Below are 56167 nucleotides of genomic sequence, written 5' to 3' on the forward strand. Positions count from 1 at the left end.
GTTTTACCGTGGTCAACGTGGCCGATTGTGCCGATGTTGCAGTGCGGTTTGGAACGTTCAAACTTTTCCTTAGCCATCTCGAGGCGCCTTCTATGTTAGGGGCCTCAAATTGGCCCAATTGATCTTCCGGGCGGCAAATATTGCTTTGCGACCCAAAAATCAAGCGTCAGTTTAGGTTAGAATGCGGCGAAATCGGTAAAAATCAGCCGTCCCACGATCAGACGCGGCCTATTCATCGTTTTGGGCGGGAGGCGCGTCTTTCCAACAGTTTTTCAAGGCCCGTTCCGAAGGGTTTTCCGTCATGCATTCGGCGTTTTCAGCCAACCATTTCTCGATCTGGCGGGCCACGCTGATCGAGAGTGCCTCGATTTGTTCTTCGCGCGTTTTTGTCAGGCCCGATCCGAGAATCGGCGTGCCACCAAGTTGCTCAAGCGCGATTATCTGCTTGGGTTTCTCGTGGAATTTCGCCTCTGCCCGATCATCCCATGCAGTCACGGTGATCACAAAAGCCGATTTTGGCGTGTAGACGAGGGGAACGCCGGGTCGCGCGAGCATATAGGCCCCGATGTTCACACCAAGATGCACAAGCCGGTCGCCTTCATAGCGGCCCAACCGTTTGTCGATCTGCATCTTGACCGCTTCGGTCAATTCCTCAGCCGTGGCATTCCGCGACGTCGGCCCCTTTGTCAGGTCAGGGGCGACCACGATATTGTGCCCCAAGGTGAAATCGCCAAGGTCAAGCATATCCGGTGTTTCGCCTTCCTGCGCACAGGCAGTCACGAGGAACAAAGCGGCCAAGGCGGTAATCAAACGAGGCATGGGCATTCCTTTTTTGCAGCGTCCCACCGGCATAACCGATGACCCTGCGCAGCGCAATTGGCTGCTGAAAGGGCCGAGACCTACTCACCCGGAATTGTTTTTACCGCGAAGTGACCTAGACTGAACGCCATGAACACACACACGCAAATTCCGGTGCATGCCAAACTGGCAACCCGGCCACTCGGGCTTTGGCACAGCTTGCAGGCGGCACGGAGCAACCTACTGGAAATTCTACCTGCCATCGCCGTGAAACAACCCATGGTTTCCGGCAAGACCGGTTTGCGGTGGCATATGGTGATGGACCCCGGAGCCATCCGGCGCATGCTTTTGGAAAAGGTTGACGATTACCCAAAATCCAAGGCCACAAAGAACCTATTGAAACCCGCCATCGGCAACAGCCTTTTCATCGCAGAAGGCGCCGATTGGCGTTGGCAGAGGCGGGCGGCAGCCCCGGTCTTTTCCCATCGCAATGTGGCGGCGCTTGCGCCAATTATGACCGCCGCCGCCGAAGACTGTTGCCAGCGCATTGCCGAGCGCGCTCCGGCAGCGGTCAACCTGTTGGATGAAATGGTCCGCACCACTTTTGACGTGATCGCAGATGTGACGTTTTCGGGGGATGGCGACTTTGATGCGCAGGCGGTGCATGGCGCGATTGACGCCTATATTGCCGAAGCTGGGAAAATTTCCATCCTTGATATGTTCGGCGCGCCGGATTGGGTGCCGCGACCCGGGCGGATGTTTTTTGGATCAGCCGTGAACGACATGAAATCTGTCGCGGACAAAGCGATTGACGCGCGGCAGGCGCGCGGGCCGCGTGCGGTGCCCGATCTGCTGGATCTGCTATTGGCCGGAGAAGACCCGGAAACAAAGCGCCGCATGAACACAGCAGAACTGCGCGACAACCTGTTGACCTTCATCGTTGCTGGGCATGAAACCACCGCTCTCAGCCTGTCTTGGGCGCTTTATCTTTGTGCTTTCGATCAAGAAGTTCAGGACAAGGCACGTGCCGAAATTCATGCGGTCTGCGGCAACAGTGCCGCGACCGGAGACGATGTGCCCAACCTACCCTATGTGCGCATGATCATAGATGAGGCTTTGCGGCTGTATCCGCCTGCCGGAATCGTCTCACGCACGGCCCAAGCAGATGACGTGCTGTGTGGGCGCGAGGTGCGGCGCGGCGATACCGTGATGATACCAATTTATGCACTGCACCGGCACGAGGCGCTTTGGGACGCGCCGGACGCATTCCGCCCGGAGCGGTTCACGGACCGAAAAGAGGTTGATCGCTATGCTTACCTGCCCTTCGGGGACGGGCCGCGCATTTGCATTGGGGCGAGTTTTGCCTTGCAAGAAGCGGTGATTATCCTCGCGACATTGCTCGGTCGATTTCGGTTCACGCCAGTTGTTGGACGCGATCCATCGCCGGTAATGATCCTGACAACGCGCCCCGAAGGTGGGGTTTGGCTGACGGCTGAAGCCGTCTAGCCCTCCGAATCTGCGGAACGTTAAAAGGCGCGAGGCCCGCGCGTGGCGGGCCTCGGAAACGTGACGAACACCTAGTTGAACTTGTTATCGCGCGGGAAGCCCCTTGGCGCCATGCGCCCTGCCCCGGCGCGTTTGCCGGTCCACTCGGCAAGTTCGGATTCGGTTCGGGTCCGCCCTGCTGGGTCTTTCCAGCTTAGGCCTTCGTCCATATTGAACGTGGTCGCATCACTCAGCCCGCCATCTTTGTATTTCTGCAACCGCACACCTTTGCCGCGTGCCATAACAGGCAGTTCATCAATCGCAAAAACCAGTACCTTGCGATTTTCGCCGACACAGGCGACCGTGTCGCCATTCACCGGCTGACAAACCAGCGCTTTCACGTCGCCTTTGACGTTCAGCACCTGCTTACCCGTGCGAGTCTGGGCCAGAACATCATTTTCCTCGGCGACGAAACCGTCACCTGCGCTTGACGCCACAAGCAGTTTGCGATCGGGCTGGTGGATGAGGATATCGACGATATCGGCATCATTGGGCAAGTCCACCATCAAACGCAGTGGTTCACCCATGCCGCGTCCGCCGGGCAGATTGCTGGCCGACAAGGTGTAAAAACGCCCGTTGGTGCCAAAGACCAAGAGCCGGTCGGTGGTTTCAGCATGGAAGATGAACCGGGGGCCGTCGCCATCTTTGAACTTCAACTCACGCGTCAGATCAATGTGGCCAGACATCGCGCGAATCCAGCCCATCTGCGAACAGACAACGGTGATCGGTTCACGATCAATCATGGCCTCTAGTGGGACCTCTTCGAACTCGCCCGCTTCTGCAAACTGTGTGCGCCGCGCGCCGCCGTCATAGTCTTTGCCGAATTTCTTTTTGGTTTCTTTCAGCTGGTCGCTGATCCGCGCCCATTGCAGTGCGTCGCTTGCCAAAAGGTCTTCGAGGTCCGCACGCTCTGCCATCAATGCATCGCGTTCCTTTACCAACTCGATCTCTTCCAGACGACGCAAACTGCGCAGACGCATGTTCAGGATGGCTTCGGCCTGAACCTCGGTCAGTTCGCCCTCGCCCTTCGCGGGCAAAGGAGAAACATAGTCGGATTCAGAGGTCGCCCTGACAAATGAGCCGCCCCATTCTTCGGCCATGAGCGCCTGTTTGGGGGCGTCGTCATAGCGAATAATGTCAATCACGCGGTCCAGATTGAGGAAGGCAATGATAAAGCCCTCCAGAACCTCAAGCCGGTGGTCGATCTTTTCCACCCGGTGCGTGGAGCGGCGTTTGAGGACTTCCCGTCGGTGATCCAAGAAGGCCTGCAGCACTTCCTTCATCGAGCAGACCTTGGGCGTTACGCCGTCGATCAGCACGTTCATGTTCAGGCTGAACCGCGTTTCCAGATCGCTGGATTTGAACATCATGTTCATCAAGATGTCCGGTTCCACGTTCTTGGACCGAGGCTCTAGAACAATCCGAATATCATCCGCGGATTCATCACGAATATCGGCGAGAATCGGCACCTTCTTGGTCTGGATCAGTTCCGCGATTTTTTCGATCAACTTGGATTTCTGAACCTGATAAGGGATCTCGGTGACAATGATCTGCCATTGGCCGCGACCAAGATCTTCGACCTCCCACTTAGACCGCAAACGGAAAGACCCGCGCCCGGTTTTGTAGGAAACGGCGATGCTTTCTTTGGGTTCGACAATGACACCCCCGGTCGGGAAATCCGGACCGGGCACATAATTGAGCAAGGTCTCATCCCGGGCATCGGGCGTTTTGATCAGATGCAGGCAGGCATCGATCAACTCTGCGATATTGTGGGGTGGAATATTCGTCGCCATGCCGACTGCGATTCCCGCGGCACCATTGGCCAGAAGCGACGGGAACTCTGCAGGTAGAACAACCGGTTCGGTCAGGCGGCCATCATAGTTTTCGCGAAAGTCGACAGCGTTCTCTTCCAGCCCCTGCAACATCGCCTCGGCGATAAAGGTCATGCGCGCTTCGGTATAACGCGAGGCAGCCGGGTTATCGCCGTCGATATTGCCAAAGTTACCCTGCCCGTCCACCAGCGGGTAACGGACGTTGAAATCCTGCGCGAGGCGGGCCATCGCATCATAGATCGCAGCGTCCCCGTGCGGGTGAAAATCGCCCATCGTGTCGCCTGAAATCTTGGCAGATTTCAAGAACTTACCGCCTGAGGTCAGCTTCAGCCGGTTCATCGCGTAAAGGATGCGCCGGTGCACAGGCTTCAAACCATCGCGCGCGTCCGGCAGGGCGCGGTGCATGATCGTGCTAAGGGCGTAGGTCAGATAGCGATCTGCAATCGCACGGCGGAACGGTTCCGCGACTTCGCGCGTTGAGCTGTCATCATCGTCAAGTAAATCAGTCATGGGAGAGTGATACAGGTCCAACGAAACTGCGACAAGCGAGCATGCACAGAATGCGTTTCTTTTCTTGCTGCTGCCGATACACAGGCGCAATCCGGAATCGGGCCTTTCTCACCTTAGGGTACACAAATGATACGGCTTATGGTCAGCATACTTCTTATCGTCACATTGGGGTTTTACAGACTCAGCGACGGTGCAGATTTTCAGCCCGGTGCGTTCAGTGAACTGCGCCGCGCATCTGCTGCGGTGACGCCGATTGTGCCGAACACCAAACAGCCCGCACCCGACACGACACCCGCGCAAAACACAATTTTTTACACCGCTGAGAATCGCGATATTTTTGCGGAACCCTTCGAATCGCGCTCTCTTGTCGGAGAGATGCGCCCGATCCCAGCAGAAGAACGCATCGCCCTTGGCACAACACTTAGACCACGCGCTCAAACCCGTGAGGTTGCTCAGGTGAGCCGCGCACGAATCAGGCCCTCGGTCCAGACGCCTCAGGTTCAGCGTGTCTTTGGCGAAAACGCTATGATGCGCGATGGGCCAGGCACCGAGTATCTGGTTATGGGCACATTGATGCGCGACAGCGAAGTCGAAGTCCTTCAAGATCCGCAAAACGGTTGGGTGAAGTTCCGTGATCCAATCACTGGGCAAGTCGGGTGGATGGCCAAAAACGTTCTGACCAAAGCCAGCTTCTAAGGATGCAATGATTGCCTCTGCCATATAAGGTCCATATTTTGCCCTCAAGATTGGGCAGGACATGATGGCAGAAAAATCAATACTCATTACTGGATGTTCCTCGGGCATCGGACATGACGCGGCGCTGGGGCTTCGAGCACGCGGATGGCGTGTCTTTGCATCGTGCCGCAAACCGGCCGATTGCGAACGCATGAAGGAACTGGGCTTTGAAAGTCCGCGTATTGACTACCAAGACAACGCCAGCATCGAGGCGGGTCTGGCCGAGGTCCTTGCCGCGACGGGCGGCACGTTGGACGCGCTGTTTAACAATGGTGCTTTTGCGGTGCCCGGCGCGGTCGAAGACCTGCCCACGGACGGGCTGCGTGACGTGTTTGAAGCCAACTTTTTCGGTTGGCATGAGCTGACCAAACGGGTTCTGCCTGTCATGCGGGCGCAGGGGCATGGTCGTGTTATCAACAATTCTTCGATTTTGGGCTTTATCCCCGCCCGCTGGCGCGGGGCCTATGTGTCGACCAAATACGCACTTGAAGGGCTGACGGATGTGCTGCGCATCGAAATGCGGGATACGCCAATCAAGATCATCCTTATCGAACCGGGCCCGATCACATCAAAAATCCGCGAAAACGCGGTGCCGCATTTTGAGCGTTGGATCGACTGGGAAAACTCACCGCGCGCCGCGCAATATGACCGGCTGAAAAAACGCCTTTATCACAGTGACGGCCCCGATGTCTTTGAACTCCCCGCTGCGGCGGTGACCAAAAAGCTGATCCAAGCGCTTGAGGCAAAGAATCCAAAACCACGCTATTTTGTCACCACACCAACCTATTTGATGGGTGCGATGCGTCGTTTGCTGCCAAGCCGCAAACTCGACTGGCTGACAGCCAAAAGCTGACACCTTGTCGTTTTCACGCGCGCCCGCGACCGTCTTTCCTATCGCAATCTCTTGGAAAGGGATTAAGTAAGGACCAAAGCTTCAAAGGAATGCATCATGTTGTTGCAAGACCCTCTCTTTCTTGTTGTGGCCATTGCCACCCTCGCCGTTTTGGTGATCCTTGCAGTTGGCATCGGTGGGTTTGCCCGTGGCGGCGAATTCAACCGGAAATACGCCAATAAGATCATGCGTCTACGCATTGCGGCGCAGGCTGTCGCGGTGGTTCTGATCCTGCTGTTTATCTACGTTCGGAGTGGTGGCTAAGATGGTTGTCCTGAACAAAATCTACACCCGCACCGGCGACAAGGGCACCACTGCGCTGGGAAACGGCGACCGCGTTGCAAAACACGACGCACGGGTCAACGCCTATGGGACCAGTGACGAATTGAACGCTTTTGTCGGCGTTGCGCGCCTCTCTGCTGAAGGTGCAATGGATGACCGCCTTGCCCTGATCCAAAACGATCTATTCGATCTGGGTGCGGACCTCTGCCGCCCCGACATCGCCAGCGACGCAGAGGCGGAGTATCCCCCGCTGCGGATGGTTGAGGCACAGGTCAAACGCCTTGAGGCGGAAATTGATGAAATGAACAGCGCCTTGTCGCCCCTGCGTAGTTTTGTCCTACCGGGGGGCAGCGCACTTGCGGCGCAGCTGCATGTCTGCCGCACAGTGGCCCGTCGGGCAGAGCGCCTTGCCACAGAGCTTTCGGGGCATGCAGAGGTCAATCCAGTTGTGATCACATACCTCAACCGCCTGTCAGACTGGTTCTTCGTCGCTTCCAGAGTCGCCAACAACAACGGCAAAGACGACGTGCTATGGGTGCCCGGCGCGAACAGATGACGCTACGGCGTCGCGTGATCACAACCCTAAGAATGCGAAAAACGCGACGTCCCCACGCCCTTTTGTGACGATTTTTGCCTGTTTCCGACCGTGTCGAAACGCTATCAACCCTTCAGAGAGCGTAATGTGTGAGTCGCCATAGCCTCACACCAACAAGGAGTCTGACGCCATGAAGGTCTTGGTACCTGTCAAACGCGTGATTGACTACAACGTGAAAGTTCGTGTGAAGGCGGACGGCAGCGGTGTAGACCTCGCGAATGTGAAAATGTCCATGAACCCATTTGACGAAATCGCAGTAGAAGAAGCGATCCGTCTGAAGGAAGCGGGCAAAGCGGACGAAGTGATTGCCGTTTCGATCGGCGTCAAGCAATCGCAAGAAACCCTGCGCACCGCGCTGGCGATGGGCGCGGACCGCGCGATCCTGATCAACGCGGCTGATGATGTGCACACCGACATCGAACCTCTGGCCGTTGCCAAACTGCTCGCGAAGGTTGTTGAAGAAGAACAGCCAGGTCTGGTTCTTTGCGGGAAGCAAGCGATTGACAACGACATGAACGCCACCGGCCAGATGCTGTCTGCACTGCTGGGCTGGTCTCAGGGCACATTTGCGTCCGAAGTCGACATCGAAGGCGACAACGCGAAAATCACCCGCGAAGTGGACGGCGGCCTGCAAACCATTGCAGTCAAAATGCCAACCATCGTCACCGTTGACCTGCGTTTGAACGAACCACGCTATGCGTCCCTGCCCAACATCATGAAGGCGAAGAAAAAGCCTCTGGATGAGAAAACCCCAGCGGATTACGGCGTTGACGTCTCCCCTCGTTTGGAAGTTGTTAAGACATCTGAACCAGAAGAGCGCGCTGCAGGCGTCAAAGTTGGCTCTGTGGATGAGCTGGTTGCGAAACTTAAAGAAGCGGGGGCACTCTGATGGCTGTACTTCTTCTGGCTGAAGTCACAAATGGCGAGCTGGCGTTGGACGCCACCGCAAAAGCGGTTACCGCAGCAAAATCTTTGGGCGACGTGACCGTTCTGGCTGCAGGCGCATCTGCTGCTGCTGCGGGCGACGCAGCGGCGAAAATCGAAGGCGTGTCCAAGGTTCTCGTAGCCGAAGACGCCTCCCTGGGTCACCGCCTCGCAGAGCCAACGGCTGCGCTGATCGTTTCCCTTGCGGGCGATTACGAGCACATCGTGGCCCCGGCGACCACCGATGCGAAAAACATCCTGCCCCGCGTTGCGGCGCTGCTGGACGTGATGGTGATCTCTGACGCAACCGCTGTTGTCGATGGCGCGACCTTTGAGCGCCCGATCTACGCGGGCAACGCGATCCAGACCGTAAAGTCCAACGACGCGAAAAAGGTTGTGACCTTCCGTACCGCGAACTTTGACGCGGCGGGCGAAGGCGGATCTGCGGCTGTTGAGGCGATTTCTGCCTCTGACAACCCCGGTCTGTCAGAGTGGGTCGAAGACAAGGTTGCCGAAAGCGACCGTCCAGAGCTGACCTCTGCGGGCATCGTTGTTTCTGGTGGTCGTGGCGTTGGGTCTGAGGAAGATTTCCAACTGATCGAGAAGCTGGCCGACAAACTGGGTGCCGCAGTTGGCGCCTCCCGCGCGGCGGTGGACTCTGGCTATGCAGCGAACGACCTGCAGGTTGGTCAGACCGGTAAAGTTGTGGCTCCTGATCTCTATGTTGCCATCGGTATCTCCGGCGCGATTCAGCACCTTGCGGGTATGAAAGACTCCAAGATCATCGTAGCGATCAACAAAGACGAAGAAGCCCCAATCTTCCAAGTCGCAGACTATGGTCTGGTGGCGGACCTCTTCCAGGCGGTGCCTGAACTGACTGAAAAAGTCGGCTGATTGATCTGACATAGTTTAGGATTTGGCCCGCCTCGTGCGGGCCATTTTCGTTCTAGCGCCCTGCCTGCGCTTAATGCTCCTTCGCGAATGTAAGGTCTATGTCCCCGACCAGCGGTCTAATCTCATCAACTAGGGCCGCAGCAACCTCTGCATGGGCGCGCGGGCCGGGCATTAGTTTGGCGGCAGGTTCATCCAGATCGCGAAACACCATGCCCTTTGTGCCCGCTGTGCGCGCAGCTTTGGAAAGCTGCACGTTGACAATGGACGATACAAAGGGGCGCAACCCGTCGATCATCTTATGGTCGACGAACAGTGGCTCCTTTCCCAAGGCTGACCGTTGCGTGCGCCGAGGCGGCGGGTTGTTGGCAAACCATAGCAATATCTTATGTCCGGGAATCCGATCCAACAGCCGCTGCATCCGAGCGCACCACGCGTTGCGCAACTCCTCTCGGACAAAGGCAAAACGATCTTCGGCGCGCACTGACAGTTCTTGCAGCATGTGGCGTGTGAAGTTGAACTCAGAGAAGTCGATGTCGTGAAATACCGATTGCATCAGGTCCGATGCTTTTACAAAGCGATCATTGCGGCGCGGATGCACGCTGTAGAACCGGTTTGACATATTCTGCGCCCCGACGACCTGCAGCACCGTCACCTCAGCACGGCCTGCATAGGCCAATATCTCTGGCTCATTCAGAAATACATCGACCCCAGCATTCATCAGCCCAAAGTTCGGACAGGGCAGTCCAATGCTCTCCTCTACAAGCGCCGAAAAGGGTTGCCGAATGTATTTGCCGTAAGTCTCACTCCCGCCAAGGAAGGCGATGTAGCGGCCATTCAGCGATTTCTTCGGTCCACGAAAGTCAACGCGGGTCGATCCGTATCGACATGGACAATAATCCAGCGGCCTTTGGCCACTTTTCTGCAGCGTCATATTCCACAACTCTCTTTCTGCCCCGAGGCGAGAGTCGATGATTCCAATTGCAAAACTCTTAAATGAACAATTTGAGGAACATTCTTTGTATCTCCGGCTCTTGTGGTCCGCCCATCACCCCGCTTAAAGTCGCTGCAAACGCGAAAAGGTGGGGCGTATGGAAATCAAATCTGTGGGCGTGGTCGGAGCAGGACAAATGGGCAACGGGATTGCCCATGTCATGGCCTTGGCAGGATACGATGTGATCTTGAATGACATCGCCGAAGACAGCCTAGCCGCTGCCGTTGCGCGCATTGACAAGAACATGGAACGGCAGGTGTCGCGCGACCTGATCACGGCGGATGCCAAAGCGGCAGCAATGTCGCGGATCAAAACGACGCTATCGCAGCCTGAGGTTGGTCAAACTGACTTGATCGTCGAAGCCGCCACCGAAAATGAAGAGATCAAATACAAAATCTTTGAAGGGCTGCTCCCCCATATTCAGCCCCACACGATCCTGACATCCAATACCTCATCCATCTCGATCACGCGCTTGGCCAGCCGCACCGACCGGCCCGAAAAATTCATGGGGTTCCACTTTATGAACCCTGTGCCGTTGATGAAACTGGTCGAATTGATCCGGGGCATCGCCACGGATGACGACACCTATGAAACCTGCCTTGAGATTGTCAAACGGCTTGATAAAACCGCCGCATCTGCCGAGGATTTCCCGGCCTTTATCGTGAACCGCATCCTGATCCCTATGATCAACGAAGCCTGCTACACGCTGTATGAGGGCGTCGGCAATGTGGCCTCGATTGATAATGCTATGAAGCTGGGTGCGAACCACCCAATGGGGCCGCTGGAACTGGCAGATTTCATTGGCCTGGACACCTGCCTTGCCATTATGAACGTCTTGCACGACGGCCTGGCGGACACGAAATACCGCCCCTGCCCGCTGCTGACCAAATATGTCGAAGCTGGATGGCTGGGCCGCAAATCGAAACGGGGCTTTTACGACTATCGCGGAGAGATCCCAGTGCCGACGCGTTAATCCGCGTCTGCTTTCTTTCCAAGGTCCAGAGTATGCGCCCGGAGCCAAGCCATGAAGCCGCGCGGATTGGTCTGTAGTTGTTCCATCTGCGCTTCGGTCAGCGGCTTGCCAATGACCGGACCCTGTGGCCTGTTGCACGACTTCACGATCTCATGCAGCAAAAGCCCTTGCCGCAGTACCGCGGAAACGCGGTTGGCGATCTGGTACCAGCGCGAGTTCTGCCCCGGGAAGTAAATCGGCACGACGCGCGCGCCAGATCGGCGGATAAGCTGGGCGGTAAAGACGTTCCACTCGCGTTCAATCACCGGGCCAAACCAAGTGTCAGATGACGACACCACGCCCGATGGAAACAAGGCGACCACACCGCCAGCTTTCAGGAAATCCATCGCCTTGGCACGCATTTCAACCATCTTACGTTGCGCTTCGGGGTCGTGCGGAAAGGGTACTGGGATCATGAAAGAAGTCGCGGCCTCATCCAGACCGGTCAGGACGGAACGTGTGAGAATGCGGTAATCCTCGCGCCGACGACCAATCAGTTCGGCCAGAACCATACCGTCCACAAGCCCATGCGGGTGGTTGGCCACAACCACAACCGGACCTTCAGTGGGAATGTTTTCGATTTGATCCTGTGGCGTTGTTAGCTTAACGCCCATGACGCCCAAGGCACCGGCCCAGAATTGCTGCCCCCGGTGGTCCGCATTCATACGCTCGAATTTATTGACCATCCGCAGGATTGTGATCTTGCCGGTAAACCACTCAATTGTCTTGATGGCGGTTGACGTCCAGTTGTCATCAAACGAATTCGCGTAGGTCAACTGACGACGGTCGTATGTTTCGCCGTCGGTATCAGGTGTCGCTTGAGATTGCGGCGCTTTTTCCATCACGTCATTCTTCCCGTCCGGTGTTTTTGGCCTGATCGACAACAGTGTGCCAGATCAGTAGCCTTCCCCGAACTTATCGGCCACCAATGCCTCAATCGCGTCTGCAAGCGCAAGGGCATCTGGGCCAAATGTCTGAACGTCAATCCTGGTTCCACGTGACGCAGCCAGCATCAACAAACCCATGATACTGTCACCACCGGCACTTTGCCCATCCTTAGACACTTCTGCGGTGGCGTCAAAACCTTCGACCACTTCAACGAGTTTCGCAGATGCCCGCGCGTGAAGCCCCTTTTCGTTGATGATCTCAAGGGTGCGTGTCGTCGTGTCGGTCATGCTGTGCTCAGTCTGTCTTTATGTTCTGGCTGTCGATGTACTTGCGCCCGGCCTCCAATGAAACCCGGACAGCGTCCGGTACAGGAAGATGGCGGCTTTTGGCAAGTTTTATTAACATGGGAAGGTTGGCACCATAGACGATCCGCCGGTTTTCCGGGGTGCAGGCGCGCAGCGACAGGTTGCTCGGAGACCCGCCAAACATATCGGTCACAACAACGACGCCGTCGCCCTTGTCGACGTCATCAGCGGCAATGCAGATTTCATCTTGCTTCATGGCCCTGTCACATTCGGCCTTGATACTGATCGCGCGGATACCGGGCTGTTCGCCCACGACGTGTTCAACCGCCGCAAGATATTCAAGCGCCAGCCCACCATGGGCCACGATGACGATTCCGATCACGCTTTTGCCACTCCGCTTTCAGCATTGCCTGATCCGGTCACGCCCTCCCCTTCGCGCCGGTCCAATTCGCGATGCCTAATTGACACCCGCCAGCCGTCCTGCGCAAGGGCTTCTGCCAGTTTTTCAGTCACAAATACCGACCTGTGTTGCCCGCCGGTACACCCCAAGCCAATACTGAGATGCGCCTTACCTTCTCGTCTGTATTCCGGAAGGAGAAACCGCACCATATCGCACAACCTTTCAAAGAAAGGTTCGAAACGGTCATCGTTTTCAATGTGATTTGCCACGGCAGAATCACGCCCTGACAGGCCACGCAATTCAGGTACCCAATAGGGATTATTCAGAAACCGGCAATCCTGCACGATATCTACGCCCTGCGGCAATCCCCGCTTATAGCTGAAACTCATCACCGTCACTGCCAATAGCGCGCTGCCAGCGGGTTTGAACTGCGCAGTCAACGCATCGCGAAGCGTGTGCACTGTTAGCTCTGACGTATCAATCAGCGTATCGGCGCGGTCTTTGACAGGAACCAGAAGCTCCTTTTCCCGGTCTATCCCAACAATTGCACTTTCTTCCGGGGCCATTGGATGGCGGCGGCGGGTCTCGCTATAGCGGCGTTGCAGGATTTCTCGGCTGCAATCCAGATACAGAAGCTCCGGGTCATGCGCATCAAGCGCGCGCAACAGGTCCAGAAGGGCCTGCGGTGTGAAATCCCGGTTGCGCGCGTCCAAACCCAATGCCAGCGGCCTGTCGGGCCGTGCACCTGAAAACAACCGCTCCACCAGACCAAGCGGCAGGTTGTCGATGGTCTCAAACCCCAGATCTTCCAGCACCTTGATCGTGGTCGACCGTCCCGCGCCCGAAGGCCCGGTGACGAGGACCAGCCTCGGCGTTGAAGTGTCGGTCGTTGCCATCTTACGCGCTTCGCCCATGTGACAAATAAAGCAGGATTGCAGGAGCGAAATGTGGGTGTGGAACTTTGAAAAGCAAGGGTAAAGTCACCCCCAATTGCGAAATCGTGTGCCCCTCAGGAAGTCTCTTCGTTTCGACCTTATCCATATCGATCCAGAGATGGACTTGCGCTGTGTCGCATGTTGGGGCGTTCAGAATACCGACCCCACGCGCCTCAACGCGCCCCTTGATGGCCCTCGGGGCACTGGCCCACAGCGCGTCCTCTTGGCAAGTTAATTGCACCTGATCGTCAGCCACCAGCTGTGCCCCTCGGGTCAGCAGGTCGAGCACCAAAGCAGATTTGCCACTGCCAGAGGCACCGCTGATCATCACGGCGCGGCTTTCAAAGGCAACGCAGCTTGCATGCAAAAGGCCGCCCCCTTTCGGGGACGGCCCTTTGTTCAAATTCACCTCGCCTTGCATATCAGACAGGCAGGCCAACCACGAAGCGCGCGCCAAGTGGATCGGAGGTAATGTCCGCCTCGGTTGGGCGAATATTCTCGGCCCAAATCACGCCGCCATGCGCTTCGACGATTTGTTTGGAGATCGCGAGGCCAAGGCCAGAGTTGTTGCCAAAATCTTCGTGCGGGCGTTCCGAATAGAAACGGTTGAAAATCTTGTTCAAGGCCTGATCGGGGATGCCCGGCCCGGTGTCTTCGACGACCACGAGCACACGGTTCTGGCGCTTGCGGACCCAGACACGGATCGCATCGCCATCTTCGCAGAAACTGATCGCGTTGGTGATCAGGTTGACAAAAACCTGCGCCAAACGCGCCTCAAGGCCCATGATCTCAATCGGTTTGGTCGGCAGATCGGAAATGAAATCAATCCCCTTACCCTTGGCATCATCCCCGAGGTATTGCGCCAGATTGCTGATCATCGAGACAAGATTAAAGCGTTCTTCTTCTTCCTTGACCAATTCTGCATCCAGCCGTGAGGCGTTGGAAATATCGCTGACCAAACGGTCCAGACGACGCACGTCATGCTCAATCACATCCAACAGCTTCGTGCGGTGATCTTCGCGTTTGACCATACGCAGGGACCCAACAGCGGATCGCAAACTTGCCAGCGGGTTTTTGATCTCATGCGCGACGTCGGCGGCGAATTGTTCGTTGCTGTCGATCCGTTCGTAAAGCGCGCCAACCATGCCGCGTAGGGCAGTGCTGAGGCGACCAATTTCGTCTGGTCGCGCTGTCAGGTCAGGAATGCGCACGCGGCCCGGATTGACCTGCCGGTCGTCCCCGTCACGTCCGAGTTCTGCAGCGGCGGCCAAATCACTTAATGGGTTAGAGATCGTCGACGCCAGAACCACGGAAAGCCCGACTGAAACAACAATAGCCACCAAGAACAGCTGCAAAATGCGTTCATGTTGTGCCAAGACAAGCAGATCAACGTCAGCTGTGGACTGCGACAGGACTATCGCGCCGATGGCGCGCCCGGATTGATCCAAAACCATGCCAGAGGCGAACTCAGCCTCTGCCAAGACAGCCGTCGCTGCAGTGGATGATTGTTGATCCAAAAGCGCTGCGGCAAAACCCGCAATCCGCGCGTCCGCCCCTGCAGTATGATCAATCGCCTCTGCGCCTGAAAGCTTGCTCCAGATCCAGTTCATAGCGTCGGTCAGGGGTGTCGCGCGCGTCGCAATCGGAGCGGCGAGATCACCTTCGGCGCGCGCGATGGGCGTGGCGTTTTGATCGAAGACGTCAACCCGTACGCCTTCACGCAACGATGTGCGATCCAGAATGTCTTGCGCGTCCAGCCCATCTTGCGTCACCAAATTTACCGGCGCGCCAGTCGGCATCTGCGCCTCAAACACGGCACCTAGCAGCGTCGCCTCAGAGCGCAGCGCATCAAGACGCTGCTGCACATAGTTTTCGCGTGGGGAATTCAGGTAAAGAATTCCCGCCACCATGAAGCACAATGCAATCAGGTTGAAGGTGATGATTTTGCGGGTCAGCGGCGACCGGCGCAAAGGCGTCAGGCGGCGGCGCTCTCGCCGACCGCGCATTTCTTTTTCGACTGTGGATTCTGGTGCAACCCAGTCATCCCCGAGGACAACATCACCATCACGCCCGTGCGACATCCTGTTAGCGCTTATCCCTTCGGCCAGAGCCATTACTCTTCGTTATATCTATAGCCAATGCCGTAAAGGGTCTCAATCGCAGAGAATTCTGGGTCCGCTGTCCGCATCTTCTTGCGCAGGCGCTTGATGTGGCTGTCGATCGTGCGGTCGTCGACATAGACCTGATCGTCATAAGCCACGTCCATCAACTGGTCGCGTGACTTCACAAAGCCAGGACGCTGCGCCAAGGCCTGTAGCAACAGGAATTCTGTCACGGTCAGAGTGACATCTTTGCCTTTCCAAGTGACTGCATGGCGCAGCGGATCCATCGAAAGTTCGCCGCGCTCCATCACTTTGGTGTCTTCCGTGTCACCGGCAACGATGGTGCCATTTTGTGCCTCTTGACGGCGCAGAAGTGCGCGAATGCGCTCGACCAGCAGGCGCTGGCTGAAGGGTTTCTTGACGTAATCGTCCGCGCCCATGCGCAGGCCAAGAACCTCGTCAATCTCATCGTCTTTCGAGGTCAGGAAAATCACTGGCATCGATGTCTTCTGGCGCAGACGCTGCAACAGGTCCATGCCATCCATACGGGGCATTTTGATGTCTAGCACGGCCATATCGGGTAGTTTGCGGTTGAACGCGTCCAGGGCTTGCTGGCCGTCGTTATAGGTTTCGACTTCGAAACCCTCCGCCTCAAGAGTCATAGAGACGGACGTCAGGATGTTCCTGTCGTCGTCCACCAAAGCAATCTTGGACATAGGTTTGTTCCCTTATACTGCACTCAATGTCTATTTTTTGCCCCATTATGCGCCGTTTTCCGCCGATCGATCAATCCCCAACCGCGAATCAGCCTGCTCAGACAGTCATTTTTCGCAAAATTCTTTAACTGCGTGCTAATCCTGCCACCCTAGGTAACTTTGTTACAAAGAGTTTGCGATAACATTAACTTGATTGCGCTAACGCAGCGCTATCAGTCTATTCAAGCCAAAATCTCCCATGTTAAGAGCGCCCTATCCCCCTGCTTCCGGGGTGGATCTGCATGGGTGAGGGTCCCGTTGCAGCACAAAGGACCGCCGCGACCAGCGCGGCAACAGGAGTTAAACAATGACATTTGGACGGGTAAACCCGCAGTTCCGCTTGGAAGATCAAGGAATCGAAGGTCTGGGAAATGTCTATTATAACTATATGGAACCAGCGCTGATCGAAACGGCGCTGAAGAACGGCGAAGGGACGCTCGGCAATGGCGGTGCTTTCCTGACCACGACCGGGAAATTCACGGGCCGTTCGCCAAAAGACAAATTTGTTGTGCGGACCGAAAGCGTGGAAGACTCCATCTGGTGGGAAAACAACGCGCCAATGACGCCCGCTGGCTTTGATGCCCTGCACCAAGACATGCTGGAGCACATGAAAGGCAAGGACTACCACGTGCAGGATTTGGTGGGGGGTGCTGACCAGCGCCATTCGATCAACGTGCGCATGGTGACTGAACTTGCATGGCACGGGCTGTTTATTCGTACCATGCTGCGCCGCCCGGATCGCGAAGATCTGGATGATTTCGTGGCAGACTACACCGTCATCAACTGCCCGACTTTTAAGGCGGACCCAAAGAAACACGGCTGCCGCTCCGACACGGTGATCGCGCTGAACTTTGATCGCAAGTTGATCCTGATCGGCGGTACGGAATACGCGGGTGAGAACAAAAAGTCTGTCTTCACCCTGCTAAACTACTTGCTGCCCGAAAAAGGCATCATGCCAATGCACTGCTCGGCCAACCACGCCAAGAACAACGCAGTCGACACGGCAGTCTTCTTCGGCCTCTCTGGTACGGGCAAAACAACTCTGTCCGCTGACCCGGATCGCATCCTGATTGGCGATGATGAACATGGCTGGTCTGATCAGGGGACCTTCAACTTCGAAGGTGGCTGCTATGCGAAGACGATCAACCTGAACCCGGAAGCAGAGCCAGAAATCTACGCGACCACCACCAAGTTCGGCACAGTGATCGAGAATATGGTCTACGACCCGGACACCAAAGAGCTGGATTTCGAAGACGACAGCCTGACGGCCAATATGCGCTGCGCTTACCCGCTGCACTATATCTCAAACGCGTCTCAGACAGCGATTGGTGGCCACCCGAAGAACATCATCATGCTGACATGTGATGCCTTTGGTGTACTGCCTCCGATTGCGCGACTGACTCCGGCGCAGGCGATGTACCACTTCCTGTCAGGTTTCACAGCGAAGGTTGCAGGAACCGAGCGTGGTGTCACCGAACCTCAGCCAACGTTCTCTACCTGCTTTGGCGCGCCTTTCATGCCGCGTCGTCCAGAGGTCTATGGCAACTTGCTGCGCGAAAAAATCGCCAAGCACGGCGCGACATGCTGGCTGGTCAACACTGGCTGGACTGGTGGGGCCTATGGCACGGGTTCGCGTATGCCGATCCGCGCCACACGTGGTCTGCTGACCGCGGCGCTGGATGGCTCGCTTGTGAACGCAGAGTTCCGTAAGGACCCTAACTTCGGGTTTGAGGTACCGGTTACGGTTCCCGGTGTTGCAGAGGTTCTACTGGACCCGCGCCGCACTTGGGACGACAAAGCCGCCTATGACGCACAGGCAGCGAAACTGGTCCAGATGTTTGCCGACAATTTTGAGCAATACGTGCCCTTCATCGACAACGATGTCCGCGCGGTCGCGATTGGGTAAGCCAAAAGCAAAGTCGCTCTGATATTTCCATTGAAACCCGGCCCTTGTGGCCGGGTTTTTCGTCTGAGCGAAGGCAACGATCTCAGGCGCTTTACCGCCGCTTTACGAAGATTTGGGATTATGTCAAATCAGTGCCATGCAAAGCAAATCAGACTCTGTCAAACCCATACGTCCGCGCCGCGTCACCGCCTCTGAGGTTGCGCAAGCCGCCGGTGTCTCGCGGTCTGCTGTCTTGCGGGCCTACATGCCCGGTGCGTTGCTGACCCCCAGCAAGAAAGAACGCATTCTACGCATTGCAAACAAATTAGGATTTGTGCCTGAAACATCCGAGACGCTCACCCAAAACGCGCCCACAAACCTCATCGCGGTATTCTTGGCCGGGGCGGATTCTGTCTGGCTAGAGCATTTGTGCGCCGCGCTGACGCGGGAAGGTAAATGGCCCATTGTCTTAACGGACCCTGGCCTTCAGCAAACAGACAGTCTGACAGTGCAGCTTGGTTTTGCAGTTGAGGCGCTTGTGTTGCCTGCTGGCTTACACGACGACTGGGCCAACCGGGTGAGCCAACAGGACCAGATCCCGCTGATCTTCTCTGGCGGAATTGAACGGATGAAATAAGTTGTTGGTATCTTTGACAATCAAACTGTCGGCGTCAATCAACTGGCAGCGCTGCTTGTGCAAACCGGGCGACGACGGATCGCGCTTATCACCCCGGCTGGGTTCGTGGTACACGTGCCCGCAGCCCTTAAAGAGGCCGGATTGGGGTTCATCGCGACCGGACAGACCCAACCAACATTCGACGGTGGCGCCACAGCGGCGAAAACCCTGCTGGACCAACACGACTTAGATGCGATCCTCTGCATGAATGACGAGATTGCGCTTGGCGCGTTGACTGTTGCCCGCGACGACTTCCGCCTCCGGGTGCCGCGCGACCTCACCGTTGTCGGCTACGGCGACAGCGCAATGGCTGCTTGGCCATGTTTTGGACTGACAACGATGCGCGTACCCAATGCTGAGATTGCAAAGAAAACAGCGCAGCTATTGCTGGAAAGGCTGGAACATCCTGAACGGTCACCCGAAACGATTTGGGTCACCCCGGAATTGATAGAGCGGGATACGCACTAGCTTTCTGACCGATCCAAAAACTTGCGGCAGAACAAATCTGTCAACGAATGCAAGCAGATCGCCATAACGGCCAGCACAATCAAAGACGCGAACATCAGGTCGATCTTCGCGCGCCCGTTGGCCAGCAGCATAAGGTAGCCAAGCCCCTTAGAGGCTCCGACCCATTCCCCAATGATGGCCCCAATGGGGGCATAGACAGCGGCCAGCCGTAGCCCAGAGGCAAACCCCGGCAACGCCGCCGGAATGCGGATGTGCCACATGGTGCGCCACTTACCAGCGCCCATGACGCGCGCGAGGCCCAGCCAATCCGGGTTTACGCGGATCAAGGCATCAAAGAATGCCGAGGTCACCGGGAAATAGACAATGATCAGCGCCATCACCACTTTGGAGGTCAGCCCAAATCCAAGCCAAAGGTTCAGGATCGGCGCGAGGGCAAAGACCGGGATCGCCTGTGTAAACACCAGCATTGGCCGCACCAGCGCCCGCGCAACCGGCGAGGAGGCCAGCATGATCGCACTGATGCCGCCAATCAGCGCACCAAGGATCAACCCCAACAGGACCTCTTGCAGGGTGATCCATGCGTTTTCAAGAATGAAACCGCGGCTAGTCCAAAGCGTCTCGGCGACCAAAGCAGGACCGGGCAGGATAAACTTCTGCAAATCGCCGATCCAGACAATGGCTTGCCAAATCGCGATCCCCAAAAGGGCCGACGCTATGCCTGCCTGCCAACTTTTCATGAGGCGACCGGAAAGCCTGCCCAAGCGCCTTCAAAGAAGGCGCGTTCGCGTTTGACGGCTTCGCAAAAGTATTCTTCGACCATGGCTTGTTCGTGCGGCTCAAGGCCATCCCATACGGTGTCGAGTTGACCGCGCAGGTAGTCAACAACACCTTCAAACCCCTCACCACAATGCAGTGCAATCCATTCGCCAAACCAGAAGGGTAAATCGTCAATCCGGTCGGCAAAAGGCGTCGCCCATTCCAGATAGACCCACTCGGCCACAACAAGCACCGCCAACATGATCTCGTAGCGACCCGACAGGCGCGCCTCTTCCATCAGGTTCTGGAAATTCACCGTCTCTGGCGCTGGGTCAGCTTCGGGCTGAATATCCAACGCCTCAAAGCTGCGGAGGAAGTATGTGTTTTCCGGCCCGGTGATGACACCAAGAAACTGCGCGGCGGGCACGCTGTCCGCCAAAGTCGGGGCATGAGCGATGGTTGTGGCCAGCAAGCGGACAAATTGATCGATGAACAGATAGTCCTGTTGCAAATACCCGCGCATCAGGTCGGATTTAAGCGTGCCGTCAGCCAAGGCTGCCGTAAACGGATGACGTGTGGCCAAGATCCAGTCCTCAGCGGCTTTCATCTTCAACATATCGGTCGGACGCATCTTCAATCCTCTCTTAGCCGCGCAAGTAAGGCAGCCTGTACTTTCAACACAATTTCATCATCCACCGCCCGGGGAACAGTGCCCGGTGGTGGCGTGACCGTTTCAATTCCACGGTCTGTCATCAAATTTATGGCGTGCCCAAGCCGCGCAGCTTCCACCGGATCATGGGTCACCAGCAAAACCGTTCGGTCTTGCAGAACCTCTGCCGTCAATTCCTGCATCAAAGATCGGTTCTTGGCATCTAAAGCCGAAAATGGCTCGTCCAATAGAACCACAGGGCGATCTTCCATCAATGTACGCGCGAGGGCGACGCGCTGGCGTTGCCCGCCTGAGAGTTCGCCGGGCCTCCGGGCGGCTTTATCCGCCAACCCAACGCGATCAAGCACGTGGCTGACCTTTGATTTGTCCGGCGCGTCGCCACGCAGACGCGCGCCCAGCGCGACGTTTTCTGAAACCGAGAGCCATGGCAAAAGCAAATCACTCTGCGCCATCAGGGCCACGCGTCCTGTCAAGTCGCCACCCTCGGCTCCAAACTCTCCATTGAACTCGACATGTTCTGCCAGCCGAGCAAAGAGTTTCAAAACCGTTGATTTGCCGACCCCGCTGGAGCCAAGCAAACAGGTCCATTGCCCCGCTGCCACATGAAGGTCCAGCGCGCGAAAGATCGGCACGCCGTCTATCGCTGCACTGCCTTGCATGTAAAGCGCCGGGGCAAGGGTCATGGGCGCAGCCCCATATCCCAAAAGCCGACTTCCAGCTTGGTCGCCATATCGAACCGTTTGCACAGGCTGGCCCAGCGCGGGCTTTCCGTAGGATTATCCCCTAACCGTCGCACCACCGCTGCATCGATCAGCGCCGCAACTTCGTGGCAGACGCCCTGGTACTCATCCCCGCCATAGGTGCCGATCCACTCTGCATAGGCCGGCGCGTGGTCTTTGATCAGTGTCGCGCCGATCTCCCCATAGCCCAAAACGCAGGGGGCCAACGCCGCCAGCAGATCAAGGAAGTCACCCGAATGCCCTGCATCCAAGACATAGCGCGTGTAGGCGAGGTTTTCCGGACGTTCTTCAGCGGCAAACAGATCTGCCTCTGAAATGCCCGCTTCGCCGCAGGTTTTGACATGCAGCGCGATTTCTTCATTGATCAGCGCATTCACTGTCCCAGCACAGAGGCGCATTTCCTCTGGTGTTTCCGCTTTGGTCACGGCCAAGGCCCAAGCGCGCGAGAAATGAATCAGAAAGACATAGTCCTGCGTCAGATAATGCAGGAAGGCCGCGCGCGGCAGCGTGCCGTCTTTGAGACCTCTTACAAAGGCGTGGTCCACGTAAGCGGGCCAATTCTGGCCCGCCGCGTCCCGCCAAAGCGGGAATGTTTTGCCGTAAGACATGGGTTACTCTGCACCCAGATCGACAGCCAATTCAGACACCGGACGGGTGCCTTCGACCAACTTTGCATCCGCCAAGAATTGCTCAAACCGCACATAACGGCCTTCGTCCAGCGCCTCAGGACGCAGGGCAAAGCGCGGCAACGTGTCGACCCATGCTTTTTCGTTCAGCTCGTCCTGAAGTTCAGCAGAGGTGCCAGCAAAGATTTCCCAGCTTTCCTGCGGGTGGTTCACAATGTATTGGGTCGCCAGTTCGGTTGCGCGCAGGAAGCGGCGGGTTTTGTCGGCATCCATTGTCTCTTTGTGGGCCACGTAGATCAACTCATCATAAGTCGGCACACCTTCTTCTTCGATGTAGAAGCATTTGCCTTCAACGCCTTCGATTTCCATCTGGTTCAGTTCAAAATTGCGATACGCGCCCAACACCGCGTCCACCTGCCCTGACATCAGAGAGGGGGACAGAGACCAATTCACGTTGACCAGTTCGATATCATCCATCGACAGGCCGTGGGTGTTCAGGATTGTGCCCAACAGCGCTTCTTCGACACCCGCAACGGAATAGCCGACCTTGCCGCCTTTAAGATCGGCGATTTCCTTGATCGGGCCGTCTTCCAGAACCAGCAAGCAGTTCAACGGTGTTGCAACCAAGGTGCCCACGCGCACCAGCGGCAGACCTTCGGCGACCTGTAGGTGAAGCTGTGGCTGATAGGACACCGCCAGATCAGCTTGACCAGCGGCGACCAGTTTTGGCGGCGCGGATGGGTCTGCAGGCGGCACGATTTCAACCTCTAGGCCTTGGTCTGCGAAAAAGCCCTTTTCCTGCGCCACAATGATCGGGCCGTGGTCAGGATTGATGAACCAGTCCAAAAGGACGGTCATTTTGTCGACAGCAAAGGCCGGGGTCGCGGACAACATCGCGGCTGCCATAAGAAATTTCTTCATCGGTTTCATTTGGGTCTTCTCCTAAAATCCCTCACCCATCGCCCAAGGCGACAAGTGCAATCTCTCCATTCCAGTGATGTTTGACGCGGTCCGCCGCCTGCCAAGCCCGCAGGCCAGAGCGGCAGGCCAAGACCATCCGCTGTCCGCTTTCAGGCAAAGGCGCGGAGGGGCTGTCAAAGTGAGCAACTTCCGCACGGGTCGCAGTCTCCAGTCGCGGGCCGGGCTCGGTCGCCGCGCGCAGGTCAATGACACAATCGCTGTCTCGCAGCGCGCTTGCAGAAATAAATCGATGGCCGCCCATCGGTTCCGGTGCCTTGTCAAACCGAAAGCCACCAAAGCGCAGGGCCGCAGCATCATAGCTGACAAGCTGCCCAAGCGGAGATGGGTCTGCGCCCGCGATCAATGCCAGTGCCATTTGCGCCTGCAGGCTGCCAACGACCCCCACCGAAGGGCCAAGAACGCCATCGGCATCGCAGCTGCCAAGACGTTCGGGTAATTCTGGGAATACCGCGCGCAGGCTAGGCGCGCCGCCACAAAATGCCCCGCAATAGCCTTCGGTTCCGACAACAGAGGCGCTGACCATTGGTAAGTTCGCCCCAAGGCAATGATCACTGGCCACATAAGACGCCGCGAAACTGTCGGCACAGTCGATGACAAGGTCCACCCCGGCACAAAATTGCCCAGCATTCGCAGGGTCAAACCGCGTGACATTTGCGTCGACCTCGCAGTCAGGATTAAGCGCCGCCATATGTTGCGCGGCAACCTCAGCCTTGGGTTTGCCAATGTCTGCTTCGCGGAACAACGTCTGGCGGTGTAAATTGGACAGTTCCACCGTGTCAGGGTCGACAAGGCGGATATAGCCGAGACCTGCGCCGACCAAATATTGCAGCACCGGTGCCGCCAATCCGCCTGCGCCAATCACCAAAACCCGCGCAGACCGCACTCGCGCTTGGCCTTCTGGCCCCACGCTGGAGACTTGGATTTGGCGGGCATAACGGCTCATGCGCCGACCTCAAGCCACGCGCGCACGCGCGCTTCAGGATCATCGTGCAGGGTGATGTCTGTGACGGCAGCGACAATATCGGCACCGGCGTCAAAAGCCCCCGGCGCACGCTCCACCGACATGCCGCCAATGGCGCAAAGTGGCGTGTCGCCGATGCGTTCTTTCCATTCCGTGACTTTGCCCAGCCCCTGCTGATGCCATTTCATCTTTTTCAGGATGGTCGGGTAAACAGGGCCAAGCGCGACATAGTCGGGGTCAAATGCCAGCACACGGTCCAGTTCATCGGTGTCATGCGTAGACACGCCCAGTTTCAATCCGGCAGCCCGGATTGCGTCCAAATCAGCCTCATCAAGGTCTTCTTGACCCAGATGCAGCCAGTCGCACCCAAGTTCGATGGCCAGTTCCCAATAATCGTTCACCACCAAGATGGCATCATGGTCTGCGCAGATGTCTTTGCCCGCTTGCAGCTGGGCTTTGACCTCGGCCATCGGTGTATCCTTGATGCGCAGTTGCACCAGCTTCACGCCAAGCGGCACCATCCTCTCGAGCCAGCGGACATCATCGAAGATGGGGTAGAAACGCGGCAGGGTCATTCGAGAAACGCCTTTCCTATAACAGGCGTCGACGGGGCTGCCATATCGCGTGGCTCCATCGGGTCAGCCTGATAGGCCAAGGCCCCTGCTTCGACGGCCAGAGCGAAAGCTTCGGCCATGGCTGCCGGTTCGCCCGCCTTGGCCACGGCAGTATTCAGCAAGACTGCGTCATACCCCATCTCAATCGCCTGCGCCGCTTGGCTGGGCACACCAAGACCTGCATCAACCACCAAGGGCACATCCGGGAAATGCGCGCGCAAGGACCGCAGCCCGTAGATGTTATTCAGCCCCAATCCAGTACCAATTGGCGCGCCCCAGGGCATTAAGACTTCGCAGCCTGCTTCCAGCAGCTTGTCACAAAGCACCAAGTCTTCGGTGCAATAGGGAAAGACCTGAAACCCATCTTCGGTCAGGATTTTTGCGGCTTCGACCAAGCCAAAGACATCAGGCTGCAGCGTGTCCGCATGGCCGATGACCTCTAGCTTGATCCAACGGGTATCAAACAGCTCACGCGCCATATGGGCGGTGGTCACCGCTTCGCGCACGGAATGGCAACCTGCGGTGTTTGGCAGCAGAGCCACATCTAGCTCTTTGATCAGATCCCAAAACGCCTGCCCTGCCTTTTCACCTCCGCTTTCTCGGCGCACCGAGACGGTCGCGATCCCGGCTTTGGAACGGCGAAAGGCATCCGCCAATATGGCCGGAGATGGGTATTGCGCCGTGCCCAGCATTAGACGGGATTGAATGTCGGTTCCGTAAAATACCGGCATGATCAGCCTCCTTGCCGAGGGGCTACAATTTCCAACCGGTCGCCAGCCTCAAGCGAGGTCGCGGCGCGCAGGGTCGCTGGCACGAACTCTTCGTTCACGGCGGTCGCCACCTTGGCGTCGCCGTGGCCTAGTTCGACCAAAACCGCGTCTAAAACGGTTTCTGTAACCTCAACTTTTTCGCCATTCACTACGATCTTCATGTCAGGCCTCGTGCCAAATTTCAGGGGTTTTGCCATCAATCACCAGTTCGCCCACCATCCGCGCCATGGCGGGGGCCAGAAGATAGCCGTGACGGAACAGCCCGTTCACGTAAATCGTGCCGTCTTTGCCGGTGATACGCGGTAAATTGTCCGGGAAAGCCGGGCGTGCATCGACACCGATTTCCAATAGTTCCGCCTCACCAAAGGCCGGATGCAGCGCATAGGCCGCGTTCAGCAATTCGACCACAGAGCGTACGGTTGCGCGCGTGCGCTCTCCGCTTTCGATTTGAGTTGCACCGAGCATGAACACACCGTCACCGCGCGGCACAATATAAAGCGGGAAGCGCGGGTGCAGCAGGCGCACAGGACGGTCCAGTTGGACATCATTGGTCCTGATGATCACCATCTCACCCTTCACGCCGCGTAGCTCCGGCAGGCTGTCTTGCGCCGCCAAGCCGCGGCAGTCGATCGCTTGTCCATGTTCCTCGCCGCTTTGGACAAAGGAGACACCTTCTGCAGCCAAACGGCTGCGCAAGGCCAGCAAGGTGGGGCGTGGATTGAGGTGCGCCTCTTGCGTCATCAAAAGCGCCCGGTCAAAGCGCTCTGCCAGAAAGGGTTCAACCTCGGCAAGGTCGGACCGCGAAAGCAATTTGTGATTTTCAGTGCGGCGTGCAAAGCGATCCAATTCTTGCCGGTCACGCCCCAAAGCGACAACAACAGAGCCGTTGTACGTGATCTCTGCGCCAGCAGATTGCCACCATTCCGCCGCCTCGCGTCCAAGGCGGACCACGACAGGTTCAGCAACCTCGCCCTCACAATCGGCCGCCAACATGCCGCCTGCCCACCAAGAGCATCCATGCGGACCGGGTGCACCATTGGGATCGATGACGGTAACGGCGTAGCCGCGTCCGTGCAGTTCTGCTGCGACGGTCAAGCCAACCACACCGGACCCTAAGATGGTGACGGTCTGGGTCATCTCCAGACCTCATGGAAGTGATGCACGGGGCCATGACCCTGACCGATGTCCAAAGCATCCGCTGCGCTGATCGCATTGTGCAGCCATGCATGCGCGCGTTCCAATGCAGCCTTTAAAGAGGCGCCTTTGGCAAGTTCCGCAGCAATCGCTGAGGACAATGTGCAACCGGTCCCATGGGTATTCCGCGTATGAATGCGCGGCGCATCCAAGTGAACCGCTTCATCCCGCGTGACAAGCCAATCGCGGCAGGTCTCGCCTTCGGCGTGGCCACCTTTCATCACAACCGCCTGCGCGCCAAGGTCCAGCAAGCGATGACCCTGCGCCAGTATCGCGTCATCACCGCGCTGTTCGTCTTCGCCGAGGATCTTTGCAGCCTCTGGCAGATTGGGCGTCAACACCGTCGCGCGGGGCAGTAAGATCGACACCAAAGCCGAGACCGCGTCATCGGGCAGCAATGCGACCCCTGACTTCGACAGCATCACCGGGTCAAGCACCACGGGTCCATCGAAACCCTCAAGCGCCCGCGCGACGGTTTCGATCAAAGCCGGAGACCCCAGCATTCCGATTTTTACGGCGTGAATGTCGATATCATCCAAAACGGCTTTGATCTGTGCTGCCACAACTTCATTTGAAATCGCTTCAACGGCGGTCACGTCCAACGTATTCTGCGCCGTGACTGCGGTGATGGCGCTTGTGCCAAACACACCCAGCGCTGAGAAGGTCTTTAGATCAGCCTGAATACCGGCCCCACCGCCGCTATCAGATCCCGCGATTGTCAAAGCCGCTTTGGCCATGCCGTGCCCTCTGCCGTTATGGTCATTGACTGAGGGGGAACCTGAAAGGCGTTTGCCGGTCTTTGGGTCCGTTCCCTCCGCCGGTACTGACCGGATCAGGTTCGATGGGTTGGCATTCGCCTCTCAGCTTGTCATCAAGCACCCCAACGGATGGCGCAGAGCTAACAATAACAGGTGTCAAAGGCAAGCGAAGTCTGTGACTGGACTCCTGATAGGCAAGGTCTGGCCTGATGGGTGGTGCCTCGACAGACTCCGCCAAATCTGGCTGGCTGCCCAAGTTGCCAAGATGGAAATACCGGTCTTCGTGGCCGCGCGAAATCCAGAATTTCGACCTAGAGCAGCGCATTGGGCGGCGACAACCCAGCGTACACACTATTTTCCGACTCAAGTGCACTCAAAAACGGGAAAACAGCCCGAAAATGAGTAAGATAAGGCTGAATAGCTGATAAAAGTGTCATTCTGACTTTACATTTGGCGCGTAAAGCAAAGGCAAACACGCCGGAGCAGTTCAATGCATGTCAGACTTCCACCCCTGCGCCTCACGGGCGCCCTTACGCTGCGCGACGGTGCGATGCAGCAACGTTCGGTGGCGTTAGCAAGCGGCCGGATCACCAAGGGCCCCCTGCCCGCAATTGATCTAAGCGGCTACTATGTCATGCCCGGCATCATCGATCTGCAGTCTTCGGCCTGCGAGAACCGCATCAACGACGCAACCATCTCGCCAGAAACACGCGCAACATCGATCAGCATTGCCGAGAAAGACGCAGCGCGCAGCGGTGTGACAACCGCTTGGCTTTCTCAGCGCTGGAGTTGGGAAGGCGGTGCGCGCAGCCCGGATCATGCCGAAGCTTTTGCCCGCGCACTTCGCATGGCAAAGCCAACTTTGGAAACCGATCTTCGTTTGCAGCTGCAGTGCGAGATTCACGCGGTGCAAAGCCGTGATCGGCTTTTGGAACTCGTTGACCGCGAAGCCATCGACAGCGTCCTCTTTTATAACCAGCTGCAACAAGAAGACCTCAGCAAACGGCCAACCTCTGACTATGCAGCGGCGCGACTTTTGGCAGAGGCTTGCCGCAAAGAGGTGCCGCGCCATCTGTGTCGGTTGGCGGATCGTTTTGACACGCTGGGTGTTGTCTATGGCAGCGCGCAGGACTGGGAAGGTGATACGCGCGAGACCTATTCTTTGATCGGCGCGAAACTTTGCGCACATCCCAAATCGCGATCAGCGGCTGCCTTGGCACGCGCCGTCAACGACCCGGTTTTGCTGACGGCACAGCAGGTTTTGCACCCGGCTGAGAACGGATCACCATGGGCCATGGACGCGGTCGCAAACGGGCGCGGCGTCGCGCTGGCGTCTGGCGCGCGCTTTGACGATCTCGCGACGGCTGTTTTTAAAATCGTTGACGAAAACGTCATGCCGCTAGAGCACGCATGGCGAATGGTGTCCAAGGCACCTGCAAACATCATGCGCTTATCGGATCGTGGCGAAATTGATTTTGGAAAACGCGCTGATCTCGTGGTCATCAATCAAGACACCCGTGCCATCGAAGCAACCATTGCGCGTGGGCGGATCACTTATATTCATGGCGAAGCACGACGCCGCTTTGCAGATTTGCTTGAAGTGCCATCAATGGCAGCAGAGTGACGCGCCCCTCGTCACAGCGGCCCGGCCTGAAACAGCCGAACTTTCAAACCGCCATGCGGAATAGGCGCGCCATTGGTAAGGTTCGGCAATCCCGTCGCCCGCGCCAGCGCCACATCGCTTGTGATCATACCGACGCGCCAACCTTGGAAATTTTCCTTGAGGCGCTGCCCCATAGCCCCATAAAGGCCAAACAGCTGTTTCTTGTCTCCGATCCGCGCCCCATAGGGTGGGTTTACAATCACCAACCCCGGCGGCCCGTCTGGACGCTGTAGATCACTGATCGCAGCCTGCCGAAAGTGGGTGACACCCTCCACACCCGCCCGCTTTGCATTGGCCGCAGCGCTTTCAATCGCCCCGGCGTTCCTATCTGACCCATGGAACCGAAGCGCAGTGATTTTCACCTCATTGCGTTTGAGCTCGGCAAACTTGTCTGGCTCGAAACTCGCGAGGTTTTCGAAAGCAAAACCACGTGCGCGACCTGCTTGCAGACCAAGCGCCATCTCTGCGGCTTCAATCACAAAGGTGCCAGAGCCACACATCGGGTCCAGGACCGGCTGACTGCCGTTATAACCGCACGAGCGCAGAAACAATGCCGCTAAAGTTTCTCGCATCGGGGCCTTGCCCACCGCCGCTTTGTGACCACGCTTGTGCAGCGTTTCACCGGAACTGTCGACGCTAAGCGTCACAAGATTGTCGTCGATCCGCACATGTACCGTCACTTCGGCCTCAGCCGAGATCGGCGCGCCCAGTTCTTCAGCAATCGCGCGTTCGACACGCTGTTTGGCGGCTCCTGCGTGATAAATCTTGGATTTCTTCGAAACCGCATTCACGCGCACTGGCACGTCAGGGCGCAGGATATCTCCCCATGGAAATTTGCGGGCGCGCTTATCCAACTGTGCCGGATGAAACGCCATGAACGACCCGATGCGCACCAAGATGCGCGTAGCCCCGCGCAGTTCCAAATTGGCGCGCCAGACGTCCGTCCAATCGCCATCAAACTCGACCCCACCGGGCACTGGCTTGGCGGCTTCCCAGCCCAATTCATGCGCCTCAGCACAAAGGACCGGTTCAAGCCCCGGAGGGCAAACAAGGAAAATGGCAAAGGATTCGGGCTGTGACATGGCGCGTGCCTACGTTCAATTCCGCAACATGACCATCGATTTATGTGAGACACAGCGCCAAAAGCCAAAAAGACGTAGGGTTTTCAGTCACCCATCTTGATCGACGAAATAAAATAGATAAAAAGAAACAAACGCAGACCATGATCTGAAAAATTATCTATAAAAAGGCCAGCCATGCTCGACACACCTTCCCAGCTCCGCACCGACTGGACCCGCGAAGAAGCAGACGCGATCTACAACATGCCCTTCATGGACCTGCTCTATCGCGCGCAGACCGTACACCGTGAACACTTTGACCCGAACCAAGTCCAGCGTTCGAAACTGCTAAGCATCAAGACCGGCGGCTGCGCCGAGGACTGCGCCTATTGCAGCCAATCCGCGCGCAATGGTGCGAAACTGTCGGCTTCCAAGCTGATCGAAGTGGAGCGGGTGATTTCAGAGGCCAAAAAAGCCAAAGCTGGCGGCGCAACCCGCTATTGCATGGGTGCAGCGTGGCGATCTCCGAAGGACCGCGACATGGATGTGCTCGAAGCCATGGTGCAAGGGGTTAAAGACCTTGGGATGGAAACCTGCATGACGCTGGGCATGCTGGAAGATGATCAAATCTTCCGCCTCAAGCAATCCGGTCTGGACTACTACAACCACAATATCGATACCTCCGAACGTTATTATTCCGAGATCATTACCACCCGCACCTTTGCCGACCGGATCGACACGCTGAACCGCGTGCGTGAGGCCGGCATCAAAGTCTGCGCGGGCGGCATCGTCGGCATGGGCGAAAAGCAGATGGACCGTGTCGATATGCTGTTGGCTTTGGCGACCCTTAAAGAGCATCCGGATTCCGTGCCGGTGAATATGCTGATCCCAATTGCCGACACACCGCTGGCGGATGTCGAAAAACTCGACCCTATCGAATTTGTGCGCACCATCGCGCTGGCGCGCATTCTGATGCCTAAATCCCATGTTCGCCTTTCTGCGGGACGCACGGATATGACGGATGAACTGCAGGCCATGTGTTTCTTCGCCGGGGCAAACTCGATCTTTGTCGGCGACACGCTGCTGACGGCGGACAACCCCGAAGAGGATCACGACAGCAAACTCTTTGAAAAGCTGGGCATCACCGCCATGGCCGTGGGATGTGACGGCTCCAAATGACGGCCTTCCCCCGACATGAAGGGGCGCTTGATCAGCTAAGAAAACGGTCCCGATATCGCAGTCTTATGCCCCGCGCCGGGCATGATTTTGCGTCCAATGACTATCTTGGATTGGCCGGGTCTGACCTGCTACGTAAAGCCGCGCAGGACGCCCTATCGCGCGGTGTGCCGGTTGGCGCGGGCGGCTCCCGACTGCTGCGCGGCAATGCGGATGAACACGCTTTGTTGGAGTCTGAGGCGGCAGCGCTATTCGGCACGGAGCGCGCTCTGTTCATGGGCGGCGGCTTTCAGGCCAATACAGCGATCTTCTCAACCTTGCCGGGGCATGAGGACATCGTGCTTTATGACGAATTGATCCACGCCTCGGCGCATGACGGTATGCATCTGGGCCGTGCAATCCGCGCAAATTTCAAGCACAATAATGTGGCCGAGGCTGAACGTGTCATCTTGTCTCTGCGCGATGCCGGGCACACGGGCCGAATCTGGATCGCTATTGAAACCGTTTATTCGATGGACGGTGACCTCGCCCCTATCGCGGACTTTGTTGCGCTGGCGGACAAACATGATGCCGTGCTTGTCGCCGATGAAGCCCATGCCACCGGGCTGCACGGATCGGGCGGGCTAGGGCTGATGCACGATTATGCCCACAAACCCAACATTCTGACGTTACACACCTGCGGCAAAGGTCTCGGTGTCTCGGGCGCCTTGATTTGCGGGCACGCGGCCCTCATCGAAACGCTGATCAATAAGGCGCGCGCGTTTATCTATGCGACGGCCCCTTCCCCGCTGAATGCTGCCCTCGTGCGTGCCGCCCTGCGAAGCCTCGCAGAGACGCCCGACCTGCAACACCGCGCGCAAGAAACCGTCGCCCACGCGCACAAGGAAGCCGCGCGGCTTTGTGGACTGACGGGGTTTCAATCGCAAATCATACCAGTGATCATCGGCGACGACGCCCGCACGATGGAGATCGCCGCAGCGCTGCAGGCCAAAGGCTTTGACATTCGCGGCATTCGCCCGCCCACCGTTCCGCGCGGTACGTCTCGGCTGCGTGTTTCCATCACCACCAACGTCACAAAAGAGACAATCACCCAGATGTTCACCGACCTCGCAAAGTTGCTGGAGCGCGCCGATGTCTAGAGTTGTGGTCGTCGGAACCGATACCGACATCGGCAAAACGATATTCGCAGCCGGGCTGACAAAAGCCTTGGGCGCAACATATCTTAAGCCTGTGCAATCCGGCCTTGAGGGGGAGACCGACAGCCAAACCGTCGCCCGGTTATCGGGCCAGCCAGTCTTGCCCGAACTTGTCCGCCTGAAACTGCCCGCTTCGCCACATATTTCTGCAGAGGCTGAGGGACGGAAAATCGATCCCTCTGAATTAACCTTGCCCGACAGCACCGGCCCCTTGGTTATTGAAGGCGCAGGCGGGTTGCTGGTGCCGATCAACCGCGAATTGCTTTACCTCGATTTGATTTCCGCTTGGCAATATCCGGTCGTTCTATGTGCCCGCACCAGACTTGGCACGATCAATCACAGTCTGCTGTCCGTCCGAGCGCTCAAAGCCGCTGGGTGCCCGGTCATTGGGATTGCCTTTATCGGGGATGCGGAACCCGAGGTTGAGCAAACCATCGTTGATTTTGGCGAAACGAACCACCTCGGTTGTCTGCCAATCTTGAACCCGCTGACGCCAGAGACACTGGCCGACGCGTTCCAAGCGATTGACATTGTTTCTATTCGCGAGGCCATGACATGACCCCGCTTGAGTTTGACCAACACCACCTTTGGCACCCCTACACCAATGTCGCCAAACCCGGCCCGACCTTTCGTGTGTCTGAGGCAGAGGGCGCGTGGATCACGCTGGATGATGGGACGCGGTTGATAGATGGCATGTCCAGCTGGTGGTGTATGCTGCATGGCCACCGGCACCCGGTGATTACCAAAGCGATCCACGATCAGTTGGACCGCCTGCCACACGTCATGTTTGGCGGGCTGACCCATGACCCGGCTATCGAACTAGGGCGCAAATTGCTCGACATGACACCGCCATCGCTGCAACGGATATTTTACTGCGACAGTGGCTCTGTGGCGGTCGAGGTCGGAATGAAAATGGCGGTTCAGTACCAGCATGCCGTCGGGCAACCTCAGCGCACGAAGTTTGTGACAATCCGGTCGGGCTATCACGGCGATACGTGGAAGGCGATGTCGGTCTGCGACCCTGTCACCGGCATGCACCACCTGTTTCAGGGCGCGGTCTCTGTCCAATATTTCATCGACAAACCTTCTGTACGCATCACGGATGACTGGATCGAAGATGACGTCCAAAACGGCCTCGCCCAACTGCGTCAGACGCTTGAGCGGCATGAAGACATCGCAGCCTTTATCCTTGAACCTGTGGTGCAGGGCACGGGCGGGATGTATTTCTTTCACCCCGAATACCTGAATCAGGCCCGCGCCATCTGTGATGCACATGGCGTTTTGCTGATCTTTGACGAAATCGCCACAGGGTTCGGGCGCACGGGCAAGCTTTTTGCAACGGATCACACGACCATCGAACCGGATATCCTATGCCTTGGCAAAGCGCTGACCGGGGGGCACATCAGCTTTGCCTGCACGATGACCAACGACCGCGTTGCATTGGGCATTGGGCACGGAGAACCCGGCATTTTCATGCACGGACCAACTTTCATGGCCAACCCGCTGGCCTGCGCGGCGGCGAAGGCGTCGCTTGATCTGCTGTCAACCGGGGAGTGGCAAGATCAAACGCGACGCATCTCGGACCAAATGAAAACCGAATTGGCCGCAGCGCACACGATGCCCGGCGTTGCGGATGTCCGCGTGCTAGGCGGCATTGCCGTGATTGAAATGGATCATGTGGTTAGCGCAGATAAAGCCCATGGGTTGGCCAAGGAAACCGGCGTCTACCTGCGCCCCTTTGGCAAGAACATCTATACGATGCCGCCCTTTATTTGCTCTACTGAAGAACTCTCTCAGATCAGCGCCGCATTGCTGCGGTTGGCGGGGGAATTGTGATGCAAGCGCGGTGGCTCCAGAGAAACGACGCAAACGATGTGCTGGTCTGCTTTGGTGGCTGGGCGATTGGCGCAGAACCCTTGCAGCCCCTCAAAACGGATACAGACGTGCTGTTCGTTGACGACTACCGTGACCTAGTCGCGCTGCCCGATCTCTCTGGCTACACCACCAGAACCGTGGTCGCCTACTCCTTTGGCGTCGCGGCCTTCGCACATTGGCTGCAAGCCAACGAAGACCCGTTTGACCGCAAGATTGCGATCAACGGCAGCCCGACGCCCATTGACCGACGCCTTGGCATTCACCCCAAGATTTTCGCGCGCACCTGCGAGCATCTCTCACATGAGACGTTCCAAGATTTCGTCGCCCTTTGCTACGGTGAGCCACAGCCAGAACAGCTGATCGATATCGCAGCACGTCATGCAGAGCTTTTGGCTGTTGCCGCCCGAGGCCCTGCGCCCAGCCCTGACTTTGACCGCATTTGGATCAGTTCCGAGGATCGTATTTTCCCGGCGGCAAACCTGAACGCTGTATTTAGGCCCCAAGCCGCGCGCATTCAGCAGATCGACGCATCACATGTGCCATTTGAGCACTGGCAAAGCTGGGATGAGGTGACGGGATGAAAGACCTGACCTTCAGCCCAACTCAGTCAAAGGTTCAGCAAAGCTTTCGTCGCGGCCTTGCCAGTTACCACGAAACAGCGTCTCAGCAAGCGGATATCGCCGAGCGACTGTGCACCTTGTTGCGCCCCATCGCGCCGCCCACACTGCTGAAGGTGTTTGAGTTTGGCATGGGCACGGGCCACCTAACCCTGCCTTTGACACGCAGCTTCAATATCGCTGCGCTTACAGTGAACGACCTTGTGCCTGAATGTGCTGCATATGCGCCTGAATCTTCGCATTTCGTCCCGGGACCTATTGAAGCCGTAGAACTCCCGTCGTCGCTTGACTTGATCTGCTCTGCCAGCACCGTGCAATGGATCGATGACCTTCCCGGCACAATTGCCCGGCTGACGGACGCTTTGACCGAGGGGGGTTTGCTGGCGCTATCGGGCTTTGGGACGGCGCAATTCCATGAACTGCGCGCGTTAGGGTCTACTGCCGCCGCCCCAAGCTACGTCGATGCCGAAGGCTGGCGCGCTATTTTGCCAAGCAACATGACCGTCAAACACCTGAGCCAGGCCCGCAAAGTGAATTGGTTCCCGACCGCGCTCGCCCTGCTTAAGCACCTGCGCGGCACGGGTGTGAATGGCGCAGCCTCGCAGAGTTGGTCAGCAAGCGACTTGAAACGATTTGAGAAAGACTATTGGCAGCGCTTTGGCACGCCGCGCGGGCTGCCTCTGACCTATGATCCGGTCTGGATCATCGCGCAGAAATCCCAATAACTGTCAGGCAAGTCGCGACAAGTGACGCTGCAACACGGACACCGCTGTATCGGTCTGCCGTGACCGCAACGCCTGCATGATAGCCGCATGATCCCTGTCGGTCCGCTCCACCCAATTTTTGCTATAAGTCGCCAACAGGTGCCGCGCACTAAGAACCTGCAGATCATTGATTTCGGCCAGAAGCCGCGGCATGCCGCAGCCGACAAGGATCGCCATGTGAAAACGCCGGTTTTCATACTCCCATGTCACCAGATCGCGCGCGGTGTCGCAGGCCAGCCGCGCTGCTTCTGCAAAATCTTTCTGCGTCGCGGTCAGGCGCGGAATGGAATGGCGCAGGGCCACTGGTTCAAGCGCCAGGCGCATTTCGCGTATTTCCAGAACATCCGCCGGATCAAACGGCGCGACACGTACGCCACGTCGGGGTTGACTGACAGCAAGCCCCTTGGCTTCAAGCCGCAATAGCGCCTCACGCACAGGGACATGACTGACGTCAAATTCCTTGGCGATATGGTCCTGACGCAGCTTTGTATCTGCCACCAATTCGCCCCGCACAATGCGTTCCGTCAGGATCGTTGTAATTTGATCAGAAATCTTGGATTTGGTGTCCTGCGTCATGCCCTACTGTTAGGAAGCACTGCCCAGAGAGGCAAGGACAATCACCGACTAAGGAACATCCGCACGATAGAGCGACACAGGGCCTTCCAGAAGTTCCCGCCAGTATTGTCTGCAAAACTCCCAGACGCGGTCATCATGCACCAAATGATGGGTCAACAGGCCGAATGGCTCCGCATTGTCGGCCTTGCCCTGACGCCGGCGTTTCAGCAGGTCCACAATACGATCCACGATCAGGTCCGGATCAGACAATAGGCGCGCGGGTCGCCAGTAAAGTGGATCGATGTGGGTATTAATTTGTGTCAGGCCCGGTGCGGCTTCGACCTGATCTCTTGGAAAACAGGTCGACAACGCGCGATAGCCAATCTCGGCAAGCACCGGATGAAACGCCTTTGGTACGCGGTTCCAAGGCGGGACAAACATCGGGGCCACCCTGTCGCCCAGCAAGCGCTCCAGCCGCCGCAGCCCTTCTGCGGCTTCTTCGCGACGATCACCGATGGGGCGGTTTTCTCCGAACTCACATTTCGTATCTTCCGCAGGCTGGTGGTTGCGATGCGCCCAGCCGTGGACCACAGGAATAAGATACGGTGTTTCCTGTATGCAGTCGGCCAGCGCCTGCGTCGCATTGCGGGGAATAACGGCCAGATGCACGGGAACTCCGACAGAGTCAGACAGAGCGATTAACCGGTCGAGATTTTCTGATAGGTCGATTGCATCGTCATCACGCCACCAGACCGGCAGCACAAGGTCCTTGCGGTGCCATTTCTTTAACTCTGCGCGCAACGGTGCCCAATCCGGTTGCATGCTCTTGCCCCTCAATTGTCACGTAACCGCAAGGCTGCGGTCGCTCTGGTGTAGCGTGATTGCCTCTTGGGGCCAAGGCGCGTTCGTCTCTACGGTAAATGCGCTTAGCCGCGCGCCAGTTGGCGCAGGTGTCGCGCGCAGCCCTTCAGGGCAGCAAAATCGTCGGTGATCAGATTGACCGAGAAGGATCCAGCCAGGTCAGAAAATCGACCCTTGTCACACATGACATCTGCAAAGTGCAGATTTTTCATAATAGGCGCCACAGACCGTGCCACACCGCCGGTTAGGAAAATGCCACCCTCTGGCATATGCACCAAGGCATGATCGCCGATGACTGCACCAAGCAGCGCGACATAATCGGTCATGGCCGCAACGCAGGCGGCATCACCTGTATGATAGCCAGCGACCACATCCGCAGCGGCGCGCGTTGTTTTCGCATGGAATTCATACAGGTTTTCAATGCCCTGCCCAGCAAGCGCAACCTCAACCGATGGGTACTGCCGCTCTGCCCGCAGCCAATCACAGAGCGCGGCTTGCTCTTTGCGATAAGGCAGCGTTTCGTGCCCAGCTTCGGCAGAAGGGGCCAAGAGCATATCACCAACCTGATGGACCGGAACGAGATTGACCCCTGTCCCCAGGCCAAGCACAAGTCTTGCGCCGCGCGGCTTCGCCTCGCCTGCTTTCAATAGTTGCGTTGTGCCCTCGGCAAGATCATCCAGCGCCAGACCCTGCGCGGGCAGATCGTTGATGACATCAACAATCTTAGCGCCAGTTACGTCTTGCAGCGTTTGCCGATCTATCTGCCAATCAAGGTTTGTAAGCTTGGCAACACCGTCTTTCACCGGCCCTGCCGCCCCTGCACAGGCCCCAATGATGGTGGCTTCTGCATGGTCGGCCAGATAGGTTTCCAGAACGGTCCGAAAATTCGCATTCTCACGGTTGCGAAAACGCAGCGTGGTTTCTGGCAACAACCCTGTGTCATCTGCCAACCCAACGCGGGTATTGGTGCCACCTATGTCAGCAACAAGGAACATATCTGCCATTTGGCCCCCAGAATCTTAGGATGTTAGCGCTATCTTTAGCGCTTCATAAGACATCTTTGGGGTGCGTGCCAGTGTTTCAAAGTCTACATGCACCAGCCCAAAGCGTTTTTCATAGCCTAAGGCCCATTCATAATTATCCAGCAGCGACCAGAACATATAGCCCTTTAGCGGCACGCTTTCGTCCATGGCTCGTTTTGCCGCTGCGACATGCTGATTAAGGTAGTCGATCCGAGCAAGGTCACTCACCTGTCCGTCGACCAAAACATCCGCATTCGCCATCCCGTTTTCCGTCACGAACAATGGTAGATCGCCCGTGTATTCTGCCTGAGTGCGCTTGAGGAAATTGTAGAGTCCATCCGGGTAGATCTCCCACCCCATTTGCGTTTTGGGCAAAGGACCGGGCACCTCTTCGTGGCTGGGCCAAGGATCTGAATTGGGCGCAATCACCTTGCGCGTATAGTAATTCAGCCCACACCAATCGAGGGGCGCTGTAATCGTGGCGAAATCATCCTGGTAGTTGTCAGGCATATGTGCCCCAAGACCGGCCATCACGTTCTTTGGATATTCCCCTTTGAAAACCCCGCCGAGGAAGAACCGGTTGTAGTAGCCGTCATACAACTCTGCCGCTTCCTGCGCTGCAGGGCTATCATCCACCGGTGTCGCCCACTCTAAGTTGAAGACGCCGCCAAGGTTTGACATGCCCAGTGCGCGCATCGCTTGGATTGCGCTGCCGTGGGCCAACAGCACATGATGCATCGCTCGTGCAGTGGCGCGGATATCGCGCATCCCGGGTGCATGATGGCCAAGGAAGTGGCTGAGCCACGCCACACACCAAGGTTCGTTGATCGGTGCGACAGAATACATTCGGTCGCCGATCCGCCCCATAATTACCTCGGTGAAATCGGCAAACCATTTGGCGATGTCCCGGTTGCGCCACCCGCCAAGGTCCGCAAGCGGCTGTGGCAATTCCCAATGGTACAGCGTCGCGCAGGGTTTGAGGCCGTTTTCCAGCATGCTGTCCACGATCCGGTCATAGTAATCCAACCCCTCAGGGTTGGGTGTGCCGCGCCCCTCGGGCAACACCCGCGCCCAACTGGTGGAAAAGCGATACGCATCAAAACCTGCGCTTGCCATTAGCCTGTAATCGTTTTCATAGCGGTGAAAATGATCGCAAGCCAAGGCCCCGGTCTCTGCCCTCACGACATTGCCGGGGGTCGCAGCAAAGCTGTCCCAATGCGTCGCGCCCGCGCCGCCAAATTGGTGCCCTTCAATCTGATAAGACGAGGTTGCCGCCCCAAAGAGAAATTCCTCTGGGAAGTCGCTGCGTTTGAATTCCATTTTACCCCCCGGAAGGAACTGGGCCCGTTGAGCGACCCACGATGAGGTCCGCTTCGAGCAATTCGGTTCTGGGCACCGTTGCGCCCGTTTCAATCATGTTCAGCAGCATCTCTGCCGCGCGCCGCCCCGCATCGCGGACCGACGACCGTGTGGCCGTGAAAAGCGGTTCGTCGATTCCGTTGTTCAGATATCCAAGGTCATCGTCGTGGGTGATTAAAGAAATGTCCTTGCCAAGTTTCAGACCCGCTTCGTGCACGGCGCGCCGTACGCCAATTGCAGTGATCATCGAAGACACCAAAACAGCCGTCGGTGGAGCGTCTGAAGCGAGCATCGCAACCATTGCGTCATGTCCCAGTACCTCTGTCATCTCTCCTTGGAAATGAAAGCTCGGATCAAGTGCAAGCCCCCGATCTGCCAGCGCAGCATCAAGGGCGCGGCGACGCCGATAGGCGAAATCCATCGTCTCCAGGCCATTGATCAAAGCAATCCGGCGATGCCCAAGATCCATCAGAAAGTTGGCAGCCCTACGAAACGCCGAGAAATTGTTTACGTCCACCCAGCTATAGGGCTGCGAGATATCCGACGCCCGCCCATGCACGACAAAGGGCATGCCAAGCTCCAAGAGCAGTTGGATGCGGAAGTCATCCATATGTGGGCCATGTACGATCACACCATCAACGGTCCCGCGACGGTGCATGTCGCGGTAGGCTTTTTCTTCATCCGAGTCCGCGACAACCGAAAGAACCATATCGTAACCATTGCGCGAGTAGGTTTCACCGGTGCCTGCGATAAAGTCGCCGAAAACAGGGTTCACCATCTCGTGTTTGGTTGAGACAGGAATGATATGACCGATCGCCATGGACCGCCCCGTCGCCAACCCTTTGGCACGCGTATTCGGGCGGTAATTGTGCAGCCGCGCGGCCTCCATCACCCGTTCGCGCGTTTTCTGGTTCACTTCGGGATAGCCATTCAACGCGCGACTCACCGTCGTTTGGGACAAACCCAGCAATTCTGACAGTTGTTTCAGGTTCATAGGAATCTCAAAGCGCTTTTGATGGTTTCCCTCTCTTAGTGCGGCTGAGGCGAATGGTCAAAGAAAATCATAAAATATAGGCATTTTCCTATCAAATATGCAGAAATTAGAATCCTATTGACTCTCCCCCCTGTTTTTTGAGATGTTAGCGGTATTCAAAGCGCTTTGGAAACTTTGGCGCGCAGCTTGCATGAAATCCTAGGGAGGGATCATCCATGAAAAATCTGTTGTTGGCAGTTGCCCCTGCGGCACTGGCGGCCAATATGGCTATGGCGGGCGGGCATCTTGCCTTTGTGCCCGGAGAAGGGCCATTTAGCTGGGACTCTTATAATGCTTGGGCAGAGTCAGCCCCTGACCTGTCCGGACAAACCGTAACCGTCGCGGGTCCTTGGCTGGCACCTGAGAACGGCTATTTCCAGAACATGTTGGCGTATTTTGAGACGGCAACCGGCGCAGAGGCGATCTACACCGGCTCCGACTCTTTCGAGCAGCAGATCGTGATTGATGCGGAAGCTGGCTCTGCACCGAACATCGCCGTGTTCCCGCAGCCCGGTTTGGCCGCGTTGATGGCCTCTAAGGGTCAATTGTCTCCGCTTGGCGATGAAATGTCTAACTGGGTGAAAGACAACTATGCGGCTGGCCAGTCTTGGGTTGATTTGGGCAGCTACCCGAATGCCGACGGTAACACAGAGATGTACGGCTTTTTCTTCAACGTGAACGTCAAATCACTTGTCTGGTATGTCCCTGAAAACTTTGAAGATGCGGGCTACGATGTGCCGACCTCTATGGAAGAGCTCAAGGCGCTGACCGAACAGATCGTCGCAGATGGTGAGGTACCTTGGTGCATCGGTCTGGGGTCCGGTGCGGCCACAGGTTGGCCCGCAACGGATTGGGTCGAAGACTTGTTACTCCGCACGCAAGCGCCAGAGGTCTATGACGGATGGGTCACCAACGATATCACCTTCAATGACGAACGCATTGTCGCGGCCATCGAAGAGTTCGGCTGGTTCGCGCGAGATGACGCGAAGGTCGCTGGTGGCGCGGGCGCCGTTGGCACAACCGACTTCCGCGATAGCCCAAAGGGCATGTTCACATCGCCTCCGCAGTGCTACATGCACCGTCAGGCATCTTTCATTCCTGCGTTCTTCCCAGAGGGAACAATGCTGGGTGAAGACGCTGATTTCTTTTACATGCCATCCTATGCCGATAAAGACCTCGGCAACCCAGTTCTTGGCGGCGGTACGTTGCTTGCTGTGACAAGCGCATCAGATGCCGCTACTGCGCTGATGGATTTCCTGAAACAGCCAATCGCGCATGAAATCATGATGGCTCAGCCAGGGTTCCTGACTCCGCACAGCGGAGTGAATTTGGAAACCTATATGGATGACACACAACGTGGCCTCGGTGAAATCCTGCTGGGCGCAACAACCTTCCGGTTTGACGGGTCTGACCTGATGCCGGGCGGCGTAGGCGCTGGCAGCTTCTGGACCGGCATGGTCGACTATGCGGCTGGCACCAAAACGGCAGCAGAAACCGCGACTGCGATCCAAGACAGCTGGGACGCCCTGAAGTAACCCCGCTGTAAATCAGCGCGCCGAAGCGCTGCTTGCACGTGCGACCTGACTCATTGCCCAGCGTAAAAGTTGGGTCGCACACCCTCGGTCCTACGGGCCAAACCCCCATCGAGAGGCATTCCCATGCATCCAGCAATCCTGGGCATCCTGACCATCGCCCTCGGCGTTGGCGCTTGTGTCAGCTACTTTTTCCTGTCCAACCTGTTTCTGGACAAGGTGCTTTTCCCGCCTCGTGGACCAAACGCAGGCCGTAATATCAACCGCGCGAACCTAATCCGCCCTTGGCTGTTCCTGTTCCCAGCGCTGTTTGTTTTAGGGCTGTACCTCGCATACCCGGTCTTTGCGACGCTGTGGCTATCCGTGACCGAACGGACATCCAGCGGCAACGTCTGGGTTGGCTTTGAAAACTACGCCCAGATGTTGGGCGAAGAAAAGTTCTGGGAAGCCATGCGCAACAACATGCTTTGGCTGATCGTTGTGCCCGCGGCCTCTACCGGCTTTGGCCTTTTGGCCGCGCAGCTGACCGACCGGATCAGTTGGGGCAATATTGCGAAGTCCCTAATCTTTATGCCGATGGCGATTTCCTTTGTCGGTGCTGCTGTGATCTGGAAGCTGATCTATGACACGCGGCCTGAAGGCACAGATCAAATCGGTCTACTGAACGCGCTTTATTTGTTCTTTGGCGGCGATGCTCCGCAAACGTGGCTTACGCTGCCCTTCTGGAACAATTTCTTCCTGATGGCGGTCTTGGTCTGGATTCAAACCGGCTTTGCCATGGTGATCCTATCCGCCGCTTTGCGCGGCATCCCGGAAGAAACCGTTGAAGCGGCGATTGTTGATGGCGCGAACCCGTTTCAGGTCTTTTTCAAGATCAAAGTCCCCCAGATCATGGGCACCATCGTCGTGGTCTGGACCACAATCACAATCATCGTCCTCAAGGTCTTTGACATCGTTTTTGCGATGACCAACGGCCAATGGGAGACACAGGTTCTGGCCAATTACATGTATGACAAAATGTTCCGCGCCAACGATTGGGGCGTCGGATCGGCCAGCGCGATGATCATCATGTTGCTGGTGACTCCGATCCTTGTCTGGAATGTCCGCAACGCCCGCAAGGAGATGCGCTGATGAACAATATCGCTGGCACCAAATCCTCCCTGACATGGGCGGTCCATATCTCGGTCGCGGTGCTTGTCATTGCATGGCTTTTGCCAACTGTCGGGCTGTTTGTGTCCTCTTTCCGGACCGCCGACCAGATCGCGACAAGCGGTTGGTGGAAGGCACTGTTTTCGCAGGAACAAACGCTGAGCCTGCGGGCGGCACCTGCGGAAGAGCAGGTTCAAGTCGGCAACCTTTATGTGATCGAAGGTCAGATTTTCGAATCCGAAGCGCGCCCGGAAATTCAAACTTGGGGCATCTCATCGCGCGCCGTTGACGCCTTTATCCCCGGTGACAGCGCAGAATTGCGCGGCGGCGGGATCTTCACACTTGATGTGGACGGTACATACCGAATTGAGAACACAGAACCCTTTGACGTTAGTCGCGGGCAACGCGTCTTTATCACCGCGGAAGTGCCGCCAGAGTTCACGTTGAATAACTACTATACGGTTGTCTTTGACCCCAACAATATCGAGGGCATGTCCAAGGCGTTTATCAATACGCTGACAGTGACGATCCCGGCGACCATCATCCCGATCCTTATCGCGGCCTTTGCGGCCTATGCGTTGGCATGGATGGAGTTTCCGGGGCGTGCGTTATTGATTGCCGCTGTTGTCGGCCTGCTGGTGGTGCCTTTGCAATTGGCGCTGATCCCGCTGCTGAAGTTCCACAACGATATCGGTATCGGCAAAGGCTATATTGGCGTCTGGCTTGCGCACACGGGTTTTGGCATGCCGATGGCGATCTATTTGTTGCGCAACTATATGGTCGGCCTGCCCCGCGATATCATCGAAAACGCGCGCGTAGATGGGGCGACAGAGTTCCAGATTTTCATCAAAATTATCCTACCGCTCAGCTTCCCGGCCCTAGCCAGTTTTGCGATCTTCCAGTTCCTTTGGACGTGGAACGACCTGCTGGTGTCCTTGGTGTTCCTGATCGACTCGACCGGTGAAACCACTGTGATGACCAAGCAGATCGTCGAAATCTTAGGCACCCGTGGCGGCAATTGGGAAATCCTCGCGACAGCGGCCTTTGTATCGATCATCGTGCCACTGATTGTCTTCTTCGCAATGCAAAAATACTTGGTGCGCGGCATGTTGGCCGGCTCCGTGAAATAACAAGGATAGAGAATGACCATCATGTCACATGTGTCCAACACTGCCTCGATGAAAGCTGACGCCGACTGGTGGCGCGGTGCGGTGATCTACCAAATTTACCCACGCAGCTTTCAGGACAGCAATGGCGACGGCGTCGGTGACCTAAAGGGCATCACAGAGCGCCTGCCCCATGTCGCAAGCCTTGGTGTCGATGCGATTTGGATTTCGCCGTTCTTTACGTCGCCCATGAAAGACTTTGGCTATGACGTCAGCGATTACTGCGATGTCGACCCGATGTTTGGCTCGCTTGCCGACTTTGACGCGCTGGTAGCGCGCGCCCATCAGTTGGGCCTGCGCGTGATGATTGACCTTGTGCTGAGCCATACCAGCGATCAGCATCCGTGGTTTGCAGAAAGCCGCGCCGACAAATCCAACGCCAAGTCCGATTGGTACGTCTGGGCCGATCCGAAACCAGATGGCAACCCGCCCAACAACTGGCTGTCCATCTTTGGTGGACCGGCTTGGCAGTGGGATGGGCGTCGTCAGCAGTATTACCTGCACAATTTCCTAGCCTCTCAGCCTGATTTGAACTTCCACTGCGCCGACGTACAAAAGGCGCTCTTGGACGTAGCGCAGTTTTGGCTTGAACGTGGCGTCAATGGTTTCCGACTGGACACGATCAACTTCTACGTCCACGACGCGCGGCTCAGGAACAACCCGCCGCTGGCACCTGAGGCGCGGAATTCGACCATCGCACCACAAGTGAACCCCTATAATCACCAAGAACATCTATATGATAAGAACCAGCCGGAAAACCTTGCCTTTCTGCGCAAACTGCGCGCCGTCATGGACCCCTATGGCGCTGCGGCCGTGGGTGAAGTGGGCGACGCTCAGCGCGGTTTGGAAATTCTGGGTGAATACACGGCTGGCGATGACCTGATGCAAATGTGCTATGCGTTCGAGTTCCTTGCCAACGACCGTCCGACCGCGCAAGAGGTTGCTGATGTTCTGAACAAGGTCGACGCTGTCGCAAGAGACGGTTGGGCCTGCTGGGCCTTTTCCAACCACGATGTGCAACGCCACGCCACACGCTGGCACCTCGGTTCTGAGGGCCTGAAAATGATGATCACGCTGATGATGTGCCTGCGCGGTTCAGCCTGCATTTATCAGGGCGAAGAGCTGGGCCTACCAGAAGCAGACGTCGCCTATGAAGACCTGCAAGACCCCTATGGCATTGAATTCTGGCCAGAATTCAAGGGGCGCGACGGGTGCCGCACACCGATGGTGTGGGAACGGTCCAACGATTCAGGCGGCTTTTCTCAGGGTCAGCCGTGGCTGCCTGTCAGCCCCGAGCACCTGAATGCTGCCGTCGCTGCGCAAGAAGATGACGCGGGTTCCATCCTGCATCACTACCGCCGAGCAATTGCATTGCGTCAGGGCAATGTTGCTTTGCAAAAGGGCGATCATTCGGCACCAACGGCCAATGGCTCGGTGCTGTCTTTCACTCGGACGCACGGCAGCGAAACGCTCTTCTGCGCCTTCAATCTGGGCGATGAACCGGCGCAAATCACGCTGCCCGAAGGCGCGTGGAAATCAATCGCACTTGAGCTGAACGGCGCTGTTGTCATGGATGGCACGGCGACGCTTGAGGGATGGCAACCGCTGATCGCGGTTCAGGCATAGGGAGGGCACTATGGCCGGCTTGAAACTTACGAATGTCGAAAAGACATATGGCGGCAACGTCAATGTGTTGAAAAATATCAACTTGGACATCAATCCGGGAGAGCTGGTTGTTTTTGTCGGCCCCTCGGGCTGTGGCAAGTCCACGCTGCTGCGCATGATTGCGGGGCTTGAGAAAATCACCGGGGGATCGCTTGAGATTGACGGGCAATATGTCAATGACATGCCCCCCGCCCAACGCGGGATCGCGATGGTATTTCAATCCTATGCGCTTTATCCGCATATGACCGTACGCGACAACATGGCCTTCGCCCTGAAACTCGCCAAGAAAACGCCCGCGGAAATTGACGAAGCAATTTCAAAAGCAGCCCGCGTTTTGCAGCTTGAAGAGTACCTTGATCGTCTCCCCAAAGCGCTGTCCGGCGGCCAACGCCAGCGTGTCGCCATTGGACGCGCCATCGTGCGCGACCCCAAGGTCTATCTGTTTGACGAACCGCTGTCTAACCTTGACGCCGCGTTGCGCGTGGCAACACGGATCGAAATCGCGCAACTTAAAGAAGCGATGCCCGACAGCACCATGGTCTATGTGACGCACGACCAGGTCGAGGCTATGACCCTGGCGACACGCATCGTTGTGCTGGCCAACAAAGGGATCGCGCAGGTCGGGACTCCGCTGGATCTTTATGAGCGGCCAGAGAACGAATTTGTCGCGCAATTCATCGGCTCACCCGCGATGAACCTTTTGGCAGGCGAGATTGTTGAAACCGGCGAGGTTACAACAGTCAGAACCTTCGAAGGCAACGGGACGTTTCAAGCGAACATTCCGACACGCGCAGAGGACAAGGGGCTGAAGGTGAATGTCGGCATCCGCCCCGAAGACCTTGTGGCAACCGATAACGAGAGCTACGCCTTTGCCGACACCGTCAGCATAGTCGAGGCCCTTGGCGAGGTGACGCAGCTTTATTTCGAACCGCCACGCCCCGAAGAGGACACAGATACCGTCATCGCCAAACTGCCGGGCATTCATAAGGATTTGCGCGGAAAAGAGCTTAAATTGACGGCTGCCCCATCCAAGGTACACCTGTTCAGCAATGGGCAATCCCTGCTCTATCGGTGATCATGTAGAGCGTATTGCAAAGCCCTGCCTCGGCGGGGTTTTCTTTGCGAGGCTGTATATTTCCGACTATTTAAATCGGATATTGACTTAATCGACTTTTTTAGTCAGTTTTTGCGTGCAAAGCGCGAGGACAATCCATTGAATATGCAACGTATGATTTCAGAACCCTATTCCGACATTCCAATACTGGATGCCAAACAGATCACCGGTGCGGACGGGCTGGCACGTATTGTGCTAGATGAACAGGTCTATACCCTCCGCATAACACGTGCTGGAAAACTGATCCTGACCAAATAAAATAAGGGCGGCCACATCTGCTTAGATGGGCCGCCCTTTTGCATGTCATTTAGGCCTTTAGATCAGCCTTTGCCTTTCCAAGGCACCAGCACCTTCTCGGCGTAGCGCATCAGAACGTCGATCCCGAACCCGATAATACCGATCAGGATGATACCCATGATCACGATATCGGTGTTCTGGAACTTGGACGCCGCAACGATCATCTTACCGGCACCTTTTTCCGCGGCGACAAGTTCTGCCGCAACAACCGTACCCCAGCAGACGCCCATCGCGACGCGCGCGCCCGTGAAGATCTCTGGCAATGAGTTCGGCACGATGACGTGGCGCATGATCTGCGCTTTGCTTGCCCCGAGGGAATAAGCGGCATGCACCTTAGAGATTTTCACACCAGACACACCAGATCGCGCCGCAATCGCCATGATCCACAAGGCTGCTAGGAAGAGGAGGATGATCTTACCCGTCTCCCCGATACCGGCCCAGATAATGACCAGCGGGATCAGCGCAAGCGGCGGAACCGGGCGCATGAATTCAACGATCGGATCAAACCAACCGCGGAACCAGTCGCTCAGGCCCATCGCATAGCCCAGCGGGATGCCGATGATCGCGCCGCAAACAAAGCCCAAAATCACGCGATAAAGCGAGAAGCCCAAGTGCTCCCATAGGGTGAACCCCTGAAAACCTGCGCTGGCAATTTCAATCGTACGCAAGAAAACGCCTTCGGGAGACGGAAGCCAAATGGGTTCCATCTGCCAGCCGGCATGCGGTGAAAAGTTAGGTGTTCCTTTGTCCGACAGGGTGACAACGCCGCCGTCAACTTCGACAGAACCGCCGGCATCGACAGGTTGCCCATTGATTGCGATGACCTTGGCACCTTCGTCTTTGCCAATGTCGTCGTTCTTGTCGACGCGCAGCAGCTTGGATCGCCATGCGGCAACCAACTCGGTGTCGTTCTTCGCGAACCCATCACCGGGCTCAGTTGCAATTGGCTCGACACTTTCGCCGGCCTCGTGCACCCGGAAATAGACAGTTGCGTCGTCAGTTTGACCGTTCGCCTCTGCCGTATAGGTGAAAGACGTATCCCCGATGAACGGACCCGGTGCATGCATAAAGCCTGGCAACAGTTTGGACCCGGTGAAGGCCCCCCAGATCACAAAGATCGTCACAATGGAAATCACCGAAGCCGCCCGATTGGAGCGCACTGCGCTTTCATCGCCAAAGGTCACGGTTTTCAGAGAGGTGTAATCCTGAATCGCTGTCTTATCAGCGATGAAACGGACCACGTAGAAGGCCACCACGAAGATGACCACATAAACGAGTAACGGAATCATGCTTTTTCCTCCGCGCGGCCCATAATTTCTTCTTCCATGTCCCAAATCATGCCGAGGATTTCCTCACGGCGTTCTGCGAATTCAGGGTGCTTTTTCACGTCGCGCAGGTCTTGCCCAACGCCGAGGTCCGCGAACGGCAGGCGGTATTCCTTGTGAATACGGCCAGGGCGCGGAGCCATCACGAGCAAACGTTCACCAAGCAACAATGCCTCTTCGACCGAGTGTGTGATCAGGATGATCGTCTTACCGGTCTCTTTCCAAAGTTTCAGAACCAGCGACTGCATCTTTTCGCGGGTCAGCGCGTCCAGCGCGCCCAGTGGTTCATCCATCAAAATAACGTCGGGGTCGTTGGCAAGGCAGCGCGCCAAAGACACACGTTGCTGCATACCGCCGGACAGTTCGTAGACAGCCTTCTCTTTAAAATCCTGCAGACCGACCACATCCAGAAGATGGTTGACGATCTCCGATTTTTCCTTGGCTGGCATCCCTTTCATACTGGGGCCGAAGCCCACATTGTCCCGCACGCTCATCCATTCAAACAGCGCGCCCTGCTGGAACACCATCCCGCGTTCCGCGTCCGGTCCGGTCACCTTGTGACCGTTGAGAACAATCTGCCCCTCAGTTGGTGCAAGAAACCCGGCTACGATGTTTAGCAATGTCGTTTTACCACAGCCCGAAGGGCCCAACACACTCAGCAACTCGCCAGCTTTCAAATCCAGCGACACATCCTTAAGCGCTTGGACATGCCCCCCGTCGGGCAGGTCAAACCGCATGGATATCTTATCGATCGACAGTCCTGACATGGTCCGCCTTTCTCAATTATGTTGTTGAAAGAATGATTTGGCCGACCCCCAGAGTGTCGGCCAAATCGTCCAAAAAGTTGCCCGGCAACACCAAGGTGGCCGGGCGTCGTTTTGATTACATTTCGCTTGCGGCAGTCAAAGGACCAGCGTTGACGGCACCTTCATAGGACTCAAGCGCGCCATCGATGGAACCGGATGCCACGAAGACGTCTGCAACGCCCTTCATGAAGTCAGCAACGCCGCCACCCAGCCATTTCTCACCCAATTGCTCCTCAGCACTTGGGAAGATAAAGTTGTCCAGAGTCGCTTTAGCTGCGTCAAGGTCCATACCTGCGTCTTTTGCGATAACTGGCAGCATCTCATCGGTGTTTTCACCAGAGTTCCACATGTCGTTCGCTTTAGCGGTCACAGATAGGAACTTAGAGAGGAGCTCGCCCTCTTCGGCAACGAAGTTTGCTGGTGCAGAAGTCGCGTCAAAGACCAGAATTCCTAGTTCTTCTTTCTCTGCGCCAGTCAGCAGCACATTACCGTGCTCCATCATGCGACGCAGCGCGCCACCCCAGCCGCAGGCCATGTCGATAGACCCTTGCGCCAGTGCAGCCGCAGATTCCGCAGGTGCCATATCAACGATCTCTAGGCTGTCCAAGGAGATGTCGAAATGCTCCATCTGCTTCAGGAAACCAAAGTGAGCAGCGGTACCCAAAGGTACGGCGACTTTCTTGCCTGCGAGTTCGCCCGCAGAATCTTTGTCGATTTCCAGCGCTTCAGAGACGACGCAGTTGTCATTTTCCGAGTAGCTCACGGCGACATCGACCATCTTGATATCTTGACCAGCAGAGACGGCGACAACGAAGGGCGGCACGCCCTGCGAAACAGAAATGTGGATGTCGCCAGAAGCCATTGCGGCGCTCATCGCTGTCCCGGTGTCAAAGGACACCCAGTTGACTTTGACGCCCATCGCTTCGTCATACATGCCTGTTGCTTTTGCGTATTGGAACGGCATTGGCCACTCCAAGAAGTAAGCAACGGTGATCTCTTCAAGATGGCCACCGGCCATTGCACCCTGCGCGCCGGCGAGCAGAGCAGCGGATGCAGCCATAGCGGCAAATTTGTTCTTGAATGTCATATTCATTTTCTCCCGTGTGAGTACGACCGCAGCAAGTCATGCGGCCTTAGAATCTAGGCGACTATTTTCTAGCCTTAGCTCTAGAGTTGCGCGTCTTGTCCGCAACACCTCCAATCCGAACGGAAAATTGCACACCAATCAATGATTTTTTCAGCCAAAACACCAAACATGCGATTATTGAGACCGGCGAAAAATTTCGCAAGTTTTGGAATATTTGTTTATGATCAGAAACTTAATCGGCCAAATCGAAACTTTTTGTTTGTGTCGATCTTGTAACTGGAATCAAATACATAATCATCTGGCCCTATATGGTGCGCCTAGTTTCCAAGCAATATACTTCAATCCACTGACCAGAGTCTCTGGTCCCATTTTCACGCATTGCGCCAAAAGCGCATAATCTAAGGGTGTTCCAAATGGATGGCACTTTTAAAGACAACGACCTGTCCAAGGTCGTCGCAGCCGACAAGGCAAATGTCTGGCACCACCTAAGCCAGCACAAGCAATATGAAACCAGCGATCCACGTATCATCGTGGAAGGCAAGGGCATGCGTGTCTGGGATCAAAACGGCAAAGAGTTCATCGACGCCGTTTCCGGTGGTGTCTGGACGGTGAACGTTGGCTATGGCCGCGAAGAGATTTGCGATGCCGTGCGCGACCAGTTGATGAAACTGTGCTACTTCGCGCAAACCGCTGGTTCGATCCCTGCCGCTCTGTTTGCAGAAAAACTGATCGACAAGATGCCGGGCATGTCTCGTGTGTACTACACAAACTCCGGCTCTGACGCGAACGAAAAGGTCTTTAAGATCGTGCGCCAGATTTCTCATAAGAAATACGGTGGCAAGAAACATAAGATCCTGTATCGCGACCGCGACTACCACGGCTCGACCTTGGCAGCGATGTCGGCGACAGGACAGCACGAACGTATCGCGCAATATGGTCCTTTCGCACCGGGTTTCGTGAAGGTTCCGCATTGCATGGAATACCGCAAACACGAGCTGGGTCTTGAGGACCTTTCTGGTGCGGAATTCGGTCGCGCGGCTGCGGATCAGATCGAAAAGGTCATTCTTGAAGAAGGCCCAGAAACCGTTGGCCTGCTTTGCCTCGAGCCTATCACCGCAGGTGGCGGTGTGATCGAAGCGCCTGAAGGCTATTGGGAGCGTGTGCGCGAAATTTGCGACAAGTACGACATCCTGCTGCACATCGACGAAGTTGTCTGCGGCGTCGGCCGTACCGGCAAATGGTTTGGCTACCAGCACTTCGGCATCGAACCTGACTTTGTGACGATGGCCAAAGGCGTGGCATCGGGCTATGCGGCGATTGCCTGCATGGTCACAACGGAAAAGGTCTTTGACATGTTCAAAGAAGACCCATCCGACCACATGAGCCACTTCCGCGATATCTCGACCTTTGGTGGCTGCACCGCTGGTCCGGCTGCGGCACTGGTCAACATGCAAATCATCGAAGACGAAGGCCTCTTGGAAAACACCACCAAGATGGGCGAGCGCATGCGCGCCAACTTCCTGAAGCTGCAGGAAAAGCACGCCGTGATTGGTGATGTGCGTGGCAAAGGTCTGTTCCAAGGTCTGGAACTGGTCAAAGATCGTGAAACCAAAGAGCCGGTCGACGAAGCGCAGGCACAGGCGGTAGTTGGCAACTGCGGCGCGCAGGGTGTGATCATTGGTGTGACCAACCGGTCTTTGCCAGGTCGCAACAACACGCTTTGCTTCAGCCCAGCCCTGATCGCCACCGAAGAAGACATCGACGCGATCTGCGATGCCGTCGATAACGCGCTGACCGCCGTCTTCGGCTAAACCCAACGACCCTGCCCGCGCCAAAACTGGCGCGGGCGATCCTTTTGAACAGAGACAATCCCATGTGGCCCAGCCCGCGCAAACTTTGTGGCACCCGACTAAGCCTACTGCCGCTCTCGCATGGGCACGCAGCACAGTTGGCACAAGCAACACTTGCTGAACCGCATCTGCCCGAGGGCTGCCGACTACCCGTGCGCCACGATATGCAGGGAGAAATCTCTTATCTGCTGGAACGGCAGGCGGATGGCAAAGCACTGACATACGTCGTGCAAGCCAGCACTGCGCAGCTTTTGGGCTGGACAGGCTTTTCCGCCATTGATCGCGCACATAAGAAGCTTGAAGTCGGCAACACGTGGCTTGCCACGAAGGACGACGGCCTTTTCACCGAAATGATGGTCATGCTTTTGACCTATGGCTTTGACATTGCCAAAGCCAACACCATTCAATTCCGTGCACATGCTGACAACGCAGCGCACCGGTCCCGGCTTACGGCGCTGGGTGCTCAACTTGATGGCATTCTGCGTGGCGACCAGATCGACCGGACCGGCGCGCCGCAGGATATCTCGATTTATTCGCTCTTGCGGACGGAGTGGGCCAAGACCAATGCGCAGCTTTTGGCGCAGTTGCAATAGATCCGCAATGGCGGCGACAACGCGGGCATTCTGCCCCAATTTTGTGATCAAGATTCAGTCATCTTTACGCCTGCAAGGGCTTGCCCTGAAAATGAATTCGCTGAAAAATAACGCCAGACGATCCCAAAATAAGTCCAGTTAGGGAAAGATCATGTCCATCTCTGTCGATACATTCTTTCTCAACCCGCAATTTCAAGGAACGCTGCAATCCCAGATCCAGCAGATGATTGCAGAGGGGATATTATCAGGCCGTTTTCGGCAGGGTGAAAAACTGCCCTCGACACGCAAACTGGCGTCGCACCTAGGGGTCAGCCGGATTACTGTGACGCTGGCCTATACGGAATTGCTGGCCAACGACTACCTCTCGTCGCGTGGTCGATCAGGTTACTTCGTGTCCGAGAATGCACCAGAGCCGCCACCGTTTGAAGCGCTGCGCCAAAACGGTGATTCCGTCGATTGGAATCGCGCGATTGGGCGCCGCTACACGGGCGGCGACACCCCGCGCAAACCCGTCGATTGGGCGCGCTATCGCTATCCGTTCATCTATGGCCAAACCGATAGCAGCCTTTTTGATCACGCCAACTGGCGTCTCTGCGCGATACAGGCTTTGGGGCAAAAAGACTTTGCCGCGCTGACAACCGACTACTGTGATCTGGAAGACGAGCGGCTGGTTGAATTCATCGTGCGTCACACCCTGCCCCGCCGTGGTATCGTGGCTCGTCCCGAAGAGGTGCTGATTACGGTGGGGGCACAAAACGCCCTTTGGCTGACCGCACAGGTCCTGCTGACACAAAGGCGCACGGCCGCGATCGAGGACCCATGCTATCACGCGCTGCGCGATATCTTGACCCAATCCCGCTGTCACCTCGTCCCGCTTCCGGTAGACCGTGACGGCCTGCCACCGCACGCTATCCCCTCGGAAACAGACGTTATTTTTACAACGCCAAGCCATCAGTGCCCGACCGCAGCCACCATGCCAATGTCGCGTCGCGAGCAACTTTTGGATCGTGCGCGCGAGTTGGATGCCCTGATTGTGGAGGATGACTATGAATTCGAGATGTCCTTCCTGAACCCACCGTCCCCTGCGTTGAAATCCCTGGATCGTGACGGACGGGTGATCTATGTCGGGAGCTTTTCAAAATCCATCTTCCCCGGCTTGCGTCTTGGCTATTTGGTCGGGGCCGAAAGCTTCATCCGCGAAGCGCGTGCTTTGCGGGCCTCTGTGCTGCGTCACCCTCCGGGGCACACGATGCGGACGGCGGCCTACTTCCTTTCCCTTGGGCATTACGACGCCTCGATTCGCCGCCTTCGAATCGCTCTGAAGGAACGCCGTGAGGCCATGCAAAATGCGATACAGGCGAATGGGTTGACCATCGCCGGTCAAGGCGCACATGGCGGCAGTTCGTTCTGGATGCGCGCGCCAAACGGCGTTGACACCGAGGTTTTGGCGGAACAGCTAAAGCCAAAAGGCGTATTGATTGAACCGGGTCGGCCATTCTTTTTCGGCCATGATCGACCAAAAGAGTTCTATCGCCTCGCCTATTCTTCTATCCCGAAAGATCGAATTTCTCAGGGAATTCAATTAATTGCCGAAACGATGAGCGACTAGTCACTCGTTAAGACTTTCGTGTTTCCTAGCATCTAAAGTCATTTTTCACGGCAGCCGTGCGAAATATTATTACTGCTTCATTTGTTGACTTTTGAGACCAAAAGTGTCATTTTCTGTGCAATACGCAAAAACCACATGATGCCAGGACACCCTCGATGCGCCTCAACTGGATATATTCCGCAAGAGTTATTGGGACTACTGGCCCTATGCCCAAGACCCTAATCTAACCGAGTCCGAGCACTGCTCGCTCCACTCTCGTTCTCAGGAGACGAACCCATGAAAATGACAACCGAAGAAGCCTTTGTAAAAGTGCTTCAGATGCACGGTATCGACAATGCTTTCGGCATTATCGGTTCCGCAATGATGCCGATTTCCGACCTTTTCCCGGCGGCTGGCATCAAGTTCTTTGACTGCGCGCACGAGTGCAACGCAGGCATGATGGCAGACGGTTACACCCGTGCGACTGGCAAGATGTCCATGATGGTTGCGCAAAACGGCCCCGGTATCACCTCTTTGGTCACACCGATCAAAACAGCTTACTGGAACCACACACCACTGCTGATCGTGACCCCACAGGCGGCCAACAAAACCATCGGCCAAGGTGGCTTCCAAGAAGTAGAACAAATGGCTCTGCTGGAAGATATGGTTGCCTACCAAGAAGAAGTGCGCGACGCGTCCCGTATCGCAGAGGTTCTGAACCGCGTGATCATGCAAGCGAAGCGCGCTTCTGCGCCTGCGCAAATCAACGTGCCACGTGACTTCTGGACTCAAGTGATCGACATCGAACTGCCAGCGGTTGTTGAATTCGAACGCCCACAAGGTGGCGAAGAAGCGGTTAAGAAAGCCGCTGAACTGCTGTCCAACGCGAAATTCCCAGTGATCCTGAACGGCGCAGGCGTTGTTCTGGCGGACGCAATCGGCGACTCTGCAGAGTTGGCAGAGCGTCTGACAGCACCTGTCTGCGTTGGCTACCAGCACAACGACGCCTTCCCAGGCTCTCACCCGCTGTTTGCTGGCCCACTGGGCTACAACGGTTCGAAAGCCGGTATGGAACTCATCTCGAAAGCGGATGTTGTTCTGGCGCTTGGTACACGTCTGAACCCATTCTCCACGCTGCCGGGCTATGGCATCGATTATTGGCCACGTGACGCGAAGATCATTCAGGTCGACATCAACCCTGATCGTATCGGCCTGACCAAGCCAGTCTCTGTTGGTATCGTTGGCGACGCAAAGAAAGTGGCGCAGGGCATCCTTGCACAGCTGTCTGGCACCGCAGGTGACGAAGGTCGCGACGCACGTAA

58 protein-coding genes, 1 pseudogene and 1 riboswitch (1 of these 60 only partly in view) are annotated in these 56167 nt (G+C 56.7%); of the genes and pseudogenes, 28 read left to right on the forward strand and 31 right to left on the reverse strand.

All coding sequences use genetic code 11. The annotated features are described in order from the left end of the window. Together BUA39_RS16880 and BUA39_RS05815 are read right to left on the reverse strand one after the other, a co-directional pair. Nucleotides 1-77 (reverse strand): annotated as a pseudogene (locus BUA39_RS16880) (GTP-binding protein); the annotation flags it as partial. Between the two features lie 151 nt (nt 78-228). Next, nucleotides 229-819 (reverse strand): hypothetical protein, encoded by a 591-nt coding sequence (locus tag BUA39_RS05815; RefSeq protein WP_131814573.1) that lies wholly within the window; start codon nt 817-819, stop codon nt 229-231. A 129-nt stretch (nt 820-948) separates the two neighbouring features. Between BUA39_RS05815 and BUA39_RS05820 the strand changes: the two genes are divergently transcribed. Next, entirely contained in the window at nt 949-2304 is a 1356-nt protein-coding gene (locus tag BUA39_RS05820) for a cytochrome P450 (RefSeq protein WP_072791897.1), read from the forward strand. Nucleotides 2305-2375: 71 nt separating this feature from the next. Here BUA39_RS05820 and BUA39_RS05825 read toward each other — a convergent pair whose 3' ends face one another. Further along, nucleotides 2376-4685 carry a DNA topoisomerase IV subunit A gene (locus BUA39_RS05825; RefSeq protein ID WP_072791899.1) on the reverse strand — a complete coding sequence of 770 codons (2310 nt, stop codon included), beginning with the start codon at nt 4683-4685 and terminating at the stop codon, nt 2376-2378. 138 nt (nt 4686-4823) lie between these two features. On the opposite strand from BUA39_RS05825, the gene BUA39_RS05830 reads away from it, so the two are divergent. From BUA39_RS05830 to BUA39_RS05855, 6 genes are all read left to right on the forward strand, one after another. Continuing rightward, entirely contained in the window at nt 4824-5381 is a 558-nt protein-coding gene (locus BUA39_RS05830; protein WP_207546197.1) for an SH3 domain-containing protein, read from the forward strand. 64 nt (nt 5382-5445) lie between these two features. Further along, a complete protein-coding gene (locus BUA39_RS05835) occupies nt 5446-6273 on the forward strand; it encodes an SDR family NAD(P)-dependent oxidoreductase (RefSeq protein WP_072791905.1) in 828 nt (275 codons plus the stop codon). Between the two features lie 99 nt (nt 6274-6372). Next, on the forward strand, nt 6373-6576 hold the full coding sequence (locus BUA39_RS05840; protein ID WP_072792672.1) for a twin transmembrane helix small protein: 204 nt from the start codon (nt 6373-6375) through the stop codon (nt 6574-6576). 1 nt (nt 6577) lies between these two features. Further along, the gene (locus BUA39_RS05845; protein WP_072791907.1) at nt 6578-7150 is read left to right on the forward strand and encodes a cob(I)yrinic acid a,c-diamide adenosyltransferase; all 573 of its coding nucleotides are present in this window, start codon (nt 6578-6580) and stop codon (nt 7148-7150) included. A gap of 169 nt (nt 7151-7319) precedes the next feature. After that, nucleotides 7320-8078: an electron transfer flavoprotein subunit beta/FixA family protein gene (locus tag BUA39_RS05850; RefSeq protein ID WP_072791908.1), complete on the forward strand. Its 759-nt coding sequence runs from the start codon at nt 7320-7322 to the stop codon at nt 8076-8078. Continuing rightward, nucleotides 8078-9007, forward strand: a complete 930-nt coding sequence (locus BUA39_RS05855; RefSeq protein ID WP_072791910.1) for an electron transfer flavoprotein subunit alpha/FixB family protein — start codon at nt 8078-8080, stop codon at nt 9005-9007. The genes BUA39_RS05850 and BUA39_RS05855 overlap by 1 nt, the downstream gene beginning before the upstream one ends. A 70-nt stretch (nt 9008-9077) precedes the next feature. On the opposite strand, the gene BUA39_RS05860 is transcribed toward BUA39_RS05855, so the two are convergent. Next, the gene (locus BUA39_RS05860) at nt 9078-9938 is read right to left on the reverse strand and encodes a DUF6473 family protein (protein ID WP_072791911.1); all 861 of its coding nucleotides are present in this window, start codon (nt 9936-9938) and stop codon (nt 9078-9080) included. Between the two features lie 157 nt (nt 9939-10095). Between BUA39_RS05860 and BUA39_RS05865 the strand changes: the two genes are divergently transcribed. Continuing rightward, a complete protein-coding gene (locus BUA39_RS05865) occupies nt 10096-10971 on the forward strand; it encodes a 3-hydroxybutyryl-CoA dehydrogenase (protein WP_072791912.1) in 876 nt (291 codons plus the stop codon). On the opposite strand, the gene BUA39_RS05870 is transcribed toward BUA39_RS05865, so the two are convergent. From BUA39_RS05870 to BUA39_RS05900, 7 genes are read right to left on the reverse strand one after another with little or no spacing between them, the layout of a single operon-like run. Beyond that, a complete protein-coding gene (locus BUA39_RS05870) occupies nt 10968-11852 on the reverse strand; it encodes a lysophospholipid acyltransferase family protein (protein WP_072791914.1) in 885 nt (294 codons plus the stop codon). The two genes, BUA39_RS05865 and BUA39_RS05870, sit on opposite strands and share 4 nt — an antisense overlap. Before the next feature lie 54 nt (nt 11853-11906). Continuing rightward, nucleotides 11907-12185: an HPr family phosphocarrier protein gene (locus BUA39_RS05875; protein ID WP_072791916.1), complete on the reverse strand. Its 279-nt coding sequence runs from the start codon at nt 12183-12185 to the stop codon at nt 11907-11909. Nucleotides 12186-12192: 7 nt separating this feature from the next. After that, the gene (locus BUA39_RS05880; RefSeq protein ID WP_072791918.1) at nt 12193-12585 is read right to left on the reverse strand and encodes a PTS sugar transporter subunit IIA; all 393 of its coding nucleotides are present in this window, start codon (nt 12583-12585) and stop codon (nt 12193-12195) included. Then, nucleotides 12582-13499 (reverse strand): RNase adapter RapZ, encoded by a 918-nt coding sequence (gene rapZ / locus BUA39_RS05885; protein WP_072791920.1) that lies wholly within the window; start codon nt 13497-13499, stop codon nt 12582-12584. Before rapZ ends, BUA39_RS05880 begins: the two co-directional genes overlap by 4 nt. Before the next feature lies 1 nt (nt 13500). After that, nucleotides 13501-13941 (reverse strand): HPr kinase/phosphorylase, encoded by a 441-nt coding sequence (locus tag BUA39_RS05890; RefSeq protein WP_242648543.1) that lies wholly within the window; start codon nt 13939-13941, stop codon nt 13501-13503. Nucleotides 13942-13960: 19 nt separating this feature from the next. After that, nucleotides 13961-15619: a sensor histidine kinase gene (locus tag BUA39_RS05895; RefSeq protein ID WP_110721822.1), complete on the reverse strand. Its 1659-nt coding sequence runs from the start codon at nt 15617-15619 to the stop codon at nt 13961-13963. A gap of 32 nt (nt 15620-15651) precedes the next feature. Beyond that, nucleotides 15652-16356, reverse strand: a complete 705-nt coding sequence (locus BUA39_RS05900; RefSeq protein WP_072791924.1) for a response regulator transcription factor — start codon at nt 16354-16356, stop codon at nt 15652-15654. Nucleotides 16357-16702: 346 nt separating this feature from the next. Here BUA39_RS05900 and BUA39_RS05905 point away from each other — a divergent pair, with 346 nt between their 5' ends. The 3 genes from BUA39_RS05905 to BUA39_RS05915 all read left to right on the forward strand — a co-directional run bounded on the left by BUA39_RS05905 (nt 16703) and on the right by BUA39_RS05915 (nt 19424). Further along, the gene (locus tag BUA39_RS05905) at nt 16703-18301 is read left to right on the forward strand and encodes a phosphoenolpyruvate carboxykinase (RefSeq protein ID WP_072791926.1); all 1599 of its coding nucleotides are present in this window, start codon (nt 16703-16705) and stop codon (nt 18299-18301) included. 136 nt (nt 18302-18437) lie between these two features. Then, the gene (locus BUA39_RS05910) at nt 18438-18917 is read left to right on the forward strand and encodes a LacI family DNA-binding transcriptional regulator (RefSeq protein ID WP_072791928.1); all 480 of its coding nucleotides are present in this window, start codon (nt 18438-18440) and stop codon (nt 18915-18917) included. 57 nt (nt 18918-18974) lie between these two features. Then, nucleotides 18975-19424 (forward strand): substrate-binding domain-containing protein, encoded by a 450-nt coding sequence (locus BUA39_RS05915; protein ID WP_072791929.1) that lies wholly within the window; start codon nt 18975-18977, stop codon nt 19422-19424. Here the strand turns inward: BUA39_RS05915 and BUA39_RS05920 are convergent. From BUA39_RS05920 to thiD, 11 genes are read right to left on the reverse strand one after another with little or no spacing between them, the layout of a single operon-like run. Further along, complete coding sequence (locus tag BUA39_RS05920; protein ID WP_072791931.1) at nt 19421-20161, reverse strand: ABC transporter permease; 741 nt, start codon at nt 20159-20161, stop codon at nt 19421-19423. The genes BUA39_RS05915 and BUA39_RS05920 overlap by 4 nt on opposite strands. Then, nucleotides 20158-20811 (reverse strand): TenA family protein, encoded by a 654-nt coding sequence (locus BUA39_RS05925; RefSeq protein WP_072791932.1) that lies wholly within the window; start codon nt 20809-20811, stop codon nt 20158-20160. The genes BUA39_RS05920 and BUA39_RS05925 overlap by 4 nt, the downstream gene beginning before the upstream one ends. A 2-nt stretch (nt 20812-20813) precedes the next feature. Then, the gene (locus BUA39_RS05930; RefSeq protein ID WP_072791934.1) at nt 20814-21533 is read right to left on the reverse strand and encodes an ABC transporter ATP-binding protein; all 720 of its coding nucleotides are present in this window, start codon (nt 21531-21533) and stop codon (nt 20814-20816) included. Further along, a complete protein-coding gene (gene tenA, locus BUA39_RS05935; protein WP_072791935.1) occupies nt 21530-22198 on the reverse strand; it encodes a thiaminase II in 669 nt (222 codons plus the stop codon). The genes BUA39_RS05930 and tenA overlap by 4 nt, the downstream gene beginning before the upstream one ends. Nucleotides 22199-22201: 3 nt before the next feature. Continuing rightward, the gene (locus BUA39_RS05940) at nt 22202-23137 is read right to left on the reverse strand and encodes an ABC transporter substrate-binding protein (RefSeq protein ID WP_072792674.1); all 936 of its coding nucleotides are present in this window, start codon (nt 23135-23137) and stop codon (nt 22202-22204) included. A 31-nt stretch (nt 23138-23168) separates the two neighbouring features. Further along, nucleotides 23169-24140: a HesA/MoeB/ThiF family protein gene (locus BUA39_RS05945; RefSeq protein WP_072791937.1), complete on the reverse strand. Its 972-nt coding sequence runs from the start codon at nt 24138-24140 to the stop codon at nt 23169-23171. After that, entirely contained in the window at nt 24137-24733 is a 597-nt protein-coding gene (locus BUA39_RS05950; protein ID WP_072791938.1) for a thiamine phosphate synthase, read from the reverse strand. Before BUA39_RS05950 ends, BUA39_RS05945 begins: the two co-directional genes overlap by 4 nt. Continuing rightward, the gene (locus BUA39_RS05955; protein WP_072791940.1) at nt 24730-25503 is read right to left on the reverse strand and encodes a thiazole synthase; all 774 of its coding nucleotides are present in this window, start codon (nt 25501-25503) and stop codon (nt 24730-24732) included. Before BUA39_RS05955 ends, BUA39_RS05950 begins: the two co-directional genes overlap by 4 nt. A gap of 2 nt (nt 25504-25505) precedes the next feature. After that, the gene (thiS, locus tag BUA39_RS05960) at nt 25506-25703 is read right to left on the reverse strand and encodes a sulfur carrier protein ThiS (RefSeq protein WP_072791941.1); all 198 of its coding nucleotides are present in this window, start codon (nt 25701-25703) and stop codon (nt 25506-25508) included. 1 nt (nt 25704) lies between these two features. After that, nucleotides 25705-26679 carry an FAD-dependent oxidoreductase gene (locus BUA39_RS05965; protein ID WP_072791943.1) on the reverse strand — a complete coding sequence of 325 codons (975 nt, stop codon included), beginning with the start codon at nt 26677-26679 and terminating at the stop codon, nt 25705-25707. Continuing rightward, entirely contained in the window at nt 26676-27473 is a 798-nt protein-coding gene (gene thiD / locus BUA39_RS05970) for a bifunctional hydroxymethylpyrimidine kinase/phosphomethylpyrimidine kinase (RefSeq protein ID WP_072791944.1), read from the reverse strand. The genes BUA39_RS05965 and thiD overlap by 4 nt, the downstream gene beginning before the upstream one ends. 55 nt (nt 27474-27528) lie before the next feature. Then, a riboswitch (TPP riboswitch) is annotated at nt 27529-27629 on the reverse strand. A 355-nt stretch (nt 27630-27984) separates the two neighbouring features. On the opposite strand from thiD, the gene BUA39_RS05975 reads away from it, so the two are divergent. Beyond that, nucleotides 27985-29118, forward strand: a complete 1134-nt coding sequence (locus BUA39_RS05975) for an amidohydrolase family protein (RefSeq protein WP_072791946.1) — start codon at nt 27985-27987, stop codon at nt 29116-29118. An 11-nt stretch (nt 29119-29129) separates the two neighbouring features. On the opposite strand, the gene BUA39_RS05980 is transcribed toward BUA39_RS05975, so the two are convergent. Further along, nucleotides 29130-30239 (reverse strand): THUMP domain-containing class I SAM-dependent RNA methyltransferase, encoded by a 1110-nt coding sequence (locus BUA39_RS05980; RefSeq protein WP_072791947.1) that lies wholly within the window; start codon nt 30237-30239, stop codon nt 29130-29132. A gap of 174 nt (nt 30240-30413) precedes the next feature. Here BUA39_RS05980 and bioB point away from each other — a divergent pair, with 174 nt between their 5' ends. From bioB to BUA39_RS06010, 6 genes are read left to right on the forward strand one after another with little or no spacing between them, the layout of a single operon-like run. Continuing rightward, complete coding sequence (bioB, locus tag BUA39_RS05985) at nt 30414-31394, forward strand: biotin synthase BioB (RefSeq protein ID WP_072791949.1); 981 nt, start codon at nt 30414-30416, stop codon at nt 31392-31394. Continuing rightward, entirely contained in the window at nt 31391-32530 is a 1140-nt protein-coding gene (locus BUA39_RS05990; RefSeq protein WP_072791950.1) for an 8-amino-7-oxononanoate synthase, read from the forward strand. Before bioB ends, BUA39_RS05990 begins: the two co-directional genes overlap by 4 nt. Next, on the forward strand, nt 32523-33146 hold the full coding sequence (gene bioD, locus BUA39_RS05995) for a dethiobiotin synthase (protein WP_072791952.1): 624 nt from the start codon (nt 32523-32525) through the stop codon (nt 33144-33146). The genes BUA39_RS05990 and bioD overlap by 8 nt, the downstream gene beginning before the upstream one ends. Continuing rightward, a complete protein-coding gene (gene bioA / locus BUA39_RS06000; RefSeq protein ID WP_072791954.1) occupies nt 33143-34423 on the forward strand; it encodes an adenosylmethionine--8-amino-7-oxononanoate transaminase in 1281 nt (426 codons plus the stop codon). The genes bioD and bioA overlap by 4 nt, the downstream gene beginning before the upstream one ends. Continuing rightward, nucleotides 34423-35043, forward strand: a complete 621-nt coding sequence (locus BUA39_RS06005; RefSeq protein ID WP_072791956.1) for a pimeloyl-ACP methyl esterase BioG family protein — start codon at nt 34423-34425, stop codon at nt 35041-35043. The genes bioA and BUA39_RS06005 overlap by 1 nt, the downstream gene beginning before the upstream one ends. Then, nucleotides 35040-35804, forward strand: coding sequence for a methyltransferase domain-containing protein (locus BUA39_RS06010; protein WP_072791957.1), 765 nt, complete (start codon nt 35040-35042; stop codon nt 35802-35804). Before BUA39_RS06005 ends, BUA39_RS06010 begins: the two co-directional genes overlap by 4 nt. A 3-nt stretch (nt 35805-35807) precedes the next feature. Here BUA39_RS06010 and BUA39_RS06015 read toward each other — a convergent pair whose 3' ends face one another. The 5 genes from BUA39_RS06015 to BUA39_RS06035 form a co-directional block, all read right to left on the reverse strand. Next, entirely contained in the window at nt 35808-36419 is a 612-nt protein-coding gene (locus BUA39_RS06015) for a GntR family transcriptional regulator (RefSeq protein WP_072791959.1), read from the reverse strand. Nucleotides 36420-36467: 48 nt separating this feature from the next. Then, nucleotides 36468-37220 (reverse strand): polysaccharide deacetylase family protein, encoded by a 753-nt coding sequence (locus BUA39_RS06020; protein ID WP_072791960.1) that lies wholly within the window; start codon nt 37218-37220, stop codon nt 36468-36470. 104 nt (nt 37221-37324) lie between these two features. Further along, complete coding sequence (locus tag BUA39_RS06025; RefSeq protein WP_072791962.1) at nt 37325-38263, reverse strand: glucokinase; 939 nt, start codon at nt 38261-38263, stop codon at nt 37325-37327. 15 nt (nt 38264-38278) lie between these two features. After that, on the reverse strand, nt 38279-39601 hold the full coding sequence (locus BUA39_RS06030; RefSeq protein WP_072791963.1) for a GH1 family beta-glucosidase: 1323 nt from the start codon (nt 39599-39601) through the stop codon (nt 38279-38281). 1 nt (nt 39602) lies between these two features. Further along, complete coding sequence (locus BUA39_RS06035; protein ID WP_072791965.1) at nt 39603-40634, reverse strand: LacI family DNA-binding transcriptional regulator; 1032 nt, start codon at nt 40632-40634, stop codon at nt 39603-39605. 215 nt (nt 40635-40849) lie between these two features. Between BUA39_RS06035 and BUA39_RS06040 the strand changes: the two genes are divergently transcribed. The 6 genes from BUA39_RS06040 (at nt 40850) to hemP (ending at nt 47557) form a co-directional block, all read left to right on the forward strand. Further along, nucleotides 40850-42208, forward strand: coding sequence for an ABC transporter substrate-binding protein (locus BUA39_RS06040; protein ID WP_072791966.1), 1359 nt, complete (start codon nt 40850-40852; stop codon nt 42206-42208). Between the two features lie 123 nt (nt 42209-42331). After that, nucleotides 42332-43336 carry a carbohydrate ABC transporter permease gene (locus tag BUA39_RS06045; RefSeq protein ID WP_072791968.1) on the forward strand — a complete coding sequence of 335 codons (1005 nt, stop codon included), beginning with the start codon at nt 42332-42334 and terminating at the stop codon, nt 43334-43336. Further along, the gene (locus BUA39_RS06050) at nt 43336-44484 is read left to right on the forward strand and encodes a carbohydrate ABC transporter permease (protein WP_072791969.1); all 1149 of its coding nucleotides are present in this window, start codon (nt 43336-43338) and stop codon (nt 44482-44484) included. The genes BUA39_RS06045 and BUA39_RS06050 overlap by 1 nt, the downstream gene beginning before the upstream one ends. A 12-nt stretch (nt 44485-44496) precedes the next feature. Beyond that, nucleotides 44497-46146 (forward strand): alpha-glucosidase, encoded by a 1650-nt coding sequence (locus BUA39_RS06055; protein ID WP_242648545.1) that lies wholly within the window; start codon nt 44497-44499, stop codon nt 46144-46146. A 10-nt stretch (nt 46147-46156) separates the two neighbouring features. Continuing rightward, nucleotides 46157-47260, forward strand: coding sequence for an ABC transporter ATP-binding protein (locus tag BUA39_RS06060; protein WP_072791971.1), 1104 nt, complete (start codon nt 46157-46159; stop codon nt 47258-47260). Between the two features lie 144 nt (nt 47261-47404). Further along, nucleotides 47405-47557 carry a hemin uptake protein HemP gene (gene hemP, locus BUA39_RS06065; protein ID WP_072791972.1) on the forward strand — a complete coding sequence of 51 codons (153 nt, stop codon included), beginning with the start codon at nt 47405-47407 and terminating at the stop codon, nt 47555-47557. A gap of 62 nt (nt 47558-47619) precedes the next feature. On the opposite strand, the gene BUA39_RS06070 is transcribed toward hemP, so the two are convergent. The 3 genes from BUA39_RS06070 to BUA39_RS06080 all read right to left on the reverse strand — a co-directional run bounded on the left by BUA39_RS06070 (nt 47620) and on the right by BUA39_RS06080 (nt 50814). Next, the gene (locus tag BUA39_RS06070; RefSeq protein WP_072791974.1) at nt 47620-48885 is read right to left on the reverse strand and encodes an ABC transporter permease; all 1266 of its coding nucleotides are present in this window, start codon (nt 48883-48885) and stop codon (nt 47620-47622) included. Further along, nucleotides 48882-49688, reverse strand: a complete 807-nt coding sequence (locus tag BUA39_RS06075; protein ID WP_072791975.1) for a taurine ABC transporter ATP-binding protein — start codon at nt 49686-49688, stop codon at nt 48882-48884. Before BUA39_RS06075 ends, BUA39_RS06070 begins: the two co-directional genes overlap by 4 nt. Nucleotides 49689-49803: 115 nt before the next feature. Beyond that, nucleotides 49804-50814 (reverse strand): taurine ABC transporter substrate-binding protein, encoded by a 1011-nt coding sequence (locus tag BUA39_RS06080; protein ID WP_072792680.1) that lies wholly within the window; start codon nt 50812-50814, stop codon nt 49804-49806. Between the two features lie 413 nt (nt 50815-51227). Here BUA39_RS06080 and BUA39_RS06085 point away from each other — a divergent pair, with 413 nt between their 5' ends. The 4 genes from BUA39_RS06085 to xsc all read left to right on the forward strand — a co-directional run. Then, entirely contained in the window at nt 51228-52625 is a 1398-nt protein-coding gene (locus tag BUA39_RS06085; RefSeq protein ID WP_072791977.1) for an aminotransferase family protein, read from the forward strand. 62 nt (nt 52626-52687) lie between these two features. Then, complete coding sequence (locus tag BUA39_RS06090; protein ID WP_072791978.1) at nt 52688-53257, forward strand: GNAT family N-acetyltransferase; 570 nt, start codon at nt 52688-52690, stop codon at nt 53255-53257. 151 nt (nt 53258-53408) lie between these two features. After that, nucleotides 53409-54866, forward strand: coding sequence for a MocR-like pyridoxine biosynthesis transcription factor PdxR (gene pdxR / locus BUA39_RS06095; RefSeq protein ID WP_072791980.1), 1458 nt, complete (start codon nt 53409-53411; stop codon nt 54864-54866). A 276-nt stretch (nt 54867-55142) separates the two neighbouring features. Then, nucleotides 55143-56167, forward strand: the 5' portion of a protein-coding gene (xsc, locus tag BUA39_RS06100) for a sulfoacetaldehyde acetyltransferase (protein ID WP_072791981.1). 745 nt of this gene lie beyond the right edge of the window; the window shows 1025 of its 1770 coding nt (coding positions 1-1025); its start codon is at nt 55143-55145; its stop codon lies beyond the right edge, outside the window.

Source organism: Cognatishimia maritima (assembly GCF_900129685.1).
Lineage (GTDB): Bacteria > Pseudomonadota > Alphaproteobacteria > Rhodobacterales > Rhodobacteraceae > Cognatishimia > Cognatishimia maritima.

Excerpts from the sequence above, each read along its gene's own strand:
- BUA39_RS05815 (WP_131814573.1), bottom strand. The coding sequence starts at position 819 with ATGCCTCGTTTGATTACCGCCTTGGCCGCTTTGTTCCTCGTGACTGCC.
- BUA39_RS05820 (WP_072791897.1), top strand. The coding sequence starts at position 949 with ATGAACACACACACGCAAATTCCGGTGCATGCCAAACTGGCAACCCGG.
- BUA39_RS05825 (WP_072791899.1), bottom strand. The coding sequence starts at position 4,685 with ATGACTGATTTACTTGACGATGATGACAGCTCAACGCGCGAAGTCGCG.
- BUA39_RS05830 (WP_207546197.1), top strand. The coding sequence starts at position 4,824 with ATGGTCAGCATACTTCTTATCGTCACATTGGGGTTTTACAGACTCAGC.
- BUA39_RS05835 (WP_072791905.1), top strand. The coding sequence starts at position 5,446 with ATGGCAGAAAAATCAATACTCATTACTGGATGTTCCTCGGGCATCGGA.
- BUA39_RS05845 (WP_072791907.1), top strand. The coding sequence starts at position 6,578 with ATGGTTGTCCTGAACAAAATCTACACCCGCACCGGCGACAAGGGCACC.
- BUA39_RS05850 (WP_072791908.1), top strand. The coding sequence starts at position 7,320 with ATGAAGGTCTTGGTACCTGTCAAACGCGTGATTGACTACAACGTGAAA.
- BUA39_RS05855 (WP_072791910.1), top strand. The coding sequence starts at position 8,078 with ATGGCTGTACTTCTTCTGGCTGAAGTCACAAATGGCGAGCTGGCGTTG.
- BUA39_RS05860 (WP_072791911.1), bottom strand. The coding sequence starts at position 9,938 with ATGACGCTGCAGAAAAGTGGCCAAAGGCCGCTGGATTATTGTCCATGT.
- BUA39_RS05865 (WP_072791912.1), top strand. The coding sequence starts at position 10,096 with ATGGAAATCAAATCTGTGGGCGTGGTCGGAGCAGGACAAATGGGCAAC.
- BUA39_RS05870 (WP_072791914.1), bottom strand. The coding sequence starts at position 11,852 with ATGGAAAAAGCGCCGCAATCTCAAGCGACACCTGATACCGACGGCGAA.
- BUA39_RS05875 (WP_072791916.1), bottom strand. The coding sequence starts at position 12,185 with ATGACCGACACGACGACACGCACCCTTGAGATCATCAACGAAAAGGGG.
- rapZ (WP_072791920.1), bottom strand. The coding sequence starts at position 13,499 with ATGGCAACGACCGACACTTCAACGCCGAGGCTGGTCCTCGTCACCGGG.
- BUA39_RS05895 (WP_110721822.1), bottom strand. The coding sequence starts at position 15,619 with ATGTCGCACGGGCGTGATGGTGATGTTGTCCTCGGGGATGACTGGGTT.
- BUA39_RS05900 (WP_072791924.1), bottom strand. The coding sequence starts at position 16,356 with ATGTCCAAGATTGCTTTGGTGGACGACGACAGGAACATCCTGACGTCC.
- BUA39_RS05905 (WP_072791926.1), top strand. The coding sequence starts at position 16,703 with ATGACATTTGGACGGGTAAACCCGCAGTTCCGCTTGGAAGATCAAGGA.
- BUA39_RS05910 (WP_072791928.1), top strand. The coding sequence starts at position 18,438 with ATGCAAAGCAAATCAGACTCTGTCAAACCCATACGTCCGCGCCGCGTC.
- BUA39_RS05920 (WP_072791931.1), bottom strand. The coding sequence starts at position 20,161 with ATGAAAAGTTGGCAGGCAGGCATAGCGTCGGCCCTTTTGGGGATCGCG.
- BUA39_RS05925 (WP_072791932.1), bottom strand. The coding sequence starts at position 20,811 with ATGCGTCCGACCGATATGTTGAAGATGAAAGCCGCTGAGGACTGGATC.
- BUA39_RS05930 (WP_072791934.1), bottom strand. The coding sequence starts at position 21,533 with ATGACCCTTGCCCCGGCGCTTTACATGCAAGGCAGTGCAGCGATAGAC.
- tenA (WP_072791935.1), bottom strand. The coding sequence starts at position 22,198 with ATGTCTTACGGCAAAACATTCCCGCTTTGGCGGGACGCGGCGGGCCAG.
- BUA39_RS05940 (WP_072792674.1), bottom strand. The coding sequence starts at position 23,137 with ATGAAGAAATTTCTTATGGCAGCCGCGATGTTGTCCGCGACCCCGGCC.
- BUA39_RS05945 (WP_072791937.1), bottom strand. The coding sequence starts at position 24,140 with ATGAGCCGTTATGCCCGCCAAATCCAAGTCTCCAGCGTGGGGCCAGAA.
- BUA39_RS05950 (WP_072791938.1), bottom strand. The coding sequence starts at position 24,733 with ATGACCCTGCCGCGTTTCTACCCCATCTTCGATGATGTCCGCTGGCTC.
- BUA39_RS05955 (WP_072791940.1), bottom strand. The coding sequence starts at position 25,503 with ATGCCGGTATTTTACGGAACCGACATTCAATCCCGTCTAATGCTGGGC.
- thiS (WP_072791941.1), bottom strand. The coding sequence starts at position 25,703 with ATGAAGATCGTAGTGAATGGCGAAAAAGTTGAGGTTACAGAAACCGTT.
- BUA39_RS05965 (WP_072791943.1), bottom strand. The coding sequence starts at position 26,679 with ATGACCCAGACCGTCACCATCTTAGGGTCCGGTGTGGTTGGCTTGACC.
- thiD (WP_072791944.1), bottom strand. The coding sequence starts at position 27,473 with ATGGCCAAAGCGGCTTTGACAATCGCGGGATCTGATAGCGGCGGTGGG.
- BUA39_RS05975 (WP_072791946.1), top strand. The coding sequence starts at position 27,985 with ATGCATGTCAGACTTCCACCCCTGCGCCTCACGGGCGCCCTTACGCTG.
- BUA39_RS05980 (WP_072791947.1), bottom strand. The coding sequence starts at position 30,239 with ATGTCACAGCCCGAATCCTTTGCCATTTTCCTTGTTTGCCCTCCGGGG.
- bioB (WP_072791949.1), top strand. The coding sequence starts at position 30,414 with ATGCTCGACACACCTTCCCAGCTCCGCACCGACTGGACCCGCGAAGAA.
- BUA39_RS05990 (WP_072791950.1), top strand. The coding sequence starts at position 31,391 with ATGACGGCCTTCCCCCGACATGAAGGGGCGCTTGATCAGCTAAGAAAA.
- bioD (WP_072791952.1), top strand. The coding sequence starts at position 32,523 with ATGTCTAGAGTTGTGGTCGTCGGAACCGATACCGACATCGGCAAAACG.
- bioA (WP_072791954.1), top strand. The coding sequence starts at position 33,143 with ATGACCCCGCTTGAGTTTGACCAACACCACCTTTGGCACCCCTACACC.
- BUA39_RS06005 (WP_072791956.1), top strand. The coding sequence starts at position 34,423 with ATGCAAGCGCGGTGGCTCCAGAGAAACGACGCAAACGATGTGCTGGTC.
- BUA39_RS06010 (WP_072791957.1), top strand. The coding sequence starts at position 35,040 with ATGAAAGACCTGACCTTCAGCCCAACTCAGTCAAAGGTTCAGCAAAGC.
- BUA39_RS06015 (WP_072791959.1), bottom strand. The coding sequence starts at position 36,419 with ATGACGCAGGACACCAAATCCAAGATTTCTGATCAAATTACAACGATC.
- BUA39_RS06020 (WP_072791960.1), bottom strand. The coding sequence starts at position 37,220 with ATGCAACCGGATTGGGCACCGTTGCGCGCAGAGTTAAAGAAATGGCAC.
- BUA39_RS06025 (WP_072791962.1), bottom strand. The coding sequence starts at position 38,263 with ATGGCAGATATGTTCCTTGTTGCTGACATAGGTGGCACCAATACCCGC.
- BUA39_RS06030 (WP_072791963.1), bottom strand. The coding sequence starts at position 39,601 with ATGGAATTCAAACGCAGCGACTTCCCAGAGGAATTTCTCTTTGGGGCG.
- BUA39_RS06035 (WP_072791965.1), bottom strand. The coding sequence starts at position 40,634 with ATGAACCTGAAACAACTGTCAGAATTGCTGGGTTTGTCCCAAACGACG.
- BUA39_RS06040 (WP_072791966.1), top strand. The coding sequence starts at position 40,850 with ATGAAAAATCTGTTGTTGGCAGTTGCCCCTGCGGCACTGGCGGCCAAT.
- BUA39_RS06045 (WP_072791968.1), top strand. The coding sequence starts at position 42,332 with ATGCATCCAGCAATCCTGGGCATCCTGACCATCGCCCTCGGCGTTGGC.
- BUA39_RS06050 (WP_072791969.1), top strand. The coding sequence starts at position 43,336 with ATGAACAATATCGCTGGCACCAAATCCTCCCTGACATGGGCGGTCCAT.
- BUA39_RS06055 (WP_242648545.1), top strand. The coding sequence starts at position 44,497 with ATGACCATCATGTCACATGTGTCCAACACTGCCTCGATGAAAGCTGAC.
- BUA39_RS06060 (WP_072791971.1), top strand. The coding sequence starts at position 46,157 with ATGGCCGGCTTGAAACTTACGAATGTCGAAAAGACATATGGCGGCAAC.
- hemP (WP_072791972.1), top strand. The coding sequence starts at position 47,405 with ATGCAACGTATGATTTCAGAACCCTATTCCGACATTCCAATACTGGAT.
- BUA39_RS06070 (WP_072791974.1), bottom strand. The coding sequence starts at position 48,885 with ATGATTCCGTTACTCGTTTATGTGGTCATCTTCGTGGTGGCCTTCTAC.
- BUA39_RS06075 (WP_072791975.1), bottom strand. The coding sequence starts at position 49,688 with ATGTCAGGACTGTCGATCGATAAGATATCCATGCGGTTTGACCTGCCC.
- BUA39_RS06080 (WP_072792680.1), bottom strand. The coding sequence starts at position 50,814 with ATGACATTCAAGAACAAATTTGCCGCTATGGCTGCATCCGCTGCTCTG.
- BUA39_RS06085 (WP_072791977.1), top strand. The coding sequence starts at position 51,228 with ATGGATGGCACTTTTAAAGACAACGACCTGTCCAAGGTCGTCGCAGCC.
- BUA39_RS06090 (WP_072791978.1), top strand. The coding sequence starts at position 52,688 with ATGTGGCCCAGCCCGCGCAAACTTTGTGGCACCCGACTAAGCCTACTG.
- pdxR (WP_072791980.1), top strand. The coding sequence starts at position 53,409 with ATGTCCATCTCTGTCGATACATTCTTTCTCAACCCGCAATTTCAAGGA.